The 57,173-nt window shown below is 71.6% G+C and carries 46 protein-coding genes, 9 tRNA genes and 1 other RNA gene (2 of these 56 running past the window's edge); 21 read left to right on the forward strand and 35 right to left on the reverse strand.

Going from position 1 to position 57,173, the window contains the following annotated elements:
- Both H4687_RS22220 and H4687_RS22225 read right to left on the reverse strand, forming a co-directional pair.
- A protein-coding gene (locus tag H4687_RS22220; protein WP_046917417.1) for a hypothetical protein crosses the window boundary here: on the reverse strand, positions 1–1,346 show its 5' portion. The gene continues 265 nt to the left of window position 1, outside the view; the window shows 1,346 of its 1,611 coding nt (coding positions 1–1,346); the start codon lies at positions 1,344–1,346; its stop codon lies beyond the left edge, outside the window.
- Between the two features lie 15 nt (positions 1,347–1,361).
- Positions 1,362–1,826, reverse strand: coding sequence for a hypothetical protein (locus tag H4687_RS22225; RefSeq protein ID WP_046917416.1), 465 nt, complete (start codon positions 1,824–1,826; stop codon positions 1,362–1,364).
- 435 nt (positions 1,827–2,261) lie between these two features.
- Here H4687_RS22225 and H4687_RS22230 point away from each other — a divergent pair, with 435 nt between their 5' ends.
- On the forward strand, positions 2,262–3,662 hold the full coding sequence (locus H4687_RS22230; RefSeq protein ID WP_046917415.1) for a chloride channel protein: 1,401 nt from the start codon (positions 2,262–2,264) through the stop codon (positions 3,660–3,662).
- A gap of 15 nt (positions 3,663–3,677) precedes the next feature.
- On the opposite strand, the gene H4687_RS22235 is transcribed toward H4687_RS22230, so the two are convergent.
- From H4687_RS22235 to H4687_RS22260, 6 genes are all read right to left on the reverse strand, one after another.
- On the reverse strand, positions 3,678–4,076 hold the full coding sequence (locus tag H4687_RS22235) for a hypothetical protein (RefSeq protein WP_143685434.1): 399 nt from the start codon (positions 4,074–4,076) through the stop codon (positions 3,678–3,680).
- 10 nt (positions 4,077–4,086) lie between these two features.
- Positions 4,087–4,159 (reverse strand) — tRNA-Lys (locus H4687_RS22240).
- Positions 4,160–4,339: 180 nt separating this feature from the next.
- Positions 4,340–5,899 carry an amino acid permease gene (locus H4687_RS22245; protein WP_046917413.1) on the reverse strand — a complete coding sequence of 520 codons (1,560 nt, stop codon included), beginning with the start codon at positions 5,897–5,899 and terminating at the stop codon, positions 4,340–4,342.
- 191 nt (positions 5,900–6,090) lie between these two features.
- Positions 6,091–8,298 carry a DEAD/DEAH box helicase gene (locus H4687_RS22250; RefSeq protein ID WP_192781704.1) on the reverse strand — a complete coding sequence of 736 codons (2,208 nt, stop codon included), beginning with the start codon at positions 8,296–8,298 and terminating at the stop codon, positions 6,091–6,093.
- Between the two features lie 365 nt (positions 8,299–8,663).
- Positions 8,664–9,203, reverse strand: a complete 540-nt coding sequence (locus H4687_RS22255) for a hypothetical protein (RefSeq protein WP_046916015.1) — start codon at positions 9,201–9,203, stop codon at positions 8,664–8,666.
- 96 nt (positions 9,204–9,299) lie between these two features.
- On the reverse strand, positions 9,300–9,650 hold the full coding sequence (locus H4687_RS22260) for a metallopeptidase family protein (protein WP_005482646.1): 351 nt from the start codon (positions 9,648–9,650) through the stop codon (positions 9,300–9,302).
- A gap of 214 nt (positions 9,651–9,864) precedes the next feature.
- Between H4687_RS22260 and H4687_RS22265 the strand changes: the two genes are divergently transcribed.
- The 8 genes from H4687_RS22265 to H4687_RS22300 all read left to right on the forward strand — a co-directional run bounded on the left by H4687_RS22265 (position 9,865) and on the right by H4687_RS22300 (position 18,625).
- Positions 9,865–11,511: a metallophosphoesterase family protein gene (locus tag H4687_RS22265; protein ID WP_192781705.1), complete on the forward strand. Its 1,647-nt coding sequence runs from the start codon at positions 9,865–9,867 to the stop codon at positions 11,509–11,511.
- Between the two features lie 81 nt (positions 11,512–11,592).
- Positions 11,593–11,665: transfer RNA gene (locus tag H4687_RS22270), tRNA-Glu, on the forward strand.
- Positions 11,666–11,702: 37 nt separating this feature from the next.
- Positions 11,703–11,777 (forward strand) — tRNA-Asp (locus H4687_RS22275).
- 24 nt (positions 11,778–11,801) lie between these two features.
- A tRNA-Phe gene (locus H4687_RS22280) sits at positions 11,802–11,875 on the forward strand.
- A gap of 100 nt (positions 11,876–11,975) precedes the next feature.
- Complete coding sequence (locus H4687_RS22285) at positions 11,976–13,625, forward strand: hypothetical protein (RefSeq protein ID WP_225966777.1); 1,650 nt, start codon at positions 11,976–11,978, stop codon at positions 13,623–13,625.
- An 81-nt stretch (positions 13,626–13,706) separates the two neighbouring features.
- The gene (hrpA, locus tag H4687_RS22290; protein ID WP_046914980.1) at positions 13,707–17,684 is read left to right on the forward strand and encodes an ATP-dependent RNA helicase HrpA; all 3,978 of its coding nucleotides are present in this window, start codon (positions 13,707–13,709) and stop codon (positions 17,682–17,684) included.
- Between the two features lie 100 nt (positions 17,685–17,784).
- Positions 17,785–17,859 (forward strand) — tRNA-Asp (locus H4687_RS22295).
- Between the two features lie 574 nt (positions 17,860–18,433).
- The gene (locus H4687_RS22300) at positions 18,434–18,625 is read left to right on the forward strand and encodes a DUF6274 family protein (RefSeq protein ID WP_046914979.1); all 192 of its coding nucleotides are present in this window, start codon (positions 18,434–18,436) and stop codon (positions 18,623–18,625) included.
- A 529-nt stretch (positions 18,626–19,154) separates the two neighbouring features.
- Here the strand turns inward: H4687_RS22300 and bldC are convergent.
- Positions 19,155–19,361 (reverse strand): developmental transcriptional regulator BldC, encoded by a 207-nt coding sequence (gene bldC / locus H4687_RS22305; RefSeq protein ID WP_003949541.1) that lies wholly within the window; start codon positions 19,359–19,361, stop codon positions 19,155–19,157.
- Positions 19,362–20,016: 655 nt separating this feature from the next.
- Positions 20,017–20,859, reverse strand: coding sequence for a hypothetical protein (locus H4687_RS22310; protein ID WP_046914978.1), 843 nt, complete (start codon positions 20,857–20,859; stop codon positions 20,017–20,019).
- A 223-nt stretch (positions 20,860–21,082) separates the two neighbouring features.
- Between H4687_RS22310 and H4687_RS22315 the strand changes: the two genes are divergently transcribed.
- A complete protein-coding gene (locus H4687_RS22315) occupies positions 21,083–22,177 on the forward strand; it encodes a Leu/Phe/Val dehydrogenase (protein ID WP_005482659.1) in 1,095 nt (364 codons plus the stop codon).
- Between the two features lie 313 nt (positions 22,178–22,490).
- Positions 22,491–22,745: a DUF3073 domain-containing protein gene (locus tag H4687_RS22320; protein ID WP_037726253.1), complete on the forward strand. Its 255-nt coding sequence runs from the start codon at positions 22,491–22,493 to the stop codon at positions 22,743–22,745.
- Positions 22,746–22,949: 204 nt separating this feature from the next.
- Here H4687_RS22320 and purM read toward each other — a convergent pair whose 3' ends face one another.
- The 4 genes from purM to H4687_RS22340 form a co-directional block, all read right to left on the reverse strand.
- The gene (gene purM / locus H4687_RS22325; RefSeq protein WP_005482663.1) at positions 22,950–24,020 is read right to left on the reverse strand and encodes a phosphoribosylformylglycinamidine cyclo-ligase; all 1,071 of its coding nucleotides are present in this window, start codon (positions 24,018–24,020) and stop codon (positions 22,950–22,952) included.
- A gap of 41 nt (positions 24,021–24,061) precedes the next feature.
- Positions 24,062–25,588 (reverse strand): amidophosphoribosyltransferase, encoded by a 1,527-nt coding sequence (purF, locus tag H4687_RS22330; RefSeq protein ID WP_046914977.1) that lies wholly within the window; start codon positions 25,586–25,588, stop codon positions 24,062–24,064.
- Between the two features lie 84 nt (positions 25,589–25,672).
- A complete protein-coding gene (locus tag H4687_RS22335) occupies positions 25,673–26,494 on the reverse strand; it encodes an META domain-containing protein (RefSeq protein WP_046914976.1) in 822 nt (273 codons plus the stop codon).
- 53 nt (positions 26,495–26,547) lie between these two features.
- Positions 26,548–27,345, reverse strand: a complete 798-nt coding sequence (locus H4687_RS22340) for a maleylpyruvate isomerase family mycothiol-dependent enzyme (RefSeq protein WP_046914975.1) — start codon at positions 27,343–27,345, stop codon at positions 26,548–26,550.
- 125 nt (positions 27,346–27,470) lie between these two features.
- Between H4687_RS22340 and H4687_RS22345 the strand changes: the two genes are divergently transcribed.
- Positions 27,471–28,052, forward strand: coding sequence for a Uma2 family endonuclease (locus H4687_RS22345; RefSeq protein ID WP_046914974.1), 582 nt, complete (start codon positions 27,471–27,473; stop codon positions 28,050–28,052).
- Positions 28,053–28,120: 68 nt separating this feature from the next.
- Here H4687_RS22345 and purL read toward each other — a convergent pair whose 3' ends face one another.
- The 3 genes from purL to purS are packed head-to-tail and all read right to left on the reverse strand — an operon-like array spanning position 28,121 to position 31,316.
- Positions 28,121–30,379: a phosphoribosylformylglycinamidine synthase subunit PurL gene (gene purL, locus H4687_RS22350; RefSeq protein WP_046914973.1), complete on the reverse strand. Its 2,259-nt coding sequence runs from the start codon at positions 30,377–30,379 to the stop codon at positions 28,121–28,123.
- On the reverse strand, positions 30,376–31,056 hold the full coding sequence (gene purQ / locus H4687_RS22355) for a phosphoribosylformylglycinamidine synthase subunit PurQ (protein ID WP_005482676.1): 681 nt from the start codon (positions 31,054–31,056) through the stop codon (positions 30,376–30,378). Before purQ ends, purL begins: the two co-directional genes overlap by 4 nt.
- Positions 31,053–31,316, reverse strand: a complete 264-nt coding sequence (gene purS / locus H4687_RS22360) for a phosphoribosylformylglycinamidine synthase subunit PurS (protein WP_005482678.1) — start codon at positions 31,314–31,316, stop codon at positions 31,053–31,055. The genes purQ and purS overlap by 4 nt, the downstream gene beginning before the upstream one ends.
- Positions 31,317–31,657: 341 nt before the next feature.
- On the opposite strand from purS, the gene H4687_RS22365 reads away from it, so the two are divergent.
- The 8 genes from H4687_RS22365 (at position 31,658) to H4687_RS22400 (ending at position 36,657) form a co-directional block, all read left to right on the forward strand.
- Positions 31,658–31,975 carry a histone-like nucleoid-structuring protein Lsr2 gene (locus H4687_RS22365; protein ID WP_046914972.1) on the forward strand — a complete coding sequence of 106 codons (318 nt, stop codon included), beginning with the start codon at positions 31,658–31,660 and terminating at the stop codon, positions 31,973–31,975.
- Positions 31,976–32,136: 161 nt separating this feature from the next.
- A tRNA-Gly gene (locus H4687_RS22370) sits at positions 32,137–32,208 on the forward strand.
- 80 nt (positions 32,209–32,288) lie between these two features.
- Positions 32,289–32,361 (forward strand) — tRNA-Gly (locus H4687_RS22375).
- A 247-nt stretch (positions 32,362–32,608) separates the two neighbouring features.
- Positions 32,609–33,718 carry an ABC transporter ATP-binding protein gene (locus tag H4687_RS22380; protein ID WP_078907212.1) on the forward strand — a complete coding sequence of 370 codons (1,110 nt, stop codon included), beginning with the start codon at positions 32,609–32,611 and terminating at the stop codon, positions 33,716–33,718.
- 113 nt (positions 33,719–33,831) lie between these two features.
- On the forward strand, positions 33,832–34,575 hold the full coding sequence (locus tag H4687_RS22385; protein ID WP_046914971.1) for an ABC transporter permease: 744 nt from the start codon (positions 33,832–33,834) through the stop codon (positions 34,573–34,575).
- Between the two features lie 13 nt (positions 34,576–34,588).
- Positions 34,589–35,923, forward strand: coding sequence for a sensor histidine kinase (locus tag H4687_RS22390; RefSeq protein WP_046914970.1), 1,335 nt, complete (start codon positions 34,589–34,591; stop codon positions 35,921–35,923).
- On the forward strand, positions 35,920–36,561 hold the full coding sequence (locus H4687_RS22395; protein WP_046914969.1) for a response regulator transcription factor: 642 nt from the start codon (positions 35,920–35,922) through the stop codon (positions 36,559–36,561). The genes H4687_RS22390 and H4687_RS22395 overlap by 4 nt, the downstream gene beginning before the upstream one ends.
- Positions 36,562–36,584: 23 nt before the next feature.
- Positions 36,585–36,657, forward strand: a tRNA-Gly gene (locus tag H4687_RS22400).
- Between the two features lie 47 nt (positions 36,658–36,704).
- Here H4687_RS22400 and H4687_RS22405 read toward each other — a convergent pair.
- From H4687_RS22405 to ffs, 6 genes are all read right to left on the reverse strand, one after another.
- Complete coding sequence (locus H4687_RS22405; RefSeq protein ID WP_046914968.1) at positions 36,705–37,604, reverse strand: phosphoribosylaminoimidazolesuccinocarboxamide synthase; 900 nt, start codon at positions 37,602–37,604, stop codon at positions 36,705–36,707.
- An 85-nt stretch (positions 37,605–37,689) separates the two neighbouring features.
- A complete protein-coding gene (locus tag H4687_RS22410) occupies positions 37,690–39,201 on the reverse strand; it encodes a N,N-dimethylformamidase beta subunit family domain-containing protein (RefSeq protein WP_050398384.1) in 1,512 nt (503 codons plus the stop codon).
- Between the two features lie 263 nt (positions 39,202–39,464).
- On the reverse strand, positions 39,465–41,585 hold the full coding sequence (locus tag H4687_RS22415; protein WP_046919805.1) for a M48 family metalloprotease: 2,121 nt from the start codon (positions 41,583–41,585) through the stop codon (positions 39,465–39,467).
- A 460-nt stretch (positions 41,586–42,045) separates the two neighbouring features.
- On the reverse strand, positions 42,046–43,299 hold the full coding sequence (gene purD, locus H4687_RS22420) for a phosphoribosylamine--glycine ligase (protein WP_046919804.1): 1,254 nt from the start codon (positions 43,297–43,299) through the stop codon (positions 42,046–42,048).
- A 145-nt stretch (positions 43,300–43,444) separates the two neighbouring features.
- Positions 43,445–45,832, reverse strand: a complete 2,388-nt coding sequence (locus tag H4687_RS22425; protein ID WP_192781706.1) for a DNA polymerase III subunit gamma and tau — start codon at positions 45,830–45,832, stop codon at positions 43,445–43,447.
- Between the two features lie 178 nt (positions 45,833–46,010).
- Positions 46,011–46,107: signal recognition particle sRNA small type (gene ffs, locus H4687_RS22430), an RNA gene on the reverse strand.
- 130 nt (positions 46,108–46,237) lie between these two features.
- Between ffs and H4687_RS22435 the strand changes: the two genes are divergently transcribed.
- A tRNA-Ser gene (locus H4687_RS22435) sits at positions 46,238–46,325 on the forward strand.
- 80 nt (positions 46,326–46,405) lie between these two features.
- Here H4687_RS22435 and H4687_RS22440 read toward each other — a convergent pair.
- The 12 genes from H4687_RS22440 to mpaB form a co-directional block, all read right to left on the reverse strand.
- Positions 46,406–46,669: a hypothetical protein gene (locus H4687_RS22440; protein WP_046916150.1), complete on the reverse strand. Its 264-nt coding sequence runs from the start codon at positions 46,667–46,669 to the stop codon at positions 46,406–46,408.
- Positions 46,666–49,245, reverse strand: a complete 2,580-nt coding sequence (gene lanKC, locus H4687_RS22445; protein ID WP_046916149.1) for a class III lanthionine synthetase LanKC — start codon at positions 49,243–49,245, stop codon at positions 46,666–46,668. Before lanKC ends, H4687_RS22440 begins: the two co-directional genes overlap by 4 nt.
- A 27-nt stretch (positions 49,246–49,272) precedes the next feature.
- On the reverse strand, positions 49,273–50,940 hold the full coding sequence (gene mpaP / locus H4687_RS22450; RefSeq protein WP_046916148.1) for a daptide biosynthesis intramembrane metalloprotease: 1,668 nt from the start codon (positions 50,938–50,940) through the stop codon (positions 49,273–49,275).
- Positions 50,941–51,167: 227 nt separating this feature from the next.
- Positions 51,168–51,911, reverse strand: a complete 744-nt coding sequence (locus H4687_RS22455) for an ABC transporter permease (RefSeq protein ID WP_046916147.1) — start codon at positions 51,909–51,911, stop codon at positions 51,168–51,170.
- Positions 51,904–52,725: an ABC transporter ATP-binding protein gene (locus H4687_RS22460; protein WP_046916146.1), complete on the reverse strand. Its 822-nt coding sequence runs from the start codon at positions 52,723–52,725 to the stop codon at positions 51,904–51,906. The genes H4687_RS22455 and H4687_RS22460 overlap by 8 nt, the downstream gene beginning before the upstream one ends.
- On the reverse strand, positions 52,722–52,919 hold the full coding sequence (locus tag H4687_RS22465; RefSeq protein ID WP_005482720.1) for a hypothetical protein: 198 nt from the start codon (positions 52,917–52,919) through the stop codon (positions 52,722–52,724). The genes H4687_RS22460 and H4687_RS22465 overlap by 4 nt, the downstream gene beginning before the upstream one ends.
- A gap of 270 nt (positions 52,920–53,189) precedes the next feature.
- Complete coding sequence (locus H4687_RS22470; protein ID WP_005482722.1) at positions 53,190–53,345, reverse strand: daptide-type RiPP; 156 nt, start codon at positions 53,343–53,345, stop codon at positions 53,190–53,192.
- A gap of 57 nt (positions 53,346–53,402) precedes the next feature.
- Positions 53,403–53,576 carry a daptide-type RiPP gene (locus H4687_RS22475; protein WP_005482724.1) on the reverse strand — a complete coding sequence of 58 codons (174 nt, stop codon included), beginning with the start codon at positions 53,574–53,576 and terminating at the stop codon, positions 53,403–53,405.
- Between the two features lie 77 nt (positions 53,577–53,653).
- Positions 53,654–54,916, reverse strand: a complete 1,263-nt coding sequence (gene mpaC, locus H4687_RS22480) for a daptide-type RiPP biosynthesis dehydogenase (protein ID WP_046916145.1) — start codon at positions 54,914–54,916, stop codon at positions 53,654–53,656.
- The gene (mpaD, locus tag H4687_RS22485; RefSeq protein ID WP_046916144.1) at positions 54,913–56,211 is read right to left on the reverse strand and encodes a daptide-type RiPP biosynthesis aminotransferase; all 1,299 of its coding nucleotides are present in this window, start codon (positions 56,209–56,211) and stop codon (positions 54,913–54,915) included. The genes mpaC and mpaD overlap by 4 nt, the downstream gene beginning before the upstream one ends.
- Positions 56,208–57,056 carry a daptide-type RiPP biosynthesis methyltransferase gene (gene mpaM, locus H4687_RS22490; RefSeq protein ID WP_046916143.1) on the reverse strand — a complete coding sequence of 283 codons (849 nt, stop codon included), beginning with the start codon at positions 57,054–57,056 and terminating at the stop codon, positions 56,208–56,210. Before mpaM ends, mpaD begins: the two co-directional genes overlap by 4 nt.
- A 7-nt stretch (positions 57,057–57,063) precedes the next feature.
- Positions 57,064–57,173, reverse strand: partial view of a daptide biosynthesis RiPP recognition protein gene (gene mpaB / locus H4687_RS22495; protein ID WP_318787710.1) — the 3' portion only. It continues 1,051 nt past the right edge of the window; 110 of the gene's 1,161 nt are visible here — the last part of the coding sequence; the start codon falls outside the window, past its right edge — the gene reads right to left on this strand; its stop codon occupies positions 57,064–57,066.

Genomic DNA, 57,173 nt, shown 5'->3' on the forward strand with positions numbered 1-57,173 from the left:
GCGCACCCGGCGTCCGCGAGTACGACCGCGATGCGCAGCGACCGGGCGGACAGCTCCGCGCGGCCTTCTCCGTCCGGCGCGTCGACGGTCGTACGCCCGCAGCCCAGCCCGAACTCCGCGCGTGCCGCCATGACGCCGTACCACCGGCGCTCGTTCTCCGGTGTCAGCCGCGTCGGCACCTTCAGCCGAGCCGCCTCCGCCACTCCCTTTGCGGCCTGTGGCCCACAGGTCAGGGCCAGCCGGTGGCACGTCATGGCGAGCAGCAGTCGATCGGACGGTTCGAGACCGGCGTCCGCGCCCATCCGCGTCAGCCGCCGCTTGAGCCAGTACGGCGTGTGCTCCTGCTGAGCGCCGGCTGTCAGCGCCCGCGCGGCGTCGTAGGTGGCGGTCAGCGTCCCCAGTTGGGCCGGCGTCTTCGCGACGAGGCCGTCGGGCCGGACGTGCCCCACCGGTTCGGGGAGCGAGCCGGCCACAGGGCCGGTCCCGTCGCCGACCATGAGGGCACGCCGGACCAGCCAGCGTGTCTGTGTGTCGGAGTCCGACAGCACAGGCACCAGGCAGTCGTACGTCGCCCGGGTCAGCCGCTGCCGCAGCAGGGTCAGCGCGGCCCGCTGGATCGGGTCGAGGCCGGTGCACCCCGCGCCCAGTCGCGCATCGGCGCCCCGAACCGCACGGGTCGCGTGGGCCCGTACTCCGACCGCGCGCAGGGCCTCCACCGCGTAGAGCGCCGGTACGGCCTGCTCGGCGCGGGCGGTGTCCGCGGCGAGCGTCGCCAGCAGGGTCCGAGGCACCTCACCGTCCCGCCCCAGGCAGGTCAGGGTCTGGAGGAAGGCCGCCCTCGTGGCGAGCGAGGTGAGGGTGTCGTCCTCGTCGTCGGGCGCGGTCAGATACCCGAGCGCCTCCCCTTCGGCCCGTTGGCGGAGCCCCGCCTGTTCGAGAACGGTTGCGGCGCCGCGACTCCCGTCCGTTCCCCTCCCCGCGAGGGAAAGGCACACGTAGTGAGCCCGCCATGCAGGGGTGTCCAGGACGTCGCTCCGGGCGAGTTCGGCGAGCCGGGCGGCCTCGACCTCGGGCACGCCCGCCGCACCGCCTGCCTGACGCCCTGCGGCCAGGGCTGCCTCCAGACGCGCGTACGCGGTCGGGTACAGCGCGGGGTCACGCCCGACATCGGCGCGGGTGGCGCGCACGAGGTCGTTCGCCCCGCGCAGGGCGTCGAGTTGCGCGGCCAGGTCGGCGCCGGGTGGCATGGGCCGGTCCACCGGCCCGCCGCCGAACACCGAGGCGCCGAGAGCGGCGGCGGCCGCCGCCAGGGCCACGGACACGAGAGCCGGGCGACGACGGTCCACGTGCTCCCTCACCGCTCAGTCGTTGGCACAGGCCGAAGCGAACGCTTTGACACCGGACTTGAAGGCACCGCCGTCGGAGCAGGTGGTGATGCTCGTGTTGAGCGAGCCCCCCGGGTCGGCGATACCGCTGATGTCGGCGATCCAGGTGTTCTTGTTGGTCCAGCTGACCTGCCGGGTGCTCTCGCTCACCGGCGTCCCGCTCGGGCTCAGCGCGAGGGTCGCCTGCCAGCCGTTGGCCTTCACCGTCGCCGTGTTGCTGATCTTGCTCACCGGGTACTTCGCACCGCCCTTCGTGGTCTTCGTCGACGTCTTGAAGGAGCACTTGTCGGCATAGGCGTTGCACTGCCACGCGGTGACCTCGACCCGGGCACCCGTACCGGGCAACGGCGTCGACCCGGTGTCCGAGATGGCCGCGGTCGGCACGGCGGCCCCCGCCATCAGCATCCCGACCAGCCCCGACGTCAGCAGGATCCTCTTCATCCGCCCCTCCCCGTGTTCACGGCGCGCACATGCAGACATGTCGCCCCAACCAGGCGGCGAACTGTATATGTTGCGCAAATACTGAACAGTGACCGAAAAGCGACGCGCCCATACCCCCTGGACCGTCACTCGCCCCGTGAAGAAACCATCAAGCGGAGGCCGTCCCGGTCGCAGACGTCCGCAGACCGAAGGGCGGGTGACCGGTTTCGGCCACGGACAGTCGGCGTTGTTCACACCTGAGCGTGACGGCGGTCCGCCCGCCCCGCTCACCGACGTCACACGCTCAGCCCCTTTCCGCGAGCCGGCTCCCGGGTGGCGTGCCAGGCTCGGGAGCGCGCCGGGTGTGTCAGCCGGCGTGGCGTCCGGTGCGTTCCGGTTCGGTGGTAGCCGTCCGTGGGAGCGGAACGAGCCCGCACCCGCGAGGAGGCTGTGCGCATGCCGGTCAGTACGGACGGGTCCGAGGCCCCCTCGCCCGTGGACCCGAGGACGCTGCTGCGGAGCCGCGCCTACCTCGTCCTGCTGTTGATGGCCGCCCTGATCGGCGTACCGGTGTCCGCGGCGGCGTTCGGGTTCCTCGCCCTGGTCGGGGAGGTCCAGCCGCTGATCTACGCGGATCTGCCCAGGTCGTTGGGGTTCGACGGAACGCCGTGGTGGTGGCCGTTTCCCCTGCTCGCCCTCGGGGGGTTGCTCGTGGCGCTGACGGTGCGGTACCTGCCGGGGAACGGCGGCCACGAACCGTCGGCCGGGTTCAAGCCCGCCGCCGCGCCCACCCCCGTCGAACTGCCCGGCATCTTCCTCGCCGCCCTGGCCACGCTCAGCTTCGCCGCCGTCCTCGGTCCCGAGGCGCCGCTCCTGGCGCTCGGCGGCGGGCTCGCCGCCGGTGCCGTACGGATGGTCAGACGCGACCCCCCGGAGCAGATGAGCGCGGTGCTGGGCGCGGCGGGCAGCTTCGCGGCCGTCAGCTCGCTGCTGGGGTCACCCCTGCTGGGAGCGTTTCTCCTGATGGAGGCCTCGGGGCTGGGCGGACCGATGATGGCGATGGTGCTGGTGCCCGGTCTGCTGGCCTCCGGCATCGGCGCGCTGGTCTTCGTCGGACTGGGTTCCTGGACCGGGCTCGGCACCTACTCGCTGACACTGCACGATGTGCCCGAGGCCGCGCGCCCGACGGTGGCGGAGTTCGGCTGGGCTCTGGTCATCGGGCTGTCGGCCGCGCTCGCGGGGGTGGGCATCCGATGGCTCGCCGTCCGGCTCAGGAGGCACGTCGAGCGGCGCCGCGTGCCGCTCACGGTGGTCATGGGCCTGGTCGTGGCCGGCCTGGCGATCGCCTTCGCGGAGGCCACCGGCGAACCGGCGACCGACGTCCTGTACTCGGGGCAGACGGCGATGGATCCCCTCCTGAGGCACAGTGCCGCGTACTCGGCGGGCGCGCTGGCACTGCTGGTGCTGTGCAAGGGCCTCGCCTACTGCGTGTCACTCAGCGCTTTCCGGGGAGGGCCGATCTTTCCCGCGATGTTCGTGGGAGCGACCGGCGGCCTCCTGTTCTCCCACCTCCCGGGGCTGACCCTGATGGCCGGGTTCGCGATGGGGATCGGAGCGATGAGCGCCGCGATGCTGGGGCTGCCGCTGGTATCCGTCCTGCTGGCCACGCTGCTGATCGGGGCACAGGGGGTCACCGTCATGCCGCTGGTGATCGTCGCGGTCGTGGTCTCGTACGTCGCCACGGCGAAGCTCACGCCGCCGCCCGGGCCGGCACCGTCGCCGTCATCCTCACCGTCGCCCTCGACTCCGGGACCATCACCGGCACCGGCACCTGCACCTGGTCGACGACGGCCATGAACCCGACGCAGCCGCTCACGACAGCGGCCCGAGGATCTCCTGGGACTCGGTGAGCCCCTGGTCGCTCGCGTCTTCGACGGCGTCGAAGACGCGAGCCGCCTGCCGGGCCCGGAAGGCGAGATGGGCCTCGGCGGGCTTGGCGTAGCCGTGGCGGGCGCGGGCCTCCGCGGGGGTCAGCACCTCCTCCTCACGGGGCGGGATGCCGAGCTTCATCGGCGCGATCACCGCGACCGTGGAGGGCGAGAGCCGTCCGCTCAGGCGTAGTTCGGCCCGGGGGCTGAGGTGGGCGAGCGACGACCCCGGAAGGCGGCTCCGGACGGCTCCGGACGACGGCCCGGCGAAAACGAAGCGGCGCCCGAGCCGACCGAAGCCGACCCGGGCGCCGCACCGCAGGTCAGAGGGGGTAACCCCCACCCGCGAACCGTAGGCCCTGTGGGACTCGAACCCACAACCAATGGATTAAAAGTCCACTGCTCTGCCAATTGAGCTAAGGGCCCAGGCGATGTTGCCTCCCCGAGCATAGCCGGACGTGGCCGGGAGTCCGATCGGGTATCGGTGACCCGGCCGCGTCGGAGGGCCGCAAAAAGGTCCGCCGCAGAACAGAACGGACGGAAGATCGCCGGAAGCGGGGCGAGTTGGCTGGTGCCCGAGTCCCCTCGGTCAGGGCGGCCTCGTCCTCACCGCGCCACCTTCCGCGCCGCCTCCCGCGCCACACTGCGCTCGTGCTCGGGGTTGAGGAACCAGTGGCGGGCGGATGCGGCCCACCAGATCGCGGCGAAGCCCAGTACCACCAGGACGGCGACCGGCGCGTAGTTGAAGTTCTCCCAGGTGACCGGCGACAGCTGCGGAAGCATGAACAGCACGGTGATCGCGAGGACCCACACCACGGCGACGATCCCGATCACCCGGGACCAGCGCCCCAGGTGCCAGGGGCCGCGCTCGAAGGCGTCGCCCTTGCGCAGCCGCAGCAAGGTGGGGATGACGTAGGCGATGTAGAGGCCGATCACCGCGATCGAGGTGACGGCGGCGTACGCGGTGACATTGATCAGGTACGGGAGGCCGAGCACCAGCGCGCCGCCCGCCGCCAGCCAGACGGCCGCCACGGGGGTGCGGGTGCGCGGGCTGACGGTGTGCCAGACGTGCGAGTACGGGAGCGCGCCGTCGCGGGAGAAGGCGTAGATCATGCGGCTGTTGGCGGTGACGGACGCCATACCGCAGAACAGCTGTGCGCCGATGATGACGAGGAGGAGCAGCTTGCCGCCGGTCACGCCGAGCGCGTCGAGCAGGATCTGCGCGGGCGGCACCCCGGTCGCCGACTCGCGGGCACCGTCGTAGGACTGGATGGCGAAGGTGAAGCCGAGGAGGAGGACGAAGCCCGCCAACCAGGACGTCCAGATGGACTGGACGATGCCCTTGGGGCCGGCCGTCGACGCGTCGTGCGTCTCCTCGGTCATATGGGCGGAGGCGTCGTACCCGGTGAAGGTGTACTGCGCCATCAGCAGGCCCAGCAGCACCACGTACAGCCCGCTTCCCCAGCCGGTGTGGTTGACGAACTCCGTGAACACGAAGGACGCCGACTGATGGCTGTCGGGGACGATGACGAGCGCGCCGACGATGACGGCCACGCCCACGACGTGCCACCACACGCTGATGCTGTTCAGCAGCCCCACGATGCCCACGCCGAAGGTGTTCAGCAGGCCGTGCAGCAGCAGGATCGCGGCGAAGAGCAGGATCGTCCGGCCCGGGGTCACCTCGAAGCCGAACTCCAGGTTCAGGTACGCCGCCAGGAAGGACGCCGCGCCGAAGTCGATGCCGGCGGTCACGGCGACCTGGCCGAGCACGTTGAACCAGCCCGTGAACCACGCCCAGGCGGCCGCGCTGCGCTCCGGTGCCAGCCGATGGGCCCAGAAGTACAGCCCGGCGGAGGTCGGATAGGCCGAGCAGATCTCGGCCATGGCGAGACCCACGAAGAGCGTCATCAGGCCGACCGCGACCCAGCCCCAGGTGATCACCGCGGGCCCGCCGGTGTTCATGCCGAAGAGGTAGAGCGTCATACAGCCGGAGAGGACGGAGATGATCGTGAAGGAGACCGCGTAGTTGGAGAACGCGGACATACGGCGGGCGAGGACCTGTGTGTAGCCCAGCTGGGCCAGACGTTCCTCGTCGGACACCGAGACCGACACAGACTCCGGAGCCGAAGCCCCGGCTGCCCCACGGGCTATGTCGTCATCTGTCATGCCCCCAGCAATTCCCTCTCCGGGGACGTGACATGCGCCACGACGTGGCCGAAAATCGGCGGGAACCGAGCGATGCGGGATCGAACCTGACCGAACACGCTCGAAGGGCCCGTACGACCGGAGTCGTACGGGCCCTTCGAGGTGTGAGTCGGCGTCAGCCACCGGCGTCAGCGCGTGGGATCAGCCACCGATCAGCCGTTGCGCTTCCAGCGCGGCTTGTCGTCGCGGCGACCGAAGGACGCACCCGAGCCGGAGCCCGTGCCACGGTGGTCGTCGCGACGGCCCTGCGGGCGGTCGTGGCCGCCGGCGCGGAAACCGCCGCCGGTGGGGCGGTCGCCCTGGCGGTCACGGTTGAAGGGACGGTCGCTGCCCCGGTGACCGGTGGACGGGCGGTCGTCGCGGCGGAAGCCGCCACGGTCGCCACCGTCACGACGGTCGTCCCGGCGGAAGCCACCGCCCGAGGGGCGCTCGTCACGACGCTCGAAGGAGCGACCACCACGGTCGTTGTCACGGTTGAACCCACCGGACGGACGCTCGTCGCGGCGGAAGCCGCCACGGTCGCCACCGTCACGACGGTCGTCCCGGCGGAAGCCACCGCCCGAGGGGCGCTCGTCACGACGCTCGAAGGAGCGACCACCACGGTCGTTGTCACGGTTGAACCCACCGGACGGACGCTCGTCGCGGCGGAAGCCGCCACGGTCGCCACCGTCACGACGGTCGTCCCGGCGGAAGCCACCGCCCGAGGGGCGCTCGTCACGACGCTCGAAGGAGCGGCCACCACGGTCGTAGTCACGGTTGAACCCACCGGACGGACGCTCGTCCCGACGCTCGCGGCGCTCGTAGTTGCCCCGCTCGTCACGGCGCGGACGCTCCTCGCGTGCCTGCGCCGCAGCGGCGGCCGTCGCCTCGGCGGCGGCCTCCTCGACGACGACTGCGGCGACGGCCTCGGCCACCGCGGCCACGGCCGCCTCCGGGTCCTCGCCCCGCTCGCGCGCGGCACGCGCGGTCAGCCGGTCGGCCTCCTCGCGCAGTTCGTTGGCACGACGTGCGGCGCGCTCCAGCTCCTTGGTGAGCTGCGAGACCTCACGCTCGGCCTGCTGCGCGGCGTTGCCCGCGGACTCGGCCTGGACCTCGGTCATCGACCGGGCGCCGGTGATGTCGGCGACCTCGGTGTCGAAGGCCGTACCGCCCTGGATGATGTGGCGCGAGGCGTCGACGCCCGCGTCCTCCATCAGGCGGAAGATCTGCCGGCGCTGGTGCGGCAGGGACAGGGACACGACCGTGCCGCTGCGGCCCGCGCGGGCCGTACGGCCGGAGCGGTGCAGGTAGTCCTTGTGGTCACCGGCCGGGTCCACGTTGAGGACCAGGTCGATGCCGTCGACGTGGATGCCGCGGGCGGCCACGTCGGTCGCGACGAGCGCGTTGACGTAGCCCTTCTTGAAGTCCTCGAGCACACGGGTACGCGCGCCCTGCGTCATACCGCCGTGGAGCGCGTCGGCCTTCACACCGGAGTCGCAGAGCTGCTCGGCGATGCGGTCGGCGCCCAGCTGGGTGCGGACGAAGATGATCGTGCGGCCCTTGCGGGAGGCGATCGCGGCGGTGACCGGCGCCTTGTCCTTGGGCTTCACGATCAGGATGTGGTGCGACATGGTCGTGACGTTGCCCTGGGCGCTGTCGACCTCGTGCGTGACCGGGTTGCTCAGGTAGCGCTTGACCAGCGTGGAGATCTCGTTCTCCATCGTGGCCGAGAACAGCATGCGCTGGCCGCCGCCCGGGATCTGGTCGAGCAGCTCGGTGACCTCGGGCAGGAAGCCCAGGTCGGACATCTGGTCGGCCTCGTCGAGCACGGCGACCTGGACGTTCTCCAGGGAGCAGGCGCCACGGTTGATGAGGTCGCGCAGCCGGCCCGGGGTGGCGACGAGGACGTCGACGCCGCGCTCCAGGGCGTAGATCTGGTTGCCCATCGACGTACCGCCGCAGACGACCTTCATCTTCAGGCCGAGGACGTCACCGTACGGCTGGAGGGCGTCCGCGACCTGCATCGCGAGCTCACGGGTCGGCGTGAGGATGATGCCGCGGGGCTTCTTCTTCTCGGTGTGAGCGCCGGACAGCTGTGCGAGCAGCGGCAGGCCGAACGACAGCGTCTTGCCGGAGCCGGTACGGCCGCGGCCGAGGATGTCCTTGCCGGCCAGGGCGTCCGGGATGGTCGCGGCCTGGATCGGGAAGGGGGTGGTCACGCCGTTCTGCGCGAGCTTGCGCACGACGCCCTCGGGGAGACCGAGAGTCGCGAAGGTGACCTCGGGAGCGGCCTCGACGGAGGCGTTCTCGATGTTCTCGACGACCTCTGCGTCCGCGCCGTTCTCGGGCACGACAACGTGATCAGTACTGGAAATGGACATGCGTATGCGAAACCTTCCGGAGTCTCGTCGGCACGCGCCCGTCAACTCCGTGATTCGCACACGACCGCCTCTATGCGGTCCGCCACGGCAAGGGAGAGTACGCGCCACACGGCGCGCTCTGTGATGGCGCCGGGCAATGGGGCAAGGGGATCAAACGATCTGCCACCATACGCACCCGCAACCCCTCAAGGCAAACCCAGCGGATATCCGCAGGTCCGGGCCCGACGTTTTCGGGCGGAGGTGAGGGCCGACGTCAAGCGGCGGCAGAAGTCTCATCGTACAGCATGCGTGGGGCGGCTCGCGCACACACCACGCGTGGGCTCGCCCAGCACGCGCGGGGCCCGCACAGCGTGCGCGGGACGGCGCTACGCCGCGTCCCCCGCCTCCGGCGCCGGTTCCCGCTCCATGAGCTGCGCGCCCTGCTCGTGCGCGGACGACGAGGGCTCGGCCGAGGGCTCGGGCACGGGCGACGGCGACTCCGGCGGCTCGGTCGGCTCGGGCTCGGGCTCCACGACCGGCGGCGGGGACGGCTCGCCCTTCGTCGGCTCGGGCTTCCGCGGCCCCTCGCCCTTCCCTTCGCCCTTCCCTTCGCCCTTGCCTCCCTCGGGCGGCTTCGCCCTGCCGGACGGCTCGGCCGCCCCGGAGGCCGACGCGGACGCGGAAGGGGGCCCGGAGGCGGAAGGGCCGGGCGAGGCGGAACCGTGCCGCTTCCCCTGCCCGGCCTGGTATCCCGTATCGCCGCCCGTCCACGCGGAGCCCCCGTCCGGCCTCTCGCCGCCCCGCTGCCCCGCGGACGGCGACGGCCCGGGCTTCCGCCCGTCGTCCCCCACGCTCATACAGCCGGCGGCCGCCGCTACGGCCATGACCGTGGCGGCCAGACGGACGGGTACGTTCAAGGCGCGCACGGCGGCCACCTCCGAGGGGGGCGTGAAGGGGAGTCCCCCTGCCCAACTCCCGCCGCCCACAAGAGGACACGCGCCGCCCGGCGCCCGCGCCGGCCCCTATCCGTACCCCAGCGCGTGCAACCGCGCGTCGTCGATCCCGAAGTGATGCGCGATCTCGTGCACCACGGTCACCTCGGTCTCCGCGACCACGTCCTCCCGCGACTCGCACATCCGCAGCGTCGGCCCCCGGTAGATCGTGATCCGGTCCGGCAGCACCCCCGCGTACCACTCCCCGCGATCCGTGAGCGGAGTCCCCTCGTACAGCCCGAGCAACTCGGGGTCGTCGGCGGGCGGCTCGTCCTCGACGAACACCGCCACGTTGTCCATCAGCCGTGTCAGCTCCGGCGGAATCCGGTCCAACGCCGTGGCGACCAGTTCCTCGAACTCCTCGCGCGTCATCTCCAGCACACGGCCATTGTCGTGCACGACACGCGGGTACGAGAGCCCCGGGAAGCACACGGGCCACACCAGGCACCGCGGAACCCGGGACACCCACGAGCCCGGCGCACCCGCGAACCCCGAACCCACGCACCGCCCACCCGCACGACGCCCCGGCGGCCACCCCTCCCGCCCCCACCACCCCCGCCGCATATCCGCCCCCGCCCCGGGGCATACGCGACCAATGGCACGCGCCCCCGCCGACCCGGCCTCCGCCGACACCCCCGACCCCCGGCGTTCGACCCTGCGCCGCATCCGCCGGGCCCTGCTCCGCGCTCCCCGCGCCCTGGCCCGGCACTACCGGTCCCGCCGCGCGCACCCGACCATCGAGCTGGTCCACCACCCCCACCCCTGGGGGCGGGCACTCAGCCTGGTCGCGGTCGTCCTGCTCGGCGCCTGGCTGGGCCTGCTGATCGTGGGCAACGTCCGCACCCCCGTCGGCCCCATGAACACGACGATGACCCTGCGCCCGTCCCTCACCGGCGGCACGAAGATCAACGTCTCCCCGCTGGGCGCCCTGGAACTGCGCAGCCACAACGCCCCCGTACGCCTGGACGTCAACGTCGACCAGCTCGACCCGGAGCGCGCCCAGGCCCTGGTCGACCACCCCGAGCGGATCTCCGGACTGCAGGAGGAGATCGCCTCCGACGTACGGCACGGCACCATCGACCTGGCCGTACGCTCCGGCGTCGCCGTCGTCTCGGGGGCCACCGCGCTCGGCCTCGCCGTGTACCGCCGCCCCCGCCGCGCCCTGGCCGCCGGCGGCCTCGCCTTCGTGCTCCTGGCCGGCGCCGGGGGCACCGCCGCCGCCACCTGGAACCCCAACTCCGTCCTGGAGCCGAAGTTCTCGGGCCTGCTCTCCTCCGCACCCTCCCTGGTCGGCAACGCGCGCAGCATCGTCACCGAATTCGACGTCTACCAGAAGGAGTTGGCCCGCCTGGTGACGAACGTGACCAGGCTGTACGACGTCACGTCCACGCTCCCCGCGTACCAGCCGGACCCGACGACGATCCGCGTCCTGCACGTCTCCGACATCCATCTGAACCCCGCCAGCTGGAAGATCATCGCCTCGCTGGTCGAGCAGTACGAGATCAACGTCATCGTCGACTCCGGCGACACCATGGACCACGGCACCGCCGCCGAGAACGGGTTCCTCGACCCGATCGCCGACCTCGGGGCCCCGTACGTCTGGGTGCGCGGCAACCACGACTCCCGTGCGACGCAGCGTTATCTGGAGGGCATCGACCACACCCACGTCCTCGACGAGGGGAAGGCGGTGACCGTGGGCGGGCTGCGGTTCGCCGGGATGGGGGACCCGCAGTTCACCCCGGACCGCTCGGCCGGCGCGTCGGGCCTGCCGTCGGAGGAGGCGGCCGGGCGGCGGCTGGCGGACGCCCTGCGCGCGCAGCGGGCCGCGGGCACCCCCGTGGACATCGCGATCGCCCACAACCCGGACGCCGCCCGGGAGACGGACGGCGACGTCCCGCTCGTCCTCGCCGGGCATCTGCACCACCCCGAGATGGAGATCCTGCGCGAGGGCACCCGCCTGCGCATCGAGGGCTCGACGGGCGGCAGCGGTCTGCGCGCCCTGGAGGGGCAGCACCCCGACCCGATCGAGGCCTCGGTCCTGTACCTCGACCGCGACACCCGTCGTCTGCAGGCCTGGGACGAGATCAAGCTGGGCGGCCTGGGTCTGACGACGGCGGAGGTCAGCCGCCATCTGCCCAAGGAGAACCAGCCGGGGGCCGCACCCGGGGAGGAGGGCGGCGACGAACGGTCCCCGTCGCCCTCGGGAAGTACGTCGAGGAAGGGGTCTCCCAGCGGCCCGTAAACCGTTTTGGCGATACCTCCCGCCATCCCATATGCTTCTCACGTCCCCGACGCGCTGACGAAGCGCCCAGGCGGGCCGATAGCCCTCATCGTCTAGCGGCCTAGGACGCCGCCCTTTCAAGGCGGTAGCACGGGTTCGAATCCCGTTGGGGGCACGCAAAATCGTGTGCGAGACTAGTCCCGCACAAGCTTGGTCCTGTGGAGCAGTTTGGAGTGCTCGCCACCCTGTCAAGGTGGAGGCCGCGGGTTCAAATCCCGTCAGGACCGCTGGTGTTTCACGTGAAACATCGCGGCTGGGTAGCTCAGTTGGTACGAGCGATCGCCTGAAAAGCGATAGGTCGCCGGTTCGACCCCGGCCCCAGCCACATCGTGACGAAGACCCCCTCCGGGTGACCGGAGGGGGTCTTCGTCGCTCACAGTGAGGCCGCTGCGGAGCCGCGGCCCACCGAGAACCATGGGGGGTTCTTGAGACACATCACCAGGGGACTCGTGACGGCCGGCGCCGTCCTGTCCTCCCTGCTCGCGATACCCGGCACGGCACAGGCCGCCGCTCCGGTGGTCAAGGAAGCGACCAGCGACTCGGCGGACTGGTCGGTCATCGACGTCCGCCTCAACCACGGCAGCGCGGTCGGCGAGGACGTCAAGAAGATCACCGCGAAGCTGCGTCCGCTCGGCAGCGCCGAGACCGACCCGCCCGTGGCCACGATCACCGACTTCACCCAGACGTACTGGGCCAGTTCGTGGGAGGGCGTCTGGTCGTCCCCGCCCGTCCACCTGGACACCCTCGGCGAGTACACGATCGACGTCGAGGCCACGACCAGCGGCGGCGAGAGCACCGTCCAGCAGAACGCGGGTGTGCTGCGCTACGAGAAGCAGCCCGTGATCGCGGACTTCTCCGTCACACCGACCGAGCCGACCATCGACGACAAGCTCGTCACGGCCACCGGTGACCTCCTCCTGCGCGACCCCGGCACCCGGTCGACCACGCCCATGCCGGGCGCCTCCGTCGACATCGACCTGGGCGGTTCGGTGGAGGAGACCGTCACCACGGACGACCAGGGTCACTTCTCCCTCGCCCGCGAGGTGAGCCAGGGCGGCTGGGCCCGGGCCGAGTACCGCAGCGATCTGGGCTACGCCACGGTCCCCTGGGTCGACATCAAGCCCAAGGCCGCCCCGACCCGCCTGATCCTCGACAAGAAGAACTTCCATGTCGTGGCGAACGCCGAGATGAAGGTCACCGGACGGCTGGAGTACCGAAGCGGCACCGAGTGGAAGCCGCTGGCGGGCATCCCGCTGGAGCTGGACTACAAGGACAGCCACATCACCGACGCGACCGAGGCGACCACGGACGCCGCCGGACGCTTCGCCTTCGTCAGGCGCGTCTACGGCGACACGAAGTTCGAAGTGGCCTTCCCGCCCTACCCGTACAACCCCTGGATCCAGCGGACCGCGACCGCCGACGTGACGGCCGAGGTCACCTCGACCAGCAGGTTCACCGAGTTCACGGCCGCGCAGAACGAACACGCCCAGCTGGACATCACCGGCAGCGTGGACCTGTCCGGCAACTACCACAGCGGCCGGATCAAGGTCGGCATCCAGTACTCCGCCGACGGCAGGACCGGCTGGAAGACCAAGAAGACGGTCACGACCGGCTTCGGCTCGCAGTTCATCGTCGAGGGACTCAAGGGCAACCCGGACGGCTACTGGCGACTGCGGTACGCCGGCGACACCAAGCGGGACATCAAGGGCACCACCAGCAAGGCCATGCGCAAGGTGAAGGCCCTCACCCGGATCAAGGGCGCGGGCGCCTCCCCCGAGCCGGTCCGCGTCGGCCGCACCCTCACCGTCAAGGGCGTCCTCCAGGAGGCGAAGCCCGCGAGCACGACGGGCTGGACGAGCTGGAAGGCGTACGGCGGCAAGCGGGTCCAGATCCTGTTCCGGCCCAGGGGCGAGAAGACCTGGTACCTGATGGACACCGTCAAGACCAAGGCGAACGGCTCCTTCGCCAAGGGCATCAAGGCACCGATGGACGGCACCTGGGTGCCCGTCCACCTGGAGCCCGACAGCAAGCACTTCGCGGGCGCCGGCGCCGAGGACTACGTCGACGCGCGGTAACGCGCATCACAGGCACCGGACGAGGGGCGGACGCAAAAGCGTTCGCCCCTCGTTTCGTCGAGGTGAGATCCTGGGTCGCGTATGTCTACGCCACCTGCCCCCGCCTTCGGCGCCCTCGCCCCCCGTCTGGCCGAGCTGTCCCTGCGCGACGCGCACCGGCTCGGGCGCAGGCTCGAAGGCGCGCGCAAGATCCGTAAGCCCGAGGCCCGGGCCGCCGTGCTCGCCGAGATCGAGGCGGAGGTCGCCCAGGGCGAGTCCCGCATGGCCGAGCGTGCCGCGCGCGTGCCGGCCGTCTCGTACCCCGAGCAGCTGCCCGTCAGCCAGAAGAAGGACGACATCGCGGCCGCCATCCGCGATCACCAGGTCGTCATCGTCGCCGGTGAGACCGGCTCCGGGAAGACGACCCAGATTCCCAAGATCTGTATGGAGCTGGGGCGTGGCGTCCGCGGCATGATCGGGCACACGCAGCCCCGTCGTATCGCCGCCCGCACGGTCGCCGAACGCGTCGCGGAGGAACTGCGGACGCCGCTGGGCGAGGCGGTGGGCTGGAAGGTCCGCTTCACCGACCAGGTCAACCCGGACGCCACCTTCGTCAAGCTGATGACGGACGGCATCCTGCTCGCCGAGATCCAGACGGACCGCGAGCTGCGCGCCTACGACACGATCATCATCGACGAGGCCCACGAGCGGTCCCTCAACATCGACTTCCTGCTGGGCTATCTCGCTCAGCTGCTGCCCCGGCGCCCCGATCTCAAGGTCGTCATCACCTCCGCGACCATCGACCCCGAGCGCTTCTCCCGTCACTTCGGCGACGCGCCGATCGTCGAGGTCAGCGGCCGTACCTATCCGGTGGAGGTGCGCTACCGCCCCCTGCTGGAGGAGGACGGCGACGACGCCGACCGGGACCAGATCACCGCGATCTGTGACGCCGTCGAGGAGCTTCAGGGCGAGGGGAAGGGCGACATCCTCGTCTTCCTCTCCGGGGAGCGGGAGATCCGCGACACCGCCGACGCGCTGATCAAGAAGAACTACCGGTTCACGGAGGTGCTCCCGCTGTACGCCCGGCTCTCGCACGCCGAGCAGCACCGGGTCTTCCAGCCGCACACGGGCCGCCGGATCGTCCTGGCCACGAACGTCGCCGAGACCTCGCTCACGGTCCCCGGCATCAAGTACGTCATCGACCCGGGCTTCGCCCGCATCAGCCGCTACAGCCATCGCACCAAGGTCCAGCGGCTCCCGATCGAGGCGATCTCCCAGGCCAGCGCCAATCAGCGCAAGGGCCGCTGCGGCCGTACGTCCGACGGTGTCTGCATCCGCCTGTACAGCGAGGACGACTTCGAGGCGCGTCCGGAGTTCACGGACGCGGAGATCCTCCGGACGAACCTCGCCTCCGTCATCCTGCAGATGACCGCGGCCGGCCTCGGTGACATCGAGAAGTTCCCCTTCATCGACCCGCCGGACCACCGCAACATCCGCGACGGCGTCCAGCTCCTCCAGGAGCTCGGCGCGCTCGACCCGGCACAGAAGGACGCACGCAAGCGGCTGACCCCGATGGGCCGCAAGCTCTCGCAGCTGCCGGTCGACCCGCGTCTGGCCCGTATGGTCGTCGAGGCCGACAAGAACGGCTGTGCCCGCGAGGTCATGGTGATCGCCGCCGCGCTCTCCATCCAGGACCCGCGCGAGCGCCCCGCCGACAAACAGGCCCAGGCGGACCAGCAGCACGCCCGCTTCAAGGACGAGACGAGCGACTTCCTCGCCTACCTCAACCTCTGGCGGTACGTCCGCGAGCAGCAGAAGGAACGCGGCTCGTCGTCCTTCCGCCGGATGTGCAAGCAGGAGTACCTGAACTTCCTGCGGATCCGCGAGTGGCAGGACATCTACAGCCAACTGCGCACGGTCGCCCGGCAGATGGACATCCATCTCAACGAGGACGACGCCCCCGAGCAGCACGTCCACCTCTCCCTCCTGGCCGGTCTGCTCTCCCACATCGGCATGAAGGACGTGAAGGAGACCGGGGGCGAGGGCGGACGGAACACGGGCAAGAACGAGTACCTGGGCGCCCGGAACGCCAAGTTCGCGATCTTCCCCGGCTCGGCCCTCTTCAAGAAGCCCCCGCGCTTCGTGATGTCGGCGGAACTGGTGGAGACCTCGCGCCTGTGGGCCCGGGTGAACGCCAGGATCGAGCCCGAGTGGGTCGAGCCGCTCGCCGAGCACCTGCTGAAGCGCACGTACAGCGAGCCGCACTGGGAGAAGGACCAGGCGGCCGTGATGGCGTACGAGAAGGTCACGCTGTACGGCGTGCCGATCGTCGTCCAGCGGAAGATCAACTATGGGCGGATCGACGCGGAGGCCAGCCGCGAGCTGTTCATCCGGAACGCGCTCGTCGAGGGCGACTGGCGCACGCACCACAAGTTCTTCGCCGACAACCGCAGGCTCCTCAGCGAGGTCGAGGAGCTGGAGCACCGGGCCCGGCGCCGGGACATCGTGGTCGACGACGACACCCTGTTCGACTTCTACGACCAGCGAGTCCCCGAGCATGTCGTCTCCGGCGCCCACTTCGACTCGTGGTGGAAGCACAAGCGCCATGAGCAGCCGGACTTCCTGGACTTCGAGCGGGAGATGCTCATCCGGGAGTCGGCGGAGGCGGTCACGAAGGCCGACTACCCGGACTCCTGGCGCCAGGGGCAGCTCAAGTTCCGTGTCACGTACCAGTTCGAGCCGGGTGCCGACGCGGACGGGGTGACGGTCCACGTCCCCCTCCAGGTCCTCAACCAGGTCACCGCCGAGGGCTTCGACTGGCAGATCCCGGGTCTGCGGGAGCAGGTCGTGACGGAGCTGATCCGTTCCCTCCCCAAGCCGATCCGCCGCAACTACGTACCGGCGCCCAACTTCGCGCGGCGCTTCCTGGACCAGGCGGTCCCCCTCCAGGAGCCGCTGCCGGTGACGATGGCCCGCGAACTGAAGCGCATGGTGGGCGTCCCGGTGACGCCCGAGGACTTCGACTGGTCCCGGGTCCCCGACCATCTGAAGATCACCTTCCGGATCGTCGACGAGCGGCGCCGGAAGGTGGCCGAGGACAAGGACCTGGAGGCGCTGCGGCTGCGGCTGAAGCCGAAGGCCCGTCAGGCCCTCTCCCAGGCCGCCGCCGCGACCGCCGAGCGCGAGGGCGGCGAGTCCCTGGAGCGCAAGGGCCTCACCGACTGGACCATCGGCTCGCTCACCCGTGTCTTCGAGACCCGCAGGGCCGGGCAGCCGGTGAAGGCGTACCCGGCCCTCGTGGACGACGGGCCGACGTCGAACACCGTCTCCGTCCGCCTCTTCGACACCGAGGCGGAGCAGGCCGAAGCGATGTGGAAGGGCACCCGGAGACTCATCCTCCGCAACATTCCGGTCAACCCTGCGAAGTTCGCGAGCGAAAAGCTCACCAATGCTCAGAAGCTGGCACTGTCCGCGAATCCGCATGGTTCGATCCAGGCGCTGTTCGACGACTGCGCGATGGCGGCGGCCGACAAACTGATCGCCGACTTCGGCGGGCCCGCCTGGGACGAGTCGTCGTACCGCAAGCTGTACGACAAGGTGCGCGCGGAGATCGTCGACACGACGGTCCGTACGGTCGGGCAGGTGCAGCAGGTGCTGGCCGCCTGGCAGGCCTGCGAGCGCCGACTGAAGTCCACGCGCAGCCCGGCCCTCCTCGCCAACCTCGCGGATGTACGGGGGCAGCTGGACGCCCTGGTGAAGCCCGGGTTCGTCACGGAGGCGGGGCTGCGGCGGCTGCCGGACCTGATGCGTTACCTGGTGGCGGCCGACCGCCGGCTGCAGCAGATGCCCACCGCCGTCCAGCGGGACACGTCCCGCATGGAGAAGGTGCACGAGATGCGCGACGAGTACGCCTGGCTGCTGGAACAGCTCCCCCAGGGCCGGCCCGTCCCCTCGTCGGTCCTGGAGATCCGCTGGATGATCGAGGAGCTGCGCGTCAGCTACTTCGCGCACGCCCTGGGCACGGCGTACCCCGTCTCCGACAAGCGGATCGTGAAGGCGATCGACGCGGCGGTGCCGTAACGACCCCTTCACTGAAAGTGAGTTCGCGCGGCGGGCTCCCGCTCCTGTACAGTCTCTTCTCGCAGGCCAGCGCGGCAAGAGGGCGCGGACTGCGAAACCTGGTCCTGTGGAGCAGTTTGGAGTGCTCGCCACCCTGTCAAGGTGGAGGCCGCGGGTTCAAATCCCGTCAGGACCGCTTGATCGCCGAGAGGCCCGCATTCGAAGAGAATGCGGGCCTCTCGCCGTGTGCGGCGACATCTCCCCGATCCGGCCACCTCACCCCGCAGGGCCCACCGCCCCAATAACGGGCGCAGCCCTGACGACCACGCGGCCCTCCACACTCCTGCCAACGGCGTCGGGGCCTCATGCCGCCGAGCGCGCTCAGGTCCCGCGCGAGCTGGAGCGGGGCGACGCGACCGCCGTTGGTGAGGACTGTCAGCCGGCATGACGTCCGGGTCGAGGCGCGGGGCTCGCGCCGACCGGGCGAGGCGGGGGCGGCCCTGACGGCCACCGGGCGCCGCGCCCACGCCCCCGGTGTGTCGGGCCCTCGCCGGTCGAGCGCCGCGCCGTAGCCGCGCGGGAGCGACCGTCACCGTCCAAGGTTCAGGACGATTGGGGTCGTTGGGCGGTGCGGGGCACCCGGGGCGCCTCGTGCGCTTCCCGCGCCCCCGGAGGGCGCCCACGCTCCCTCCTCGGGCGCGGTGGGGGTTGACGGCGTCACATTCCGCCGGTACCTCAGATTCAGGGCCCCGAGACCCCGGAGGTGGCGTATGGCGGCGTCCGCTCGGCACGAGACCCGCGCATTGCTCCGTGCACATCTGTCGGCCGCTTCCTCGTACCGCCACCTCACCCGCCACTGCCCCATCTGTCACCGCCTGCTGCGGCTGGCGACGGAGCACGGGGCGGGCGGCGAGGACGGCGCGGAGGGGCCCGCGGCGGACGAGGCGCCCTCCAAGGCGTGAGACGCGCTCCGCAGGGAACACACTCGGCTAGGCGGAACGGCTGGGGCGCGCCACGAGCAACTCCCGTTGCCATTACCGCAGATGCCGCTCGGGCAGCAAGGACCCCGCTGTGTGACGGGTGTCACCGTATGAGTTTTCAGAACGCCGGTTCTTACCGGTCTCCTACAACTGGTCAATTTAATATGTGCAATTGCACCAGTCCCCGAGACCCTCCACAGGAGATCCGACAGGCCTCCCCAGAGTCCGACAAGCCCGCGCACAACCTGTCGCTTCCCGATCGGATACCCCCGGTCCGGTGCACAAAAAAAGATCGCGCTGGACCCGGCGGAGTCCAGCGCGATCTACGACGCACCCTTGGTGCTTGCCTGACGATGTCCAGGGGGCCTGAGGCCTCCCGGAAAGTTCTGTGTGGCTCGGGCGTGGGATCTGTTGGGGCAGAACCCGCGTCGTTCAAAGCTGTTTGAGCGGTGGTGCTTCCAGGCTCCCGGCCGATTGGGGGACCAGCCGAAATGCCCTGTTAAGCGAGGGTTCAGGCCTCGCTGCGCTGCTGCGGAATACCCGCGAGCAGTGCGCGGACCTCAGCCTCGCGGTAGCGGCGGTGTCCGCCGAGCGTGCGGATGGACGTGAGCTTGCCGGCCTTCGCCCACCGCGTGACCGTCTTCGGGTCCACACGGAACATGGTGGCGACCTCAGCCGGGGTCAGCAGCGGCTCGGCATCAGGGGTGCGAGCGGTCATGAGCGGCCTCCTCGGGAGAACCGAACCTTCTCGGTTCTTTCCTCTAAATTCTGCACCTTGACCCGCGTTGCCCGAAATGGCGGACGCGAGTCGAGTCGGTTATAGGACGAACGGCTTGTCCTCGGCACTACAACTACACCATCCGTCCAGCCGCGTCGGCCAAACCGATGGAATTGCCCTCCCAGGTGTTCATCAGCGACGGATGCCGATGGACTACCCCATAGCGGACAGTCACGCCACTGTGACGATCAGTCACAGTGGCGTGCAGGAGTCACGAGACCCCCCCAATAGCGTGCAATGCTGAGATTCCACCCAAACGCGGGCAGAAGGAGCCTCCCCCGGGCTCCTTGTCCTATTTTGACACGAGGAGGTGCGTAAGAGGCAAGGCCCGCGTAAGTGCAATCCGTCACGCTTGGCGGCTTCTTGACGCAAAAGCCCGGATCGGGACCTACGTCCCCCTGTGACGCCCCGCAGGTAACTGCGCGGTGTCAAGCTTGGGTCAAGGGTGGACAGTTCACCATGGTTCGGCCTTCATGGAAAGCCTTTGCCCGCTGGCCCCACAAGTCACAAGTACGGCTGCGGGGTTGCGTCGGTTCAACCGGATCAGTCCGGTTCTGCTCGCCGAGTGCCCGAACCTGATCGCCGAGAGCCGGTCTCAGTTCGCCGAGCGCCGGTCCCGCACCGCCCGCCAGCGCTCGACCAGCCGCCCGTACGCCTCCCCGGCGGCAGGCCCGTCCCCGTCGCGGAGAGCCTCGATGCCCTCGGCGACATCGGCGGCGGAGTGGTCGCCGTCCAGCTCGGCGGCGGGCAGGACGTGCACCAGGCCGCCGTAGTCCAGCTCGACGAGCGAGCGCGGGTGGAACTCCTCCAGCCAGCGGCCCACGTCGATCAGACCGTCGACGAGCGGCCCCTCGTCGACGGTGTCCCGCAGGGTCCGCAGCCCACGCGCCACGCGCCGCCGGGCCTGCACCATGGGAGTGCGATAGCGAAGCACCGGCGAGTTCTCGCCGGATCCCTTCTCGTAGGTGCGCTCCTCGTCCGAGACGAGCACGAACCAGTTCAGCGGCACCTGCCAGGTCGCCGTGCGGATCCACGGACGGGCGTCGGGGTTGCCGGCCATCCACCGCTCGTAGTCCTGGCTCGCCTGGCGCCGCACCAGAGGCGGCAGCACCGCGTCCAGGACCGGGGCGGGCAGCTCCTCGGCCAGGTCGCCGAGCGCCTGCCAGCCGCGCAGCCGGGTCCGCCAGGGGCACACGCAGACCACCCCGTCGACGTCCAGCACGAAGGCGTCCCCGCTCTCGTGCACCGGCACCGGCATGGGCGGGGTCGGCAGCAGGTCGGCCAGCGAGCGGCGCAGCTCGTCCTGGTAGGAGGGCCGGTCGGTGCGCCGGGCGTAGCGGGCCCAGTGGCCGCGCTCCGGCTCGGGGAAGGCCGCCAGCGGTTCGTACACGCGAAGGTAGGACGCGTACGGGACGATCACCGAGGACACCTTGGGCACGCCTCCTCCCTCCCCCGGCTGTCACCGGGGAAACCTGCCGAACCCGCACACCGGCGGGCCGGAAAACTGTGCGGATCGCACCACGTCCGTACTCCGGGAGTGGGGTGATCCTGAGGCTGCGCCGCTGTACGGCGGACGCAGGCTCTAATCTCATGCCCACAGACCCCGCCACCCGTACGGGAGCCTGTACCCAACCGCCGCTTCTTACCCAGGAGTCACCACAGTGACCGATGTATCTGACGGCGTCCTGCACACCCTGTTCCAGTCGGACCAGGGCGGTCACGAGCAAGTCGTGCTCTGCCAGGACCGGGCCAGCGGCCTCAAGGCCGTCATCGCCATCCACTCCACCGCGCTCGGCCCCGCTCTCGGCGGCACGCGCTTCTACCCGTACGCGACCGAGGCGGAGGCCGTCGCCGACGCGCTGAACCTCGCCCGCGGGATGTCGTACAAGAACGCCATGGCCGGTCTCGACCACGGCGGCGGCAAGGCCGTGATCATCGGCGACCCCGACCGGATCCGGAGCGAGGAGCTGCTGCTCGCCTACGGGCGGTTCGTGGCCTCGCTGGGCGGCCGCTACGTCACCGCGTGCGACGTCGGCACGTACGTCGCCGACATGGACGTCGTGGCCCGCGAGTGCCGCTGGACGACGGGCCGCTCCCCCGAGAACGGCGGCGCGGGCGACTCGTCCGTACTCACCGCCTTCGGCGTCTACCAGGGCATGCGGGCCTCCGCCCAGCACGTCTGGGGCGATCCGTCGCTGCGCGGCCGCAGGGTCGGCATCGCGGGCGTCGGCAAGGTCGGCCACCACCTCGTGACGCACCTGCTGGCCGAGGGCGCCGAGATCGTGATCACGGACGTGCGCGAGGACGCCGTGCGGCGGATCCTCGACCGGCACCCCGAAGGGATCACCGCGGTCTCCGGCACCGACGCGCTCATCCGGACCGAGGGGCTCGACATCTACGCCCCCTGCGCGCTCGGCGGGGCCCTCGACGACGACTCCGTGCCCGTCCTCACCGCCAAGGTGGTGTGCGGCGCGGCCAACAACCAGCTCGCGCACCCCGGCGTCGAGAAGGATCTCGCCGACCGCGGGATCCTCTACGCGCCGGACTACGTGGTGAACGCCGGCGGGGTCATCCAGGTCGCCGACGAGCTCCACGGGTTCGACTTCGAGCGGTGCAGGGCCAAGGCCGCGAAGATCTTCGACACCACGCTGGCGATCTTCGCACGTGCGAAGACGGACGGTATTCCGCCGGCCGCCGCGGCCGACCGGATCGCCGAGCAGCGGATGCACGAGGCGGCCTTGCGCCGCGGTCACTGAGTCCGGCCGGCCGCCGCCGTACGGCCTTCGTACGGCGGCGGCCGGTACCCGTCGGCGGCATTAGAGAGAACTCTCACTTCCGTCGGCGGGTCGCCCGCCCAGAAACGGTTAAAATCACCTTTGACCAGCGGGGAAAGGGCTCCTCGCGGGTTCTGGGCACGGGCACGTCCTGCGGGCGACGTACCGTATGGGCGTGGGCTCAGGTACCGTGGAAGCCCTACGGACCGGTCTCTCCATGGAGAGTCCGTTCCAGATCATGAACGCGTGTCAAGACTCTGGGGCCACCGAGCCCCGTATCCGAGGGGGTCGAGCCATGGGGCGCGGCCGGGCAAAGGCCAAGCAGACGAAGGTCGCCCGCCAGCTGAAGTACAGCAGCGGCGGGACTGATCTGTCGCGTCTGGCCAATGAGCTGGGCGCTTCGACTTCGAGCCAGCCGCCGAATGGCGAGCCGTTCGAAGACGACGAAGACGACGACGACCCGTACTCCCAGTACGCGGATCTCTACAACGACGACGATGAGGACGAGGACGACGAGTCCGGTCCGGCGTCGCATCGCCGCGGGGCTTGACGCCGTAACGCCGCGCTTACCCGGTCCGGGTGGGTTTCCACCGCCGGACCGGGTTTTGTGCGGTCCCGCTCCGCTGGGGGCTGGGGCGCCTCATCGCTCGGGTCGCACTGCGATCTGGCGACCGCGGGTGCGTCGTGCGTTGCTCCCGCAGTTCCCCGCGCCCCTGGGGGCGGCCTTCGGCCTGCCCCCGGGGGCTGGAGCTGTTCAGGCGCGCGCGTAGTCGCCCACCAGTTCCGCGCCCGTCGTGTGGTCGGCGCGGTCGGTGATCTCGCCTGCCACCCAGGCATCGACTCCACGGTCCGCCAGGGTCCTCAGGGCCACGTCCGCGGACTCCTGGGCGACGATGGCGATCATGCCCACGCCCATGTTCAGGGTCTTCTCCAGCTCCAGGCGCTCGACCTGGCCCGTCCTGCCGACCAGGTCGAAGATCGGGGCCGGGGTCCAGGTGGAGCGGTCCACGGTCGCGTGGAGGGTGTCGGGGATCACGCGGGCCAGGTTGGCCGCGAGACCGCCGCCGGTGACGTGGCTGAAGGCGTGGACCTCGGTGGTGCGGGTGAGGGCCAGACAGTCCAGCGAGTAGATCTTGGTGGGCTCCAGCAGCTCCGCGCCGAGGGTGCGGCCCAGCTCGGCGATCTCGGCGTCCAGCGAGAGACCGGCCTGGTTCAGCAGGACATGCCGGACGAGCGAGTACCCGTTCGAGTGAAGGCCGGAGGCCGCCATGGCGATCACCGCGTCACCCGTACGGATACGATCCGGGCCGAGCAGGTGCTCCGCCTCGACCACGCCCGTACCGGCGCCGGCCACGTCGAAGTCGTCCGGGCCGAGGAGGCCGGGGTGCTCGGCGGTCTCGCCGCCGACGAGGGCGCAGCCGGCGAGGACACAGCCCTCGGCGATGCCCTTGACGATGGCGGCGACCCGCTCCGGGTGGACCTTGCCGACGCAGATGTAGTCGGTCATGAACAGCGGTTCGGCGCCGCAGACCACGATGTCGTCCATCACCATGGCGACCAGGTCGTGGCCGATGGTGTCGTACACGCCGAGCTGCCGGGCGATGTCGACCTTCGTGCCGACGCCGTCCGTGGCGGAGGCGAGCAGCGGGCGCTCGTAGCCCTTGAGGGCGGAGGCGTCGAAGAGACCGGCGAAGCCGCCGAGGCCGCCGAGGACCTCGGGGCGCTGCGTCTTCTTCACCCACTCCTTCATCAGCTCGACGGCGCGGTCGCCCGCCTCGATGTCGACGCCCGCGGCTGCGTAGCTGGCACCAGTTGTCTCAGACATGACGGTGAGAACTTTCGTGTCGTACTGCAGGGAGGACGGGCTTACGGGCGACGGATCGCGTCGGCCGCGGCCGTGGCTGCCGGTCCGGCGGCCAGCTCGGTCTCCAGGAGCTGCTTGCCGAGCAGCTCGGGGTCCGGCAGCTCCATCGGGTACTCGCCGTCGAAGCAGGCGCGGCAGAGGTTGGGCTTGGCGATGGTGGTCGCCGCGATCATGCCGTCGAGTGAGATGTACGCCAGGGAGTCGGCGCCGAGCGAGGTGCCGATCTCGTCGATCGTCATGCCGTTGGCGATGAGTTCGGCGCGGGTCGCGAAGTCGATGCCGAAGAAGCAGGGCCACTTCACGGGCGGCGAGGAGATCCGGATGTGGACCTCGGCGGCGCCCGCCTCGCGGAGCATCCGGACCAGCGCGCGCTGGGTGTTGCCGCGGACGATCGAGTCGTCGACGACCACCAGGCGCTTGCCCTTGATGACTTCCTTGAGCGGGTTCAGCTTCAGACGGATGCCGAGCTGGCGGATCGTCTGGGAGGGCTGGATGAACGTACGTCCGACGTACGCGTTCTTCACCAGACCCGCACCGAACGGGATGCCCGAGGCCTCCGCGTAGCCGATGGCGGCCGGGGTGCCGGACTCCGGGGTCGCTATGACGAGGTCGGCCTCGACCGGGGCTTCCTTGGCCAGCTTGCGGCCCATCTCCACACGGGAGAGGTACACGTTCCGGCCGGCGATGTCGGTGTCCGGGCGGGCCAGGTAGACGTACTCGAAGACACAGCCCTTCGGCTTCGCTTCCGCGAATCGGGAGCTGCGCAGGCCGTTCTCGTCGATGGCGATGAACTCGCCCGGCTCGATCTCGCGGACGAAGCTCGCGCCGCAGATGTCGAGGGCGGCGCCCTCGGAGGCGACGACCCAGCCGCGCTCCAGCCGGCCGAGGACCAGCGGGCGGATCCCCTGCGGGTCACGGGCGGCGTACAGGGTGTGCTCGTTCATGAAGACCAGGGAGAAGGCACCGCGGACCTGCGGGAGGACCTTCGGGGCGGCCTCCTCGACGGTCAGCGACCTGCCGTCCTCGTCGACCTGCGCCGCGAGGAGCGCGGTGAGCAGGTCGGTGTCGTTGGTGGCCGCGACGCGGGGCGTACGGCCCTCCTGCTTGGGCAGGTCGGCGACCATCTCCGCGAGCTGGGCGGTGTTGACCAGGTTGCCGTTGTGGCCGAGCGCGATGGAGCCGTGCGCGGTGGCACGGAACGTCGGCTGGGCGTTCTCCCACACGGAGGCACCCGTGGTCGAGTAGCGGGCGTGACCGACCGCGATGTGACCCTGGAGGGAACCGAGCGAGGTCTCGTCGAAGACCTGGGAAACGAGGCCCATGTCCTTGAAGACGAGGATCTGGGAGCCGTTGCTGACCGCGATACCCGCGGATTCCTGGCCCCGATGCTGGAGGGCGTAGAGCCCGAAGTAAGTGAGCTTCGCGACCTCTTCGCCCGGCGCCCAGACACCGAAGACGCCACACGCGTCCTGGGGGCCTTTCTCGCCGGGGAGAAGGTCGTGGTTGAGTCGTCCGTCACCACGTGGCACGCCACCGAGTGTAGGCGAGATCGTGCACCGGTCCGAATCCGGTGATCTCGCCTGCCCGGGTTCCCGACTGCGGCCCTTCACAGGTCACTTGTCGGCGACGGCACCGATGCCCGCGTCGTTTTCGCTGGTCAGCGTGATACTGCGGTGATCGATCCGATACTCCACCGTGCCCTTGAAGATCTTCAGGAGGCTTCGCTCGGCGGCCATGAGTGAGTCGGAGCACATCTTGCGGGTGGTCCGCGGATTGCCGAGGGTGATGCGGTCCTCGCTCACCGTGGCCTTGGCCGACACCTCGTTGCAGCCGACGCTTCCGCTGAGGGTTCCGGCCTTCTCGTCGAGGGTGAACCAGGCCTTGCCCCTGGCCGCCTCGGGGAGGGAGGTGGCGACGTCGTGGTCCATCAGGGAATCGATCCGCCACGTCGTGCCGTACAGCTCGGCGGGCTTCTCCTTCGTCAGCTTCACGGTGTCGCCGTCACCCGTGGTGAGGGTGAGTCCGCCGCTGGCGGTCTCGGCCGTGAACGTCCCCGCGTCCAAGGTGCGGGCGAAGCTCTTCTCGAACTTCATCTGGGCGTCGCCGCAGGCCATCTCGGTGGACCGGGCGGCCTCGAAGTCGATGCCGTTCTTCTTGAACGCGGCGGTCGAGCCGAAGGTGTTGCAGCCGTAGTTGCCGTCGACCTCGCCGTTGTCGGCGATCTTCAGATAGGCGCCGTCGGGGGCCTGCTCGGTCTTCCCGCCGACGGTGAGGCTGTCGACCTTCCAGCGGACGCCGGTGACCGAGGACTTCTTGGTGCTCGCGTCGACGGCGCCGCTGCCGGGATCGCCGGCCGACTCGGAGCCACAGGCCGCGAGCAGCGGCAGCGGAAGCACGGCCAGGGCGGTGAGGGTCAGTCGCAGTCGCTTGTCCATGGCGGTGGGACGGGTGGGGTCGGTGGGTGGTTCCACCGGGTTTCGCGGCCGGGTCAGCGCATCAGGGGCAGCAGGGCGCCCAGGTCGGCCCGTTCGCCGCTCGCGCTGACCTGCGCCTCGTCCAGGGCGGCGGCCCACTCCACACGGCCGGTCGCGAGCCGGATCCAGGTCAACGGGTCGGTCTCGACGACGTTCGGCGGCGTGCCCCGGGTGTGCCTCGGCCCCTCCACGCACTGCACGACGGCGTACGGCGGAATCCGCACCTCCGTCGAGCCGCCCGGCACCCGCGCGGCGAGGGTGTCGGCGAGCACCCGGACACAGGTGGCGAGGGCGTGCCGGTCGTACGGGACGGCGAGACCGGGAACCGCGGCGTTCAGGTCGTCGGTGTGGACGACCAGCTCGATCGTGCGGGTGACCAGGTAGTCGTCGAGGAGCATGCCGCCGGCGCGGGTGTCGATGACCCGGCCCAGCGGGGCGGCGGCGAGCGCGTCGGTGATCCGCCGCTCCACCTCCGCGTAGAGGGCGACCAGGTCGGGCTGGGCCTCGGCCAGGTCGTGGCTGCCCTCGGCGATGGCGGACGCGTGGGCGGCGGTGGCGGAGGCGTAGTCGAGGGGGTTCAGCTCGGCCTTCGGCGGCTCGGGCCGCTCCAGGGCCCGGCTGACGCTCTCCACGGCCATGGTGAGGTGTGCGGCCAGGTCCCGTACGGTCCACTCCCCGAGTCGGGTCGGCAGCGCGAGCCGCTCCTCGGTGAGGACGCCCACCGCCTCCCGTACGTGCCCGAACTGGGCCAGGACGGCCTTGCGTGTCTTGGCGGGGTCGTAGGCGCGGGGGCGTTTCCTGGCGGGCGGCATGGGCTGAGCGTATGCGGCCGCGCCTGCGTGGACTCCCGGTCACTCGAAAGTGTGGTCGACGGCGAAGTGCGCCCCGCACCGACGCTCACTGGCGACGCTGGCCTTCGCCCGGAAAGGGGGGCAACATGACGGTTATGGCCGAGCGCACGTCTCAGATGTCGGTGGAGGAGTTCGAAACGATCGCCTCCGCCGCTCCCGAGACCGTCACGTTGGAGTTCATCAACGGACGAATCGGAGTCAAAGCGGTGGCGGACGGAGACCACGACACGATCGTGAGGTGGCTTGCACGGCGCTGTATGCAGGCCAGACCGGACCTGGATCTGTATCAGGGCCGAGGGCTCAGGGTGGAGTCCTATCGTGGGGGCAGGGCGAAACCCGATGCCGTGGTCACTCCCGAGGCCCACTTCGCGGGGCACGGCGAGTGGGCCGACCCCGACGGTGCCCTCATGGTCGTCGAGGTCACCTCGTACGACTCCGACACCGACCGGCGGGACCGGCACGAGAAGCCGACCGCGTACGGACAGTGCGGGATCCCTCTATACCTGCTGATCGACCGGGACTCGTGCACCGCCGTGCACAGCGGCCCGGACCGGCAGCTCGGCGGTTACCGCGACGTACGTACCGCGAAGTTCGGCGAGAAGGTCCGCATCCCCGGCCCGATGGACATCGAACTGGACACGGAGATCCTCAAGACCTACGTCCGCTGACCCCGTAGACACGAGAAAGCCCCGCCCGGTCGTGTCGATCCGGGCGGGGCTCCGTCGTGTACGGGGGACTACGCCAGCAGCGCCGGGATCGTGCCCTCGTGGGCCGTGCGCAGCTCCTCCAGGGGGAGGGTGAACTCGCCCTGGATCTCCACCGCGTCGCCGTCGACGACACCGATGCGGGTGGCCGGGAGGCCCCGGGCGCCGCACATGTCGTTGAAGCGGAGTTCCTCGGAGCGGGGGACGGCCACGACGGCGCGGCCGGCCGACTCCGAGAGGAGGAAGGTGAAGGCGTCCAGACCGTCGGGGACGACCAGGCGGGCGCCCTTGCCGCCGAGCAGGGCCGACTCCACGACCGCCTGGATCAGGCCGCCGTCGGAGAGGTCGTGCGCGGAGTCGATCATGCCGTCGCGGGAGGCGGAGATCAGGATCTCGGCCAGCAGGCGCTCGCGCTCCAGGTCGACCCGCGGGGGCAGACCGCCGAGGTGGTCGTGGACGACCTGGGACCAGGCCGAGCCGCCGAACTCCTCGTGGGTGTCACCGAGCAGGTAGAGCAGCTGGCCCTCCTCCTGGAAGGCGACCGGCGTGCGCCGGGCCACGTCGTCGATGACGCCCAGGACCGCGACGACCGGGGTGGGGTGGATGGCCACCTCGCCCGTCTGGTTGTAGAGGGAGACGTTGCCGCCGGTCACCGGGGTGCCCAGCTGCAGGCAGCCGTCCGCGAGACCGCGCACGGCCTCCGCGAACTGCCACATGACCGCCGGGTCCTCGGGGGAGCCGAAGTTCAGGCAGTCGGAGACGGCGAGGGGCTTGGCGCCGGTGGTGGCGACGTTGCGGTACGCCTCCGCCAGGGCCAGCTGGGCGCCGTGGTACGGGTCCAGCTTGGCGTAGCGGCCGTTGCCGTCGGTCGCGATGGCGACGCCCAGGCCGCTCTCCTCGTCGACGCGGATCATGCCGGAGTCCTCGGGCTGGGCGAGCACCGTGTTGCCCTGCACGAAGTGGTCGTACTGGCTGGTGATCCAGGACTTGGAGGCCTGGTTCGGGGAGGCGACCAGCCGCAGGACCTGCTCCCGCAGTTCCTCGCTCGTCGCCGGCCGGGGCAGCTTGTTCGCGTCGTCCGCCTGGAGCGCGTCCTGCCACTCGGGGCGGGCGTAGGGGCGCTCGTAGACCGGGCCGTCGTGCGCGACCGTGCGCGGGTCGACGTCGACGATCTTGCCGCCGTGCCAGAAGATCTCCAGCCGGTCGCCGTCGGTGACCTCACCGATCACCGTGGCGATGACGTCCCACTTGTCGCAGATCTCCAGGAACCGGTCGACCTTCTCCGGCTCCACGACCGCGCACATGCGTTCCTGCGACTCGCTCATGAGGATTTCCTCGGGCGAGAGGGTCGAGTCGCGCAGGGGGACGTCGTCCAGCGTCACGCGCATGCCGCCGGAGCCGTTCGAGGCCAGCTCGGACGTCGCACAGGACAGGCCGGCCGCGCCGAGGTCCTGGATGCCGACGACCAGCTTCTCCTTGAAGGCCTCCAGGGTGCACTCGATGAGGAGCTTCTCCTGGAAGGGGTCGCCGACCTGCACGGCCGGACGCTTCGACGGCTTGGCGTCGTCGAAGGTCTCGGAGGCCAGGATGGAGGCGCCGCCGATGCCGTCGCCGCCGGTCCGGGCCCCGTAGAGGATGACCTTGTTGCCCGAGCCGGAGGCCTTGGCGAGGTGGATGTCCTCGTGCCGCATGACACCGATGGCACCGGCGTTGACCAGCGGGTTGCCCTGGTAGCAGGCGTCGAAGACGACCTCGCCGCCGATGTTCGGCAGGCCCAGGCAGTTGCCGTAGCCGCCGATGCCGGCGACGACGCCCGGCAGGACGCGCTTGGTGTCGGGGTGGTCGGCCGCGCCGAAACGCAGCGGGTCGACGACGGCGACCGGGCGGGCGCCCATCGCGATGATGTCGCGGACGATGCCGCCGACACCCGTGGCCGCGCCCTGGTAGGGCTCGACGTAGGAGGGGTGGTTGTGCGACTCGACCTTGAAGGTGACCGCGTAGCCCTGGCCGACGTCCACGACGCCGGCGTTCTCGCCGATGCCGACGAGGAGGGCGTCGGACTGCGGGGCCTTCTCGCCGAACTGGCGGAGGTGGACCTTCGAGGACTTGTACGAGCAGTGCTCGGACCACATGACGGAGTACATGGCCAGCTCGGCGCCGGTCGGGCGGCGGCCGAGGATCTCCACGACCCGCTCGTACTCGTCCTTCTTCAGGCCCAGTTCGGCCCAGGGCAGCTCGACGTCGGGGGTCGCGGCCGCGTGCTCGACCGTGTCCAGAGGCGTCCGGCTCATGCGTTGACCAGCTTCTTGAGGATCGAGGTGAAGAAGGGGAGGCCGTCGGTGCGGCCGGTGCCGATCAGCGGCTCCACGGCGTGCTCCGGGTGCGGCATGAGGCCCACGACGTTGCCGGCCTCGTTGGTGACGCCGGCGATGTCCCGCTGGGAGCCGTTGGGGTTGAAGTCGAGGTACCGGAAGGCGACACGGCCCTCGGCCTCCAGCTTGTCGAGCGTGTACGCGTCGGCGACGTACTGCCCGTCGTTGTTCTTCAGCGGGATGTGGATCTCCTGGCCGGCCGTGTAGTCGGTGGTCCAGGAGGTCTCGGCGTTCTCCACCCGCAGCTTCTGGTCACGGCAGATGAAGTGCAGGTGGTCGTTGCGCAGCATCGTGCCCGGCAGGAGGTGGGCCTCGGTGAGGATCTGGAAGCCGTTGCAGATGCCGAGGACCGGCAGTCCGGCCTTCGCCTGCTCGATGAGCGTGCCCATCACCGGCGAGAAGCGCGCGATGGCTCCGGCGCGCAGATAGTCGCCGTAGGAAAAACCGCCGCACAGCACCACGGCGTCGACCTGGTGGAGGTCCTTGTCCTTGTGCCAGAGAGCGACGGGTTCGGCACCGGCGAGCCTGATCGCACGCTGGGTGTCCCGGTCGTCGAGACTGCCGGGAAAGGTGACGACGCCAATACGAGCGGTCACTTTCCGGCCTCCGCGACTTCCTCGACCTTGACGGTGAAGTCCTCGATCACGGTGTTGGCGAGGAAGGATTCCGCCAGCTCGTGGATGCGGGCGAGCGCGGCGTCGTCCACCGGTCCGTCAACTTCCAGTTCGAATCGCTTTCCCTGACGTACGTCGGAGACGCCCTCGAAACCGAGGCGCGGCAGCGCGCGCTGCACCGCCTGGCCCTGGGGGTCGAGGATCTCCGGCTTGAGCATGACGTCGACTACGACGCGTGCCACTGGCACTCCCGGTGTGTGGTGCTGAGCAGGTTCCTTCAGACTACCCGTACAAAATTTCTACGCGGGTAGATTCGTAGGAAACTACAGGGATTCCGAGTGACGGCGGTCACGATCCGGTATCAGGTGATCACCCTCATGAAAACTTCTGGGAAAGATCCCGGATCCCTATTGCGCGAGGGACACGCGGGCGGATTAAGTCTGTCTGCACATTGCAATGCCGGGCACTGTACAAATGAATTGGCAATAGCCGATACTTTGCCCAAATAACAGCCGGACAGCCGACATCTTCCTGACGTCAGGGCACGTCAACGGAGAGATGTCGCACGAAGGGACCGATATTCGTGGCGCAGCGTGTCGTGGTCACTCTCTCCGACGACATCGACGGCTCGGAAGCGGCGGAGACGATCGCCTTCGGACTCGACGGCAAGTCGTACGAGATCGACCTGAACGAAGCCAATGCCAAGAAACTGCGTAAGGCGCTCGCGCCCTACGTGGACGCCGGCCGCAAGCGGTCGAGGTCGGGCAAGGCCTATCAGCAGACCCAGGTCGCTCCGGACCCCGCGGCCGTCCGCGCCTGGGCCCAGGCCAACAAGCTGGAGGTCCCCGCGCGCGGCCGGATCCCCAAGCGGGTCTACGAGGCGTTCGCCGAGGCGCAGTAGCCGCCGCCCGGGTCGGCCGGTCCTCAGGGTTCGTCAGCGGACCCCGGGGGCGGCCGACTTGGCCCCCGACGGCAACCGACTTGCGTTGCCCCCGGGCGGATCAGCTAGAGTCTGGAGCACGCCGAGGGGCAAGGCCGAAAGGCCCGGCTCACCGGAGTCACGCGGGTGTAGTTCAGTAGTAGAACATCCCCCTTCCAGGGGGAAGGCGCAGTGTGCAATTCCTGTCACCCGCTCTGGATCACTTACCGGACCACTGTTGTGGATCAGGTAAAGTAGTCCTCGCGCCGATCGGTGGGAGCCTGTCGGAGGCAATGCGGACGTAGCTCAGTTGGTAGAGCGCAACCTTGCCAAGGTTGAGGTCGCCAGTTCGAACCTGGTCGTCCGCTCGTGAAAGAAGGCCCCGGTCCACTGGACCGGGGCCTTCTTCGTGTGCGCGACTGCCCCAACTCGTGCGCGACTCCCCCGACTCCGCCTTTGCCGTCCTGGACCCCTTCGACGTCCTGGACCGCTTTGGCATCTTTGGCATCTTTGGCGTCTTTGGCGTCTTTGACGTCCCCCGCGTCTGACATTTGTCATGCCGAGCGATGACACCGCGCACTGCTCCGCGGCTCTCCCCCACGGGACGCTGAGGACATGAAGACGAACGGGCACGACGACGTGAGCACTCACGATCACGAGAACGTGATCGAGGTCACCGACCTGCGCCGCGTGTACGGGGGCGGTTTCGAGGCCGTGCGGGGAATCACCTTCTCCGTGGGCCGGGGAGAACTCTTCGCGCTCCTGGGCACCAACGGCGCGGGCAAGACTTCGACGGTCGAGGTACTGGAGGGTCTCGCTCCGCCGTCCGGCGGCCGGGTACGGGTCCTCGGGCACGACCCCTACGGGGAGCGCGCGGCCGTACGCCCCCGCATCGGCGTGATGCTCCAGGAAGGCGGCTTCCCCTCCGAGCTGACCGTCACCGAGACGGTACGGATGTGGGCCGGCTGCACCAGCGGGGCGCGGCCCGTAGGGGAGGCGCTGGAGATCGTCGGACTCGGGCGACGGGCCGGCGTGCGGGTCAAGCAGCTGTCCGGGGGTGAGAAGCGGCGCCTCGACCTGGCGCTCGCGCTCCTCGGGCGCCCCGAGGTCCTCTTCCTGGACGAGCCGACGACCGGGCTCGACGCGGAGGGCCGCCAGGACACCTGGGAACTGGTGCGGGAGCTGCGGGACGGGGGGACGACCGTGCTGCTCACCACGCACTACCTGGAGGAGGCCGAGGACCTGGCCGACCGGCTCGCCATCCTCCATGAGGGCACCGTCGCCGTGACCGGCACCCCGGCCGAGGTGACCGCCTCCCAGCCCTCCCGCATCTCCTTCGAACTGCCCGCCGGGTACTTCCTGGGCGACCTGCCGCCGCTCGGCGAACTGGGCGTCACCGGGCACGAGGAGCACGACCGCGTGGTGGTCCTGCGCACGAACGAACTCCAGCGGGCGGCCACCGGACTGCTGCTGTGGGCCGAGCGGGCACGGATCGAACTGCGCCGGCTGGAGGTGCGGTCGGCCTCGCTGGAGGAGGCTTTCCTGCGGATCGCGCGGGAGTCGGCGGAGGCGGCGCGTGCGGGCACGGAGTCCCGCACGGACACGGGAGCGCGTACGGACACGGGAGCGCGTACGGACACGGGAGCGCGTACGGACACGGGAGCGCGTACGGACACGGGAGCGCGTACGGGCGAGGGCTCGCGCAAGGGCGGGGTGGCGGTATGAGGGCGACCACGGGGACGGGGACGGGCAGGGGAACGGGAACGACGGGTGCGGTCGCGGGAGCGGGGGCGGCGCCGGTCGTCGCGGCCGCCGGGACGACGACCCTCCGGGGGCGGATGACCGCGCTCGCCCGCGCCGAGCTGACGCTGCTGGGGCGGAGCCGGGCCACGCTGTTCACGGCGTTGTTCGTGCCGCTGCTGCTGCCGCTCAGCGTGCGGTCGGCGACGGACCAGATGGACCTGGGCGAGGCGGGGCTGAACGTCGGGACGGTCATGCTCCCCGCCGCCGTCGGCTTCTCGCTGCTCTTCGCGGTCTACACGGCGCTGACCAACATCTTCGTCGTACGCCGCGAGGAACTGGTGCTGAAGCGGCTGCGGACCGGTGAGCTGCGCGACCCGGAGATCCTGGTCGGGGCCGCGCTGCCGGCGGCCGGTATCGCGCTCGCGCAGTGCGTGCTCCTCGCGATCGGCTGCACGGTCCTGCTCGACCTGGGGGCGCCGCCCGCGCCGCACCTGGCCGTACTGGGGGTGCTGCTGGGTGTCGTGCTGTGCGTGGCGCTGGCGGCGGTCACCGCGAGCTACAGCCGTACCGCCGAGAGCGCCCAGGTCACCAGCCTGCCGCTGATGTTCGTGTCGCTGCTCGGGTCGGGCATCACCGTGCCGCTCGAAGTGCTGCCGGACCGTCTGGCGTCCTTCCTCGAACTGCTGCCGCTCACCCCCGTGATCACGCTGGTGCGCGGCGGCTGGACCGGCGACCTGTCCGCGTACGACACCCTGGGCGCCGTCGCCACCGCGCTGGCCTGGACCGTGCTCGCGGTGTTTGCTGTACGGCGGTGGTTCCGCTGGGAACCGCGCCGGTGAGGGGAGTTGGGCCATGCGGGGGCCGGGGGCTTGGTGGCGGACGAAGAGCACACCGGCGAAGGTGGAGACGTACACGCGGTGGTCGTTCCAGACCTTCCCGTTGATCGAGGTCGGCGGGTTCGGGATACCGCTCTTCGGCCAGCTGCCCCTGCGGTACGCGGGCTGGTTCTTCGCCCTGGTGACCGTGCACGGCGCGCTCTGCTCGGTCGCGGTCTCCCGGGCGCTCGACTGGGTGCGCGGCCGCCGTGCGCAGCCCGTACACCTGTTCTGGACCATCGGGGTCGTCAGCGCGCTGGTCGGCTGCGCGGCGATGGTGCTCGCTGACAGCGCGTCCCTCGGGGACAACGCCCGTGCGGCGCTGTTCGCCACGTTCGGGGGCGTGCTGATCTTCGGCGTCGGTACCATCGCGCTCGGTGTCCGCAGCCGCCGCCGCCTGGCGGCCGTGATCGTGGCCTTCGCCACGGGCAGCGGGGCGACGGCCCTCGCCACCGGGGTCGGCGGGACCTCCGCACTGGCGGCCCTGGTGGTGGTGCTGATCGGCACCACCACCTTCGCCCTCACCTCCGTCTTCTCCGTCTGGCTCCTCACGGCCGTCTACGAACTCGCCGACGCCCGCGAGACCCGCGCCCGGCTCGCGGTCGCCGAGGAGCGGCTCCGCTTCGGGCGCGACCTGCACGACGTGATCGGCCGCAACCTCGCGGTCATCGCCCTGAAGAGCGAGCTGGCCGTCCAGCTCGCCCGCCGGGAACGGCCCGAGGCCGTCGAGCAGATGATCGAGGTCCAGCGGATCGCGCAGGAGTCGCAGCGCGAGGTACGGGATGTCGTACGCGGCTACCGGGAGGCCGACCTCGGGGTCGAACTCTCCGGTGCGCGGGGCGTACTGGCGGCGGCCGGCATCACCTGCTCGGTCGACGGGGCGGACACCGCCGGGCTGCCCGGCGAGGTGCAGTCCGCGCTTGCCTGGGTGGTACGGGAAGGGACGACGAACGTGCTCCGGCACGGTAACGCCGTGCGATGCACGGTGGTGTTGAGGGTGACGGAGGGGCAGGCGGTGCTGACCGTGGAGAACGACGGGATACGGGCGACCGGGGCGGAGGAGGACGGGGGGCGTTCCGTCGGCGCCGGGTCCGGGCTCGCCGGGCTGCGGGAGCGGCTGGCGGTGGTGGACGGGACGCTGGAGGCGGGGCCGGTGGGCGAAGAGGTGTTCCGGGTGGTGGCGCGGGTGCCGCTGCCCTCCGCGGAGTCGGCGTCCGCCGAGAACTCGGGCTCGGCTTCCACGGCGGGCGCGGCCGCGAGCGGTACGTCGGCCGCGGTCGGTCAGGCGGTCGTACGAGGGGCCGCGTCATGACGGGCGTACCGGAGGCGGCGGCGGACGGGCGGCCCGTGCGGCTGTTGCTCGCCGACGACGAGCATCTGATCCGGGGGGCGCTGGCCGCGTTGCTGGCGTTGGAGGACGACCTGGTGGTGGTCGCGCAGGCGGCGAGCGGGCCGGAGGCGCTGGCGATGGCGATGGCGCACAAGCCGGATGTGGCCGTGCTGGACCTGCAGATGCCGGGGGCGGACGGTGTGAGGGTCGCCACATCGCTGCGGGCCGAACTGCCGGGCTGCCGCGTGCTGATCGTGACCGGTCACGGTCGGCCGGGGCATCTCAAGCGGGCGCTGGCGGCAGGTGTGCGCGGGTTCGTCCCCAAGACCGTCAGCGCACAACGGCTCGCGGAGATCATCCGGGCCGTCCACGCGGGGAACCGTTATGTGGATCCGGAGTTGGCGGCCGACGCGATCTCCTCCGGCGACTCCCCGCTCACCGCGCGGGAGGCCGAGGTGCTGGAGCTCGCCGCCGACGGGGCGCCCGTCACGGAGATCGCCGAGCGGGCCTCGCTGTCCCAGGGGACTGTCCGCAACTATCTGTCGTCGGCCGTGTCCAAGCTCGGGGTGGAGAACCGGCACGCGGCGGTGCGTCTCGCACGGGAGCGAGGTTGGGTATAGTAGGCCTCGCGCCACGGCGCAGCGCGGACGTAGCTCAGTTGGTAGAGCGCAACCTTGCCAAGGTTGAGGTCGCCAGTTCGAACCTGGTCGTCCGCTCGTGAAAGAAGGCCCCGGTCCACTGGACCGGGGCCTTCTTCGTCCCGCTAGCTCCAACCGATCCCCGTCAGACGCTCGTACGCCTCCACGTACTTGGCGCGGGTCGCGGCGACGATCTCCTCGGGCAGCGGAGGCGGGGGCTGCTCGCTCGCGCGGTCCCAGCCGGAGGCGTCCGAGGTCAGCCAGTCGCGGACGAACTGCTTGTCGTAGGACTGCTGGGCGCGGCCCGGCTTCCACAGGTCGGCCGGCCAGAAACGGGACGAGTCCGGGGTGAGGACCTCGTCGGCGAGGACCAGGGTGTCGCCCTCGAAGCCGAACTCGAACTTGGTGTCGGCCAGGATGATGCCCCGGTCACGGGCGATGTCCCGGGCGCGGCCGTACACGGCGAGAGTCGTCTGACGCAGCTGGGCGGCGGTCTCAGCGCCGACCTGGCGGGCGACCTCCTCGTACGACACGTTCTCGTCGTGCTCGCCGACGGCGGCCTTGGTGGCCGGGGTGAAGATCGGCGCCGGCAGCTCCGAGCCGTCGACCAGGCCCTCGGGGAGGGCGAGACCGCAGACCGTGCGGGAGTCGTTGTACTCCAGCAGGCCCGAGCCGGTGAGGTAGCCACGGGCCACCGCCTCCACCGGGACCATCTTCAGCGACTTGCAGACGAGCGTGCGGCCCGCCCAGTCGGCGGGGGCGCCCGGCGGGAGTTCGGTGCTCAGGACGTGGTTCGGGACCAGGTCGGCGAGCTGGTCGAACCACCAGAGGGACAGCTGCGTGAGGACGCGCCCCTTGTCGGGGATCTCCGTGGGCAGCACCCAGTCGAACGCGGACGTTCGGTCGCTGGCGACCATCACGAGGTCGCCCGCCTCGTTCTGGTACAGCTCGCGCACCTTGCCGGTGTGCAGGTGCACCAGGCCCGGAACCTGGATCGGCTCGGGCTTTTCTACGAATCCGGACACGGTTCCTCCCCGTGGTGATGTCCAAGTGGCTCGATTCTCCCGTACGCGGGCGACCGATCTTGGCCAGGGGTTGTGTTCGGTGCGCTCAGTCGCGTTTGCAGATGCGGTCCAGGAGGTTTGCCGTGGCTCGCTGGACCCGAGTGTCGACGTGGCCCGGACGGTCCAGGGCCGGGGACCACGCGAACGTTCCGGATGCGAAGACCCAGGCGCCGGAGGGGGCGCGATACAGCGAGGTCTCCTGGTGGCGGACGACCTCGTCCTTGTCCCGGTACGGGGAGTGGGCGAGGAGCATACGGCCCTGGTGCTCGGGGAGCGGGGTGCGCGGGAAGTAGCGGTCGGCCTCGCCGGCGACCATGCCGGCCAGCTCGTCGTTCTCATGGGCACCGGTCGCGTCCCAGAGCCAGTGGTCGGCGTTGCGCACGACCAGGGGGTGCGGTTCGGGGACCCGGCCCTCGTACTGGATGCCCATCAACTGCTGCTCGGGGCGGTCGACTTCGCGCCACAGTGCGGGTTTGCCGGGGCCCCGGCGTTTTCGGCAGGTGAGGAGGCGGTCGGGGGCTCCGGACGGCGAGGGGCTCAGCTCCACCTGCCAGTACATGGTGTTGGAGGAGAGGAAGACCAGCGAGGTGCCGCTGTCCCGGGCGAGTTCGGTGGTGCGGCGCATCTGCGGCGACCAGTACTCGTCGTGGCCCGGGAAGACCAGCCCCCGGTAGCGGCTGGGGTCGACGCGGCCGGCGTGCAGGTCGCGGGCGTCGGCGTAGGCGAGATCGTAGCCGTAGCGCTCGGCCCAGCGGATGAAGTCGTAGGCGTGGCCCACATGGAGGGGAAGGCCGGCGCCGGCGTACGGGCGGTCGAAGGAGACGGTCGTCGCGGCCTCGGACTCGCCGAGCAGCCGCCCGTCCTCGTCCCAGGCGTGGTAGAGGCTGGCGCCGGTGCGGCCGTCCTCCGGATACAGGTTGTACGCCTGCCAGGTGATGTCCGGGAGCAGGAGCAGCAGGTCGGCCGGGCGGTCGTCGCGGACGGTGAACGGGACGTGGGAGCGGTAGCCGTCGGCGGTGGTCAGGACCGCGACGTAGGCGCCGACGTTCCAGTAGCTGGGGATCTGCAGCCGCCAGGAGAGCCACCAGTGGTGGCAGGAGACCGTGCGGTCGGCGGTGAGGGGCGGGGGCTGGACGATGCCGGACAGCCGGGGGCTGGTGGTGATCTTCGCCGCGCCGTCGCCGCTGTAGTGGCCGATGCGGTAGATGTCGACGCCGAATTCCTGGGGCGGGTCCACGGTGACGTGGAAGTCGATGGACTGGCCGGGAGCGGCGGCGCCGGTCGCCGCGAACCCCTTGATCTGCCGGCGTACGTCGTCGGCGGAGCGGGGGCCCGGCGGGACGCGGGGGGCCGGGACACGGGCGCGGGTGCCCCGGGCGGACGCGGGGGGCTCGGGCGGGCCCGGGTCCACGTACCAGGGGACCACCTGGCCGGTGTCGTCGAAGTACGTCACATTGCCCCGCAGCCAGGGGACCGGTCCCTGACCGAAGGGGTCCGTCACCGCGTGGGCGAGGGCTCCCGATTCCCAGCGGCGGATGTGGTGCTGCTCCGAGCCCATGAGTTCTCCCCTCCCTCGCCCCCGTGAGCTGTCGTGAGCACGTGCTCCGTACGCGACCTGTCCCAGCACATCACATTAAGCACGCACCCCGTCACCGTTCGTCGTGAATCGGTGGGAGTGGAACGGCGACGTCCGGATAGGGAGTCGGACACCCCCTTCCGACCAGCCACAACACCCCCAGGACCCTCTGCGGGATCGGCCTCGGGACCACCGTCGGGCGGGCTCCGGACCAGGCGTTCGGACCAGGCGTTCAGACCAGGCGTTCAGACCAGGCGGACCGGTTTCTCCGGGCGGACGCCGAGGCGGCTGAGCCAGTCGCGGAGGGGGACCGGGTCGCCGTCCTCCACGAGGGTGAGGACGCGGGGGGCGAGGTCGGCCGCCCGTACGCCGTCGACGAGGAGGGAGGGGCCGTCCAGCCAGTCCAGGCCCGGGGTGGCGCCCGCCGTGTCCATCGCCGCGCAGCACACCATCGCGGCGACGTGCTCCGTCAGCAGCTCGCGGCCCGTGCGGGGTGGCTGCATCGGGAACAGCGGCAGCAGTCCGTCGTCCCACAGCGCCCGGTCCGGGCCCTGCGCCTCGGCCCCACCGGCCGCGGGGTGGCCGTCGGCCGGGACCGTGGCCTCCTCGCGCGCCAGTTCCGCGGTCAGGGCGGCGGCGAGGGCGGCGGACTGCGGGGTGGCCAGGCCGGATTCGTCGTCGGAGTCGGAATCGAGGTCCGGGCCTGGGGCAGTGGTGACGCCGGCGTCGTGCGGGGATATGTGGTGGCTGTCCGGTTCCAGGTCGGGGTTGTGCTCGTGTTCGCGGTCCGCCTCCGCGGCCGTCGCGCGTCCGGCGGCGGGGTGGGGGGACGGGTGGCCGTGCGGCGCGGTCGTCGTACCGGGACCCGCCCCGGGGACCTCGGCGGCCTCGGTGGCCGGCGGATGCGGAGCGGCGGCGGCCGCGGTGGTCAGGTGGGTCAGGACCCGGGAGAGGGTGGGGCCGCCGTGCGCCGGGCCGGTGGGGTCGGTGGTCGGGTCGCTCGCCGGGTGGCGGACGCCCAGCCCGTCGAGGACGCGATGGAGACGGGCCGCGTCGGCGCGCCATTTGCGGTCGACCACCTCGTCCGGGTACTCGTGCCAGTCGACCGGCGACCAGTCGGGGCCTGACTCGGCGGGGCCGCCGTGGAAGAGGCGGGCGGCGAGCAGGGACGCGGCCTCGTCGACCGTGCCGGGCTCTTCGAGCAGGTCGCAGGCGGGGCGCTCGCCCAGCCGGGAGGCGAAGCCCTCGGCGAGGCGGTCTCGGCGCGACAGCTCCGTGAGCGCGGCCACGACACCCGCGTCCAGACGGGACGGCCACCGGCCCATCCGCCACGCGGGCAGCGCGACCCGGGTGAGGAGACGGTCCCAGCCCGCGTAGGCGAGGCCGACCTGCTCCTGGGCGACGATCCGCAGACCGTAGTCCACAGCCTGTGCACGCTCGGCCGCCGCGGCGGCGACCCCGCGCTCCATCTCGGCCGCGTGCCCCCGACAGCCGCGCAGGAGCATCCGGGTCACCCAGCCGACTCCGCCCAGCGCCGTACGGACGGCCACACCGTGCGACGGGGCCGAGCTGACGGCCACGGCCGCGTCCAGCCCCCGCACGAAACGGCGGGCCGCGGCTATGTCCGGGTGCGCCGACGGTCCCGTACCCGCGACGACCGGGGCCAGCACCGCTCGTAGCTCACCGACCCGCATCCACCACAGGAACGGCGAGCCGATGACGAGCACCGGCGCGGTGGGCGCGCGGTGCCGACGGTGGGAGGAGAGCCCTGACTCCGGTCCGGATGCCAGACGGGACTGCGGACGGGAGGGCAGGCCGGGTGACGAGCCGCGCGTGTCCGTCATCTCGTCGTCCCGCCCCGTGCCGCGGTCACCGGCCGTGGCGCCCCCGCCGTCGACCACCTCGCTCCCGTCGGCCCCGTCGTTCGAGGAGTGGCGGGGCGCGTCGGGCTGGTGGTGGGACGGGTGGGTGCGGTCCTCCAGCCAGCTGTCGCAGTCCGGGGTGAGCGCTATCGCGGACGGGGGCGGGACGTCGAGGCGGTCGGCCAGGTCCCGGACCAGCCGGTAGAGATCGGGCGCGGCCTTCTCGGTGACCGTGACCGTGGGGCTCACGGCGGGCCGGGCACGGGCGACGACGAGCGCGATGCCCGTGGCGGCGAGGAGCACGACGAGGGCGAGGCCGGACACGATCCGGCTCGCCATGGACCAGCCGGGGCCGGTCAGACGGCCGGTCGACCCGCCGACCACCAGGACGACGGCGACGGCCGCGGGCAGCACCGCCACGGCCAGCGCCCTGCTGCGGACCCGCAGCACGGCGAGGGCCCGGGCGCGCGCGGCCTGCGCGCCCGCCTCCTCACCACCTGCCATACCGGTCACGACCCGACGTCACCCCCTGCTGTCCCGTGCGGCGCACACCGCGACGACTGCGAGGACTGCTCGTCGCAGTGGTCGCCGCCGAATGCCCTGACGTTGCTCACTCCCCCACTGTGGCACCGCCCACCGACATCGCAATGCCGGTGGGCCAAGTGCCGGAACGCTTGCGCCGCACCCTAGTTGGGGCCCCGGCCGTCGTCAGCCGGTTGGGCCATCGCTCACTCGATGGAATGGCTCTGGGGAGAGGTGAAGGACGCCGGGCAAGGATCGGGCCCCGGATTCCGACGGCTTCCCAGGGGTTCCTGGGTGTCTCCGAGGGATTCCGGGGCCTGGGGTTCGTACCCGTTGCTGACGCTTCGCATGCGGATGTCGCGAAGGGGACGGATGTGCAGGGAGGCGTTGAGGAAGGACGCGGGGGCGTGGAGGGGCGGGCCGGTCCACGCCCGTCAGTCGGTCACGCCTCCGCCGCCGCCTTCGCCGCGATGTCCGACCGGTGCTGGGAGCCGTCGAGGCCGATGCGGGCGACGGCGGTGTAGGCACGGTCGCGGGCCTGGGTGAGGTCCTCACCGGTGGCCGTGACGGACAGGACGCGGCCGCCGGCGCTGACGACCTCGTCGCCCACGCGCCGGGTACCGGCGTGCAGGACGTACGCGTGCGGGGCGTCCACGGCGGCGATCTCGTCGAGGCCGGTGATGGGGTCGCCGGTGCGCGGTGAGCCGGGGTAGTTGTGCGAGGCCACGACCACGGTGACGGCCGCGTCGGCGCTCCAGCGCAGGGGTTCGAGGTCGCCGAGGGTGCCGTTGGCGGCGGCCAGCAGGACACCGGCCAGCGGGGTCTTGAGACGGGCGAGGACGACCTGGGTCTCCGGGTCGCCGAACCGCGCGTTGAACTCGATCACCCGCACGCCTCGGCCGGTGATCGCCAGGCCCGCGTAGAGCAGGCCGGAGAACGGGGTGCCGCGGCGCCGCATCTCGTCGACCGTCGGCTGCAGCACGGTCTGCAGGATCTCGTCGACCAGCTTCGGGTCGGCCCACGGAAGCGGCGAGTACGCGCCCATGCCGCCAGTGTTGGGGCCCTCGTCGCCGTCGAGCGCCCGCTTGAAGTCCTGCGCGGGCTGGAGCGGGACGACGCTCACGCCGTCGGTGATGGCGAAGAGGGAGACCTCGGGGCCGTCCAGGAACTCCTCGATGACGACCCGGCCGCACGCGAGCGCGTGCTCGCGGGCCTGGGCGAGGTCCGCCGTCACGACGACGCCCTTGCCGGCCGCGAGCCCGTCGTCCTTGACGACGTACGGCGCACCGAACGCGTCCAGCGCCTCGTCGATCTCCTCGGCGGTGGTGCAGACGTACGACCGCGCGGTCGGCACGCCGGCTCCGGCCATGACCTCCTTGGCGAAGGCCTTGGAGCCCTCCAGCCGAGCGGCCTCGCCGGACGGGCCGAACACCGGGATGCCCGCCGCGCGCACGGCGTCGGCGACACCCGCGACCAGCGGGGCCTCCGGGCCGACGACCACCAGGTCGGCCTCCAGCCGCGTGGCCAGCGCGGTCACGGCGGCGCCGTCCAGCGCGTCGACCGGGTGCGACTCGGCGACCTCCGCCGTGCCCGCGTTGCCGGGTGCGCAGTGGAGTGCGGTGACATCGGGATCGAGGGACAGCGAACGGCAGAGCGCGTGCTCACGAGCACCGCTGCCAATGACGAGGACCTTCACGGGGTCAGCCTAGCCGCAGGGGGTGGGGGGCTTTGTGGGGGCGCCCGAAGAGTGGGACGGGGCGGGTTCGTCTGATCGTACGAATCGGAGCGGCGAACGAGGGCCCAAGGCCCTACGGCGACGGTCCCCGCCCGCGGCTCGCCCGCTACTCGTTCGTGATCTCCTCCACCACGGTCGCCCCCAGTTCGCGCACGATCAGTTCGTGGCCGGAGAGGGCGGACTCGTCGAGGTCGGGGTCGTCGTCCTCGGGGGTGTCGTCCTCGGGGGAGACGGGCGGGGGCTCAGGGGGCGAGGGCGGGGCGGCTGCGACGGGAGGGGCGGCCGGGGCCGACCGAGGGGGCGCGGCCGGACCGGGCGACGCGGGGCGGGCGGCCGTCGAGGACGGGGGAGAGGCGGGGCGGGGCGCGGGGGCCGGGGAGCCGCCGTACCCACCGCCGGCGCCGCCACCGCCGTAGCCGCCGCCCGTACCGCCACCGCCGTAGCCACCGGCGGCCGGCGCCGGGGACCCGTAGCCGCCGGGGGCGACCGGTGCGGCGGAGCCGCCCGAGGTGTCGATGACCGCCTCGATCTTCCAGTGCACGTTGAACTGCTCGGCCAGTGCCGCCCGCAGGACGTCCTCGCTGCCGCTGCTCGCGAAGTTGTCACGGGCGCCCGCGTTGACGAAGCCGATCTGCAGGGTCGTGCCGTCGAACCCGGTGACGTGCGCGTTCTGGCTGAGCAGGATCCAGGTGAAGCGGCGGCGGTTCTTCACCGTCTCCAGGATGTTCGGCCAGAGCGTGCGGGGGTCGGGTCCGCCGGGGGCCGGGTTGTGGGCGGCGGGGGCCTGGGGGGCCGTAGGGGCGCTCGGCTGGGCGTACGCGGCGGACGGGCCCGCGGCGGGGGGCGCGGCCGGGGCTGCGGGCGCGGGGCCGGGGCCACCGCCGGCGGGCGCGGCCGTCGGCCATCCGCCGGGACGGCGCCCGCCGCCCGCGGAGGCGGGGGTGGGCCAGGAGCCGGGGGCGGAGGCGGGTGCGTTGACGGGGGGCGTGGGGCTCGCGACCGGGTCGGGGGGCGCGGGGGCGGTGGGAGGCGGGGGCGGGGCGGTCGGTGCGATCGGCGGGGCGGGCGGAGCCGGGGTCGGCTGTCCGGCGACGGGTGCCGGCGCCCCGTACGGGTCCGGGCCCGATGCGCCTGTCGCGCCCGCGGCCCCCCGCGCCGCCGCGCGAGCTGCGGCGGGCCCGCCACCCGGTGGGACCTGCTCGGTCTGCGGGGCGTGGGCGGGCGGTCCGGCCTGCGGCGTCACGCCCGTGCCCAGGGGCGGGGCGGCCGCTCCCCCGTGCGCCTCGGGGCCGGGCACGTACCCCAGGGCGGGACCGGCACCGCCGCCCGCGAAGTTGATCCCGCGCTCCAGGCGGTCCAGGCGGGCCATGACGGAGCGTTCGTCGCCGTAGGTGGCGGGGAGGAGCACGCGGGCGCAGATCAGTTCGAGCTGGAGGCGAGGCGAGTTGGCGCCGCGCATCTCGGTGAGGCCTTCGTTGACCAGGTCGGCGGCGCGGCTGAGCTCGGCGGCGCCGAAGACGCCGGCCTGGGCCTGCATCCGCTCCAGCACCTCGACGGGGGCGTCGATGAGGCCCTTCTCGACGGCGTCCGGCACGGCGGCCAGGATCACCAGGTCGCGCAGGCGCTCCAGCAGGTCGGCGACGAACCGCCGCGGGTCGTTGCCGGCCTCGATGACATGGTCGACGACGTCGAAGGCCGCGGCCCCGTCCCCGGCGGCGAAGGCCTCGACGACCGAGTCGAGCAACGAGCCGTCGGTGTATCCGAGCAGCGACGTGGCCATGGCGTAGGTCACGCCCTCGTCCGTCGCGCCCGCCAGCAGCTGGTCCATGACGGACATCGAGTCACGCACGGAGCCGGCCCCGGCGCGCACGACGAGGGGGAGGACACCCTCGTCGACCGGGATCTTCTCCTTGCCGCAGACCTCGCCGAGATACTCCCGGAGCGTGCCGGGGGGCACCAGCCGGAACGGATAGTGGTGCGTACGCGAGCGGATCGTGCCGATGACCTTCTCGGGCTCGGTGGTCGCGAAGATGAACTTGAGGTGCTCCGGCGGCTCCTCGACGACCTTCAGCAGCGCGTTGAAACCGGCCGACGTGACCATGTGGGCCTCGTCGATGATGTAGATCTTGTACCGGCTGCTCGCGGGGCCGAAGAAGGCCTTCTCGCGCAGCTCACGGGCGTCGTCCACACCACCGTGAGAGGCCGCGTCGATCTCGATGACGTCGATCGAACCCGGTCCGTTCCGCGCCAGGTCCTGGCACGACTGGCACTCTCCGCACGGTGTCGGCGTGGGCCCCTGCTCGCAGTTCAGACAGCGGGCGAGGATGCGCGCACTGGTCGTCTTCCCGCAGCCGCGCGGCCCGCTGAACAGGTACGCGTGATTGACCCGGTTGTTCCGCAGCGCCTGCTGCAGCGGGTCGGTGACATGCTCCTGCCCGATGACCTCGGCGAACGACTCCGGGCGATAGCGGCGGTACAGCGCGAGAGACGACACGCTTACGAGGTTATAGGCGCCCACTGACAACACGGACACCGCCGGAGGAGACCAGGCCGGAAGGGGCGGGAGTCATCGACCGCGAGGACGGAGATCGCCGGCGGCGCCGGTCGGGCGGGATGCCGGAGCCCGGGGCGGGAGCCCGGGGGCGGGAGCCCGGGGCGGGCCGCCTCCGGACGCAGAAGACCCCTCACGCACCCGCCAGAGCCAACCTACCCTTGCTGCCTTCCGGCCCTGGGGGAGTTCAGTCAGATAGCGCCGCGTGAGGGGCTGCCCCCACCCTACCCGATCCACGACGCCCGCCGTCCCGCCTCCCGGCCCCTCCCCCCGCCTCGATCACCCGGCCGATCGCCCGCCCTCGAACGAGTTCGCAACCACCCTCCGACGTCATGTAATGTTCCCGGCGGAGGATTCGCCTAGAGGCCTAGGGCGCACGCTTGGAAAGCGTGTTGGGGGCAACCCCTCACGAGTTCGAATCTCGTATCCTCCGCCATTGCTCTCACCGGGCAATACGTCGAAGGGCCCCACCGCTTGCGGTGGGGCCCTTCGACGTTGTCCGTCCCGGTCTCCGTCTCAGTCGAGGTGGGTGATGTCCGTCCAGTGCCAGGCCTGGAGGGACGGGTCGGTGAAGATGCGGTTCAGGGTGTGGTTCAGGTCCGGGATTGGGGTCGGTCGGGAGGGGTGGCTGAGGCGGACGGTGAAGCGGGTGCCCTTGACGTGGGGTTCGTAGTGCCAGTCCTCGGGGAGCAGGGCCAGGAACCGTACGGCGGCCAGTTCCGGGGCGCCGGCCGCCTCGGTGGGGCGGGGTTCGATCAGGACTACGCGGTGGTCCGTCATGAGAGGAACGGCAGGCCTTCGCCCGAGCCGAGTGCGTCGTCGAGGGCGAGCAGGACGCCTGCCGTGCCGGTGGCGAGGTCGGTGGAGAGGCGCAGGGTCTGGTCGCCGAGGAAGGCGGGGTGGCCCGCGTAGGGGATGGCGTGCCAGCCGAAGGCCGTGAGATGGCGGTGCACCGCGGCCTCGGTCTCCGGACCCGGCGTTCTGCCGTGCAGTCGGCGCAGGGCCAGCGTCGCTCCCGCCCGGCCCTGGAACAGGCCCGCCTGGGCCTGGTAGGGGGAGGCCAGCGAGGAGTGGAGGAGGGGGAGGGCGTCGTGCAGGGCCGGGTCCGGGGAGGGCAGGTGCGCCAGTACGTCGCTCACGACCATCGCCGTTCCCGCGCCGCCCACCGCCAGGTACGGCATCCGGCTGATGCCCGGTCCGGTCGACAGCTCGGCGAGGTCGTGGCGCAGTCCCTCCACCGCCGTGTGCAGCAGTTTCGGGTCGCCCGTCCTCTCGTACAGCCGCAGCAGGAACAGCGCCGCGCCCGTCGCGCCGTGGAGCAGACCCGGTCGGGGGCGGGCCGCGTAGCCGCCCGGGGTGCGGTCAGCGACCAGTTCCGCCAGGCGTTCGGCCGCGTCGAGGTGGCCGAAGTGGAGCAGGGAGAGGCCGATGCCGGGGAGGCCGGCGAAGAGGGAGCCGTCCACGTCGTCCAGCGGCAGGGCGAGGGCGCGGTCCAGGACCTCGTGTGCCTCGACCGTACGGCCCAGGGCGTCGAGGGCGTAGGCGATGCCGTGCAGGCCGTCGTAGAAGCCGGGGCGGGGTTCGGTCCAGCGGCGGACGCGCTCGGTCAGCCAGTCGGTGTGCGCGGCCGGGATCTCCGTACCGGCGCCGCCCAGGGCCCACAGGACCCCGGCGGCTCCGTGGGCGAGGGCGAGGCCGCCGCCCGGGGTGGTGAACTGGGCGATGTCGCCGGGGAAGAGGCGGTCCTCGCGGTCCGGGGTCGCGGTGGCCAGGATTCCCGCCGCGAGTGAGGCGCGCAGGGACGACCAGTCGGCGGGGGTGAGGGTGTCGGGCCAGACGGGGGCCGGGGCGGCGGCGCTCGCGGCGGTCTCCGCGTGCGCGGCGGTCCCCGCGTGCGCGTCGGTCCCCGCTCCCTTTCCCTCGGCGGTGTCGTGGGCGGCCGTCAGATCCGCCACCACCCGCTCCGCGAAGTCCGCCGGCACCGGGAAGTTCTCCGTCACCAGGGTGATCAGTTGCTCCGTCTTCTCCGGGCCCCAGTTCAGCACCACCGTCAGCGGCAGGAACACCGCGAGGCGGAGGCAGCCGAGGGCGTAGCGGTCGACCGCCGGGCCCGTGCAGCCGGCCGGGGCGCGGAAGCCGGGTGCGCCGATCGACTGGGCGGCCATGGCGTCGACCGGGGTCGCCGTCTCCAGGTCGATGAAGGCGATCGAGTCGTCCGGCCGGACCAGGACGTTGTTGGGGTGCAGATCGCCGAAGACCACGCCCCGGTCGTGCATGGCCCGCACGCCCGCGTCGATCTGGTCGAGGAGGGACAGGGCCCAGGAGGTGTACGCCGTGAACGACTCGGAGGAGGCGTCGGCATCCGGGTTCAGCAGCGGGTTGGACTCGTGGATACGCGTGTGGAGCGAGGCGCCCGGCACGAACTCCCGTGCCAGGAAGTAGTGTTCGCGCCCCTTGCGGTAGTCGATCAGCGGCGGCACGCAGTCCAGTCCCGCCAGCCGCTCCAGCGCCCAGCGCTCGCGCTCCAGCCGGGTCACCGCGTCCTCGCCCTCCTCGTCGAGGCCGGCCAGCGGGCGAGCCTCCTTGAGGAGCACGGTGGCTTCGGTACCGGAGCCCTGGCGCAGGTCCTGGGCCTCGTAGACGCCGCCACCGTTGGAGAAGTGCAGCGCCCTGACCGCGCGGAACGGGAAGTCGCCCATCGTGCTCGCGTTACGGGCCGCCAGTGACTCGGCGAGGCAGTCCGGCAGCGTCACCCACGCGGGCGGGCGGAAGCCGGGGCCGCGTACGTCGGGGACGAGACGGCCGTCCGGGTCCTCGATGCAGTGCACCGGGTCGCCCTTCGCGTCCCGGCCGAGGCGGGCGACGAAGCCGCCGTAGCGGACGTAGAGCGGGCCGGAGCGCCAGCGCAGGTCGCTGAGGATGTACGGGCCCGGCTCGCCGCCGACCTCGGCGTCCAGGTCGACGAGCACCCGCTCCAGCTGGGGCTCGTCCGGCGGGTAGACGGTGATGAACTTGCCGCTCGCGCCGCGGTCGCCGTACTTGCTGTTGCGCCGGTTCAGGACCTCGGCGCTGCGGATGTACTTGAAGGTGAGGCGCTCGCGTACGCAGTAGGCGCGTACGGCGGCGAGGACGCGGTCGGCGTTGTCCCGGGTCGCCGAGACGTGGATCTTCCAGCCCTGGCCGGGGAGTTCGGTGTGCGGCGGGGTCAGCACCACCCAGTCGGCGTTGACGGTGCGGGTCCAGCCGGCGGGGGCCTGTGCCACCGCGTCGGCGGGTTCGGTGGGGGCGGTGGCGGTCGCCGGGTCCTCGTAGAACGCGTTGCCCGCCTGGCAGTAGGTCACGTACCGGAGATCCATGGTCGTTCTTCCTGTGAGGGCTCTGGGCTACCAGCGCCAGGCCGGTGCGACGTACTTGGTGTAGAGCCACTCCCAGCCCGGGCGGCTGCCCGCGTCCAGCTGGGCCGCGCCCGAGGGGTCGGCGGGGGCACGGTCACGGCCGCCGCGCAGGTCCAGCGGAAGGCCGAGGGCCGGGGTCGGCAGGGCGTCGCTGCGGACCGGGATCAGCGCCGACAGCGGGGCCATGGCGTCCTTGCCGTCGGCCCCGTCGACGGCGACCGTCGCGGCGCCGGTCCGGGTACGGGTCGCGATGCCGGCGCGGTAGAGGCGTACCGGGGCGCCGGAGGTGATCAGCGCGCGGTCGGTGGACTGGGGCAGGAGCAGCGTGACGCGGCCGTCCTCGGCCGTCGTGTAGCCGCCGTTGACGGTGTAGGGGACCTGGACCAGCTGCCCGAGCACGGCGAGGGCGGCCGCGGCCAGGGCGAGCACCGCGCCGAGGCGCCAGGGGCTGCCGCCCGCCGTCCGGGCCTCGCGGGCGAAGCGGCGTACGCCTCGCGCCAGGTGGTGGAGGAAGTAGCCGATGCCGCACAGGACGAGGAGCGCGCCCAGGGCGCCGAGGCGCTGGAGGCTGTCCGACCAGAGGGTGATCGCGCCCGCCACGATGTAGAGCGGGAAGGTCATGCAGAGCAAACCGAAGGGAACCGCCCAGCGCACGCCGGGCAGTTCGCGGCGGTAGCCGGTGCCGCCGGCCAGCATCCGGGCCAGCCACCTGCGGGCGTCGGTCATCGCCCGGTCGCGCAGATGCGGGATGTCCAGGTGGCTCATCAGCGCGATGTAGCCGTCCAGTTTCACGAACGGCAGGAGGTTGAGCACGCCGGAGAGGTAGGTGACGACGGCATACACGAGAACACCGTCACGCGCCGCCGAGGCGCCCATGAAGAGGGTGGCGAGGGCGGCGGCCCCGGCGATGACGGTCTGGGTGGCGATGCCGGCGAGGGCGACCCGTACCCGCTGCTCCTTGCGCGGCAGCCGCCAGCCGTCGGACACGTCGCAGAAGAAGGCCGGCGACATGTAGAAGAGCATCATGCCCATCCGGGTCGGCCGTCCGCCGTAGTACGTGAGGACCGCGCCGTGGCCGATCTCGTGGACGGCGGTGGTGGCGAGCACCGCGCCGATCACGCAGAGGTAGAGCAAAGGTGCGAAGGGGCGCCCCAACGCGCCCTGGAGGTCGGCCCCTTGGAAGGCCAGGACGAGCAGTCCGCCGATCGTGACGGCCGAGGCGGCGACGGCGGCCCCGCGGTGCGCGGCGGCCGCCACGAGCGGGGCGAGGCGGGCCAGCAGCCGGTCCGGCTTGAGGAGGGTGAACTGCAGGGTGAGCGGCGGGACGAAGCGGAACCAGGAACTGCGGTCCTTCTTCGGCACTCCGTCGTCCAGCACCTTCGCCCCGGCGAGTGTCCGCACCGCCGAGCCGACGTCGGCCTGGGTCCAGGGTGCGCCGAGGGCGTCGGCCAGGTCGTCGTGGTCGCGTACGCCGTCGACGGCCCGGACGAGGCGGGCCAGGTCCTCCTGGAGGCGGAAGTACTGGTGGCTGCCGCGCTGCACCACCCAGGGCGCGCCCGGCTCGGCCGGCTCGTGGACCACCACGTCGGGGGCGAGGCGGGGACGGGCCAGCCGCTCGGGGGCCAGTAGTACGGCACCGGCGGGTGTGCTGGACATGCCTGGTTCTCTCCTCGGGACGGCGGGACGGCGGGGTGGCGGGGGTGGATTCGGTGGCTCCGCGAGCGCCGGTGTCGGGGCATGCCGCCGGGCGACGTCGCGGGTGGTGTCGGACGCGACGTCGGACGGCGGGCGACATGACGTGGAGTCAGGTGACGTGGGGTGAGGTGAGGCCGGGTGAGGTGAGGCCGGGGCGGGGGCCCGTACGGCGACGGCCGGCGCTGTCGTCAGACGACGTCGCGCGCGGTGAACAGCTTCCGGGCGAGCAGCGCGGCGGCCGTCAGCCAGCCCACGATCACCAGCAGCGCGAGCGGCGTGGAGAGCAGGTCGGGCTTCTGGTCCCGGTAGACGGAACTCTGGGCGATCGTCATCAGGTACTTGCCGGCCTCCGGCACCAGCACCTGCACCGCCGGGTCGACGACCAGGGTCAGCGCGACGACGGTCACCACGGCCCCCACCTGGTGCCGGACGATCCAGCCGACCAGCGCGCCCCAGGGTGCGGCGAGCGTGTTGACGGCGAAGACGCCCAGCAGGATCAGCCAGGTCTCGCCGTGCCACGCGGGCTTCGTCCCGTTGGCCGCGAGGGTGCCCCAGGCGGAGGCGAGGGACAGTGCGGCGGTGAGCAGCGCGGCGAGGGCGCCCACGGCGGTGGCGGTCAGCACCTTGGCGGCGAGCAGACGGGTACGGCCGCCGCTCATCAGGACGGAGCGGCCGATGGCACCCGAGGTGTACTCGCGGGAGACGAAGACCGCGCCGAAGAGGGAGGTGAAGAGGGACATCATGAACCAGGAGCGGACGATGTCGTCGGTGACGGCCGCCCGGCCCATGGTGCCCTCCTCGATGGCCGTCACCCCCTGGGAGGCGTAACCGAGGGCACCGAGCAGGGACATCAGGACACCGCACCCGGCCAGGATCAGCCAGCCGCGGCCGGTCCAGGCCTTGGTCCATTCGCCGGCGAGCAGGTTACGCATGGCTCTGTCCTCCGACAGCGAATGAGGCGGCCGGCACGGTTGATACGGCCGGTGCGGTTGATGCCGTCGTCGGCGAGCCGACCAGGGAGAAGAACCTGTCTTCGAGGCGTTCCCCCTCGCCCGTGCCGACGAGACCATCGAGCGGACCGGCGTACCGCAGCGAGCTCTGGATGATCACCACGTCGTCCACGGTCTGCTCCACCTCGGAGAGCAGGTGGCTGGAGACGAGGACGGTCCTGCCCTCGTCGGCCAGGCCGCGCAGCAGGCCGCGCAGCCAGCGGATGCCGTCCGGGTCGAGACCGTTGGCGGGCTCGTCCAGGACGAGGAGTTCGGGGTCGGGGAGCAGCGCGGTGGCGAGCGCGAGACGCTGCTTCATGCCGGTCGAGTAGCCCTTGACGGGGCGGGAGGCCGCGTTGCCGTCGGCCAGGCCCACCAGGTCGAGGACCTCCTCGACGCGCTGCCGGGGCAGGCCCAGGGTCCGGGCCCAGATGGTGAGTTCGCGTCGGGCACTGGCGCCGGGCAGCGGCCCCACGGCGTCCATGCTGACGCCCACCCGGCGGGCGGCGTGGGGCAGTTCGGCGTAGGGGCGGCCGAAGACGGTCGCTTCGCCGGAGGTCGGCCGGCACAGGCCGAGCAGCATCCGCAGCGAGGTGGTCTTACCGGCTCCGTTGCGGCCGAGGAGGCCGACGATCCGGCCCGGCCGGACCTCGTACGTCAGGTCGTCGACCGCCGTGACCTCGCCGAAGCGCTTGGTCAGGCCGCGCAGGGCGACGACGGGCGCGCCGGCGGTGCTCGACGGGTTCGCGGTGCTCAACGGCGTGCCTTCCGGAGGTTGGCGCCGATCTTGACCAGGCAGCTCAGCATGACGGCACCCAGGCCGGCCATGACGAAGATCTCGACGCCACCCGACAGCTGCGAGGTGGCGACGGCCATGCCGAGCGGGATGAGAGCGCAGGCGAAGGCGAGGTTCTTGTTCTCGGCCGCTGCCTTGTCTCGGCTGTTGGCCATGCTGGACTCCTTGGTCGCACTGGTGGGACTTGGGTGGGGGGAGGGGGCGGAGAACGAAGCGCGGATTCCGCGGTGGCGGCCCAGGGCCCTCTGCGGGCCCGGGACGCCGCCGCGGAAATCCGTATGCGGTTCGGCCACCGCTGCCGGCTGATCGGCCGGATCAGGCAGACCGCCGCTTCAGACAGACCGCCGCTTCAGACAGACCGCCGCTTCAGGCAGACCGCCGGATCGGACAGACCTGCCAGGTGGGACAGACCTACCGGATCAGGATCAGGTGGCGATGACCGCGCTGGCGACGGTGCTGATCACGACGCCGGTCTTGAAGCCGCTCCAGAAGCCCGGGGCCTCCATGGCCTCCAGCTCCTGCATGCCCAGCTCCAGCGACGCGTCGAAGCCGGTCGGCTCCTGCGTGACGTTGTCCTTCATATCGGTTTCCCTCCCGTTGAGTTGAGACTGGATCGAGTCGAACGAGTCTTGAGTGGATCAGGTGATGATCGAGACGGCGACGCCCGTCGAGACACCGACGGCCGACACGACCGTCGCACCGACGACGACGCCACCGGCGGTCCACCAGCCCGGGGCCTCCATGGCCTCAAGCTCCTGCATGCCCAGTTCCAGGGCGGAGCTGAAGTTGTCGTTCTCGAAGTTCTCCTGCATGGGAACTCCCCCTTTTCTCATGGTGTCGAGAGCCGTTGCTCTCTTTCCGCCCGCTCCCGGGACCGGGAGCGGAAGTCTCAGATGTGCGCGGTGAGCGCGGCGTGCGCGGTCGGCGCGGCGTGCGCGGTCCGTGTCGGGGTCGTGCCGAGCGCCGCGTCCAGGAGGCGGCGTACGTCCTCCGCCCGCAGCCCGCCGAGCATCGGCAGGCCGGCACCCCAGGCCCGTACGGTCCGCTCGGCCAGGGCCTCGATCCGTCCCGGCCCTTCGGCGGTGAGCCGCCGGCCCACCCGCCAGTCGTCCATCAGGGCGGCGATCCCGTCGGCCGGGTCCTCGGGCAGGGCCCGCCCCCGGTCCGCCGACGCGGCCTCGCGCAGCCCGGCCCACATCCGTCGCAGCCGTGGCGCGGAGCCCAGCCGGGGCTCCCCGTCGAGCACGGCCCGCCACAGGTGCGGCAGCAGCGCGGCGACGGCGGTCATCTTCCGTACGCCGAGTGCCGACGACATCTCGTTGGCGATGAGCCAGCCCTTGACCGCGTACGGGTCGCGGCCCTGGTGCAGCCACTCGCCGTGCGTGAGCCCGCTGAGCTTGGCGATGTCCAGGCGGAGCGCGTCGCCGGGCTCCTCCTCCCGTACCGCCTCGTAGCCGAGCTGGACGAGCCGCCGGGCGACCGTCTCCGTCAGCCGGTCCTCGGTGCGGCGGTCCTCCCGATGGTCACCGGCGTACGGGCTGACCGCCCGGAACAGCGCCTCCAGGACGCCCTCCACGACCAGTTCCCGGGGCAGTGTCACGGTGGCCGACGGATCGAGCAGTGCCGCCTCCGGCCGCAGTACGCCGCCGAGGATCAGCCGCTTGCCCTGCGGGTACGCGAGGCAGGCGACCGCGCTCATCTCGCTGCCGGTGCCGAGGGTCGTCGGTACGGCGAGCAGCGGGACGGTACGGGTGACCTCGCCCGGCAGGCCCATCAGGCCGCCGCGCTGGGGCACGGTGAGGCGGGTGTACGCGACCGGGTTGGCCCGCAGCAGGGCCGCGATCTTCGCCAGGTCGAGCACCGATCCGCCGCCGACGGCGACCACCAGGCCGACCTCGGCCTCCTCGTCCGCCAGGCTCTCGGCGAGCGCGGCGGCCGCGTCGAGATCACCGGGGCCGGCGGCCAGTGGTGTCCGGGCCGTCCGCCAGCGGGCCCGGCCGAGGCGGTCCTGGACCAGGGCCGTGATCCCCGCCGTCGCGACAGCGGTGTCCACGAGGAGGGCGGCCGTGCGGCCTCCTCCGTCGGGAAGCCATGCCGTGAGGGCGTCGGGACCGATCAGCGCCCGGGTCGGTCCGCCTCGGCCGTGGCTCATGCCGCTACCTCCGCCTGGACCGAGTCGCTGGTGAACAGGTCGGTGAACAGGGCCAGTCCGGCGCGGATGCGGTCCGTCAGTTCGGTCAGGTCCGCGTCGGTGTAGGTCAGCGCGGGGAAGAGCTGGATGCCGTGGACGCCGGGGTGCACGATGGCGCCCGCCGTACGGATCGCGGCGACCAGCTCCGGGACGCGGGCCTGCGGCAGCGGTTCCCCGTCCGGGGTGGTCAGCCGCAGTGACCGGAAACAGCCCACACCGGTGGTGCCCGTCACCCAGGGGTGCTCGTCGACCAGCCGGGTCAGCTCCGCGTCCAGCCGGAGCGCCAGGGCCCGGCCGAGGGCGACCGCGTCCAGGCGGCGCATCTCGGCGATGGTGGCCAGGATGACGGCGCAGGTGACGGGGGTGCCGGCCTGGGTCTCGCCGTGGGTCAGCATGGCGCCCGCCGTGTCGAAGGCGTCCGCGACCGTGTGCGAGGCGATGACGGCGGCGGCGGCGCCGGTGCCGTTGGTGAGCCCCTTGGAGGTCACCAGGAGGTCGGGCCGGGCGGACCAGCGCTGGGAGGCGAAGAAGTCGCCGGTACGGCCGAAGCCGGTGGCCACCTCGTCGGCGACCAGCAGGAAGCCGTACTCGTCGCGCAGCCGCAGCAGCTCGTCGACGTACTCCTCGGTGAGCGGCACCGCCCCCGAGCCGAGCACCGGCTCGACGACGACGGCCGCGACCATCGGCCCCTGACGTTCCATCAGGGTGCGGATGCCGACCGGATCGTTGGGGTCGACATGGCGGATGAGGCGCTGGTCGACGCCGTACACCTGCTGCCCGAGGTCCTCGCCGGTCAGCGCGAAACTGCCGTACGTCAGACCGTGGTAGCTGCCGCGCAGCCCGACCACGAGTCTGCGGCGGTCCTCGCCGCGCAGGGCGTGGTAGTGGCGGGCGAGCTTCATGACGAGGTCGTTGGCGGCGCCGCCGGAGGTGGAGAAGAGGACCCGGCCGTAGGTGTCGGCGCCGCACAGCTCGACGAGGGCGGCGGCCGCGGCACGGGCGTAGGAGTTCTCGTAGCGGAAGACGCTCAGGTACGAGGCGTCGCGGAGCGCGTCGGCGGCGGCCCGGGCGATGGCCTCGTTGCCGTAGCCGATGTTGGTGTTCCACAACCCGCTGGAGGCGTCGAGGAGTTCGCTGCCGTCGGCGTACCGGACCCGTACTCCGTGCGCGGAGACCGCGCAGAGCGCGTCCGAGCCGTGCAGGGCGGGGGCCAGGAGGGACGGCCACAGCGCGTTCTTGGTGGTGCCGGGACTCATGATGTGACCTCCGTTTCGAGCAGTACGTCGTGGTGGCGGGAGCCGACGGCCGGCAGGGGGTGCCGGGCGCGGACGGTGAGTCCGGCGGCGGCCAGTTCGGCTTCGAGGAGGGCGGCGGGCAGAACGCCGACGCTGGTCGTGGTGACCTGGACGGGGCTGTCGTCGTCCGGGATCCGTGCCGGGAAGACGGTGACCGTGCGGGCGCTGTCGCCGACCGCCCAGTGTTCGAACATCCGGTAGGCGCGGCCGGCTTCGGCCTCCACCACCAGTTCGGCTTCGGCGGGCTGACCGGAGTCGGTGTCCATGCCGACGGTCGACAGGAGGAACCGGCCGCCGGGCGCCAGGTGTCGGCGTACGGCCCGGTACAGACCGGTCCGGCCGCGCTCGTCGAGGAGCGAGACGGAGGTGGTGCCGAGGACGATCACCGGGAAGGTACGACCGAGCGCGAAGGCGCTCATGTCGGCCTCGACGACCGTGCAGCGCTCGCGCAGGGCGGCGGGCGCGGCGGCCAGCCGGTCCTCCAGCAGCCGCAGCATGTACGGGGAGAGGTCGAGGGCGGTGACCCGGCGGCCCAGCGCGAGCAGCGGCATGGTCAGCCGCCCGGAGCCGGCCGCCAGGTCGAGGACGTCGCCGGGCAGGGTCCGCACGAGGCCGGTCAGTTCCCGCACCTCGTGGGTGCTGCGGCCGGCCACGTCGTGGTAGACCTGCGCGCCCGCTTCGGCGTAGAGGTCGCCGGTGACGGCACGGGAGCCGAGCCGGGCGAGCAGTTCCCCGGCCCGTCCCGGGATGGTCGTGGGGGCGGTCGGTGACGTCGGAGCGGTCGTGGTCGTCAGGGTGGTGGTCATCGTGGTGTCACACTCCGGCCCGGGCGAGGAACCGCTCGATGCGTACGGTGTGGTCCGGATCGGCGTACCGCGCCGCCGCCTCGGCCGAACCGCAGGCCAGCAGCGCCTCGACCGGCG

Source organism: Streptomyces stelliscabiei (assembly GCF_014873495.1).
Classification (GTDB): Bacteria; Actinomycetota; Actinomycetes; order Streptomycetales; family Streptomycetaceae; genus Streptomyces; species Streptomyces bottropensis.

Coding starts and splice junctions, on each gene's coding strand:
- bldC (WP_003949541.1), bottom strand. CDS start 19,361: ATGACCGCTCGCACCCCTGATGCCGAGCCGCTGCTGACCCCGGCTGAG.
- H4687_RS22340 (WP_046914975.1), bottom strand. CDS start 27,345: ATGCCGCCCGCCAGGAAACGCCCCCGCGCCTACGACCCCGCCAAGACA.
- H4687_RS22225 (WP_046917416.1), bottom strand. CDS start 1,826: ATGAAGAGGATCCTGCTGACGTCGGGGCTGGTCGGGATGCTGATGGCG.
- purM (WP_005482663.1), bottom strand. CDS start 24,020: ATGTCTGAGACAACTGGTGCCAGCTACGCAGCCGCGGGCGTCGACATC.
- H4687_RS22465 (WP_005482720.1), bottom strand. CDS start 52,919: ATGGCCAACAGCCGAGACAAGGCAGCGGCCGAGAACAAGAACCTCGCC.
- mpaD (WP_046916144.1), bottom strand. CDS start 56,211: ATGAGTCCCGGCACCACCAAGAACGCGCTGTGGCCGTCCCTCCTGGCC.
- H4687_RS22440 (WP_046916150.1), bottom strand. CDS start 46,669: ATGACGGACCACCGCGTAGTCCTGATCGAACCCCGCCCCACCGAGGCG.
- H4687_RS22415 (WP_046919805.1), bottom strand. CDS start 41,585: ATGGCAGGTGGTGAGGAGGCGGGCGCGCAGGCCGCGCGCGCCCGGGCC.
- purL (WP_046914973.1), bottom strand. CDS start 30,379: ATGAGCCGGACGCCTCTGGACACGGTCGAGCACGCGGCCGCGACCCCC.
- mpaC (WP_046916145.1), bottom strand. CDS start 54,916: ATGAGCCACGGCCGAGGCGGACCGACCCGGGCGCTGATCGGTCCCGAC.
- H4687_RS22335 (WP_046914976.1), bottom strand. CDS start 26,494: ATGGACAAGCGACTGCGACTGACCCTCACCGCCCTGGCCGTGCTTCCG.
- H4687_RS22320 (WP_037726253.1), top strand. CDS start 22,491: ATGGGGCGCGGCCGGGCAAAGGCCAAGCAGACGAAGGTCGCCCGCCAG.
- H4687_RS22385 (WP_046914971.1), top strand. CDS start 33,832: ATGACCGCGCTCGCCCGCGCCGAGCTGACGCTGCTGGGGCGGAGCCGG.
- mpaP (WP_046916148.1), bottom strand. CDS start 50,940: ATGTCCAGCACACCCGCCGGTGCCGTACTACTGGCCCCCGAGCGGCTG.
- H4687_RS22410 (WP_050398384.1), bottom strand. CDS start 39,201: ATGGGCTCGGAGCAGCACCACATCCGCCGCTGGGAATCGGGAGCCCTC.
- H4687_RS22380 (WP_078907212.1), top strand. CDS start 32,609: ATGAAGACGAACGGGCACGACGACGTGAGCACTCACGATCACGAGAAC.
- lanKC (WP_046916149.1), bottom strand. CDS start 49,245: ATGGATCTCCGGTACGTGACCTACTGCCAGGCGGGCAACGCGTTCTAC.
- H4687_RS22345 (WP_046914974.1), top strand. CDS start 27,471: ATGACGGTTATGGCCGAGCGCACGTCTCAGATGTCGGTGGAGGAGTTC.
- H4687_RS22390 (WP_046914970.1), top strand. CDS start 34,589: ATGCGGGGGCCGGGGGCTTGGTGGCGGACGAAGAGCACACCGGCGAAG.
- H4687_RS22470 (WP_005482722.1), bottom strand. CDS start 53,345: ATGAAGGACAACGTCACGCAGGAGCCGACCGGCTTCGACGCGTCGCTG.
- mpaM (WP_046916143.1), bottom strand. CDS start 57,056: ATGACCACCACCCTGACGACCACGACCGCTCCGACGTCACCGACCGCC.
- H4687_RS22475 (WP_005482724.1), bottom strand. CDS start 53,576: ATGCAGGAGAACTTCGAGAACGACAACTTCAGCTCCGCCCTGGAACTG.
- H4687_RS22230 (WP_046917415.1), top strand. CDS start 2,262: ATGCCGGTCAGTACGGACGGGTCCGAGGCCCCCTCGCCCGTGGACCCG.
- H4687_RS22245 (WP_046917413.1), bottom strand. CDS start 5,899: ATGACAGATGACGACATAGCCCGTGGGGCAGCCGGGGCTTCGGCTCCG.
- H4687_RS22300 (WP_046914979.1), top strand. CDS start 18,434: ATGGCGGCGTCCGCTCGGCACGAGACCCGCGCATTGCTCCGTGCACAT.
- H4687_RS22455 (WP_046916147.1), bottom strand. CDS start 51,911: ATGCGTAACCTGCTCGCCGGCGAATGGACCAAGGCCTGGACCGGCCGC.
- H4687_RS22265 (WP_192781705.1), top strand. CDS start 9,865: ATGGCACGCGCCCCCGCCGACCCGGCCTCCGCCGACACCCCCGACCCC.
- hrpA (WP_046914980.1), top strand. CDS start 13,707: ATGTCTACGCCACCTGCCCCCGCCTTCGGCGCCCTCGCCCCCCGTCTG.
- H4687_RS22395 (WP_046914969.1), top strand. CDS start 35,920: ATGACGGGCGTACCGGAGGCGGCGGCGGACGGGCGGCCCGTGCGGCTG.
- H4687_RS22250 (WP_192781704.1), bottom strand. CDS start 8,298: ATGTCCATTTCCAGTACTGATCACGTTGTCGTGCCCGAGAACGGCGCG.